General features: G+C 31.3%; 52 protein-coding genes and 3 riboswitches (1 of these 55 running past the window's edge). Of the genes, 18 read left to right on the top strand and 34 right to left on the bottom strand.

All coding sequences use genetic code 11. The features are described from left to right. From VIM70_RS15035 to VIM70_RS15010, 6 genes are all read left to right on the top strand, one after another. Positions 1-200: the final stretch of an ABC transporter permease gene (locus tag VIM70_RS15035; protein ID WP_331946590.1), read on the top strand. Its footprint begins 1,084 nt before the window's first position; 200 of the gene's 1,284 nt are visible here — the last part of the coding sequence; its start codon lies beyond the left edge, outside the window; its stop codon occupies positions 198-200. Between the two features lie 12 nt (positions 201-212). Next, positions 213-1,265, top strand: coding sequence for an ABC transporter ATP-binding protein (locus VIM70_RS15030; protein ID WP_331946589.1), 1,053 nt, complete (start codon positions 213-215; stop codon positions 1,263-1,265). Between the two features lies 1 nt (position 1,266). Continuing rightward, entirely contained in the window at positions 1,267-2,241 is a 975-nt protein-coding gene (locus VIM70_RS15025; protein ID WP_331946588.1) for an oligopeptide/dipeptide ABC transporter ATP-binding protein, read from the top strand. A 304-nt stretch (positions 2,242-2,545) separates the two neighbouring features. Beyond that, positions 2,546-3,127: a 5-formyltetrahydrofolate cyclo-ligase gene (locus tag VIM70_RS15020; RefSeq protein WP_331946587.1), complete on the top strand. Its 582-nt coding sequence runs from the start codon at positions 2,546-2,548 to the stop codon at positions 3,125-3,127. Positions 3,128-3,183: 56 nt separating this feature from the next. Next, entirely contained in the window at positions 3,184-3,912 is a 729-nt protein-coding gene (locus VIM70_RS15015; RefSeq protein ID WP_331946586.1) for an HAD-IB family hydrolase, read from the top strand. A 126-nt stretch (positions 3,913-4,038) separates the two neighbouring features. Next, on the top strand, positions 4,039-5,115 hold the full coding sequence (locus VIM70_RS15010) for a diguanylate cyclase (RefSeq protein WP_331946585.1): 1,077 nt from the start codon (positions 4,039-4,041) through the stop codon (positions 5,113-5,115). Positions 5,116-5,483: 368 nt separating this feature from the next. On the opposite strand, the gene VIM70_RS15005 is transcribed toward VIM70_RS15010, so the two are convergent. From VIM70_RS15005 to VIM70_RS14980, 6 genes are all read right to left on the bottom strand, one after another. Next, positions 5,484-5,792: a hypothetical protein gene (locus tag VIM70_RS15005; protein ID WP_331946584.1), complete on the bottom strand. Its 309-nt coding sequence runs from the start codon at positions 5,790-5,792 to the stop codon at positions 5,484-5,486. A 656-nt stretch (positions 5,793-6,448) separates the two neighbouring features. Further along, positions 6,449-6,910 (bottom strand): 6,7-dimethyl-8-ribityllumazine synthase, encoded by a 462-nt coding sequence (gene ribE / locus VIM70_RS15000; RefSeq protein ID WP_331946583.1) that lies wholly within the window; start codon positions 6,908-6,910, stop codon positions 6,449-6,451. A 67-nt stretch (positions 6,911-6,977) separates the two neighbouring features. Then, on the bottom strand, positions 6,978-8,180 hold the full coding sequence (locus tag VIM70_RS14995; RefSeq protein ID WP_331946582.1) for a bifunctional 3,4-dihydroxy-2-butanone-4-phosphate synthase/GTP cyclohydrolase II: 1,203 nt from the start codon (positions 8,178-8,180) through the stop codon (positions 6,978-6,980). A gap of 124 nt (positions 8,181-8,304) precedes the next feature. Next, positions 8,305-8,955 carry a riboflavin synthase gene (locus tag VIM70_RS14990; protein WP_331946581.1) on the bottom strand — a complete coding sequence of 217 codons (651 nt, stop codon included), beginning with the start codon at positions 8,953-8,955 and terminating at the stop codon, positions 8,305-8,307. A 35-nt stretch (positions 8,956-8,990) separates the two neighbouring features. Further along, complete coding sequence (gene ribD / locus VIM70_RS14985) at positions 8,991-10,091, bottom strand: bifunctional diaminohydroxyphosphoribosylaminopyrimidine deaminase/5-amino-6-(5-phosphoribosylamino)uracil reductase RibD (protein WP_331946580.1); 1,101 nt, start codon at positions 10,089-10,091, stop codon at positions 8,991-8,993. Between the two features lie 238 nt (positions 10,092-10,329). Beyond that, a riboswitch (FMN riboswitch) is annotated at positions 10,330-10,443 on the bottom strand. A 110-nt stretch (positions 10,444-10,553) separates the two neighbouring features. Next, positions 10,554-10,688, bottom strand: a complete 135-nt coding sequence (locus VIM70_RS14980) for a hypothetical protein (protein WP_331946579.1) — start codon at positions 10,686-10,688, stop codon at positions 10,554-10,556. A 170-nt stretch (positions 10,689-10,858) separates the two neighbouring features. Here VIM70_RS14980 and VIM70_RS14975 point away from each other — a divergent pair, with 170 nt between their 5' ends. The 4 genes from VIM70_RS14975 to VIM70_RS14960 all read left to right on the top strand — a co-directional run bounded on the left by VIM70_RS14975 (position 10,859) and on the right by VIM70_RS14960 (position 14,013). Continuing rightward, positions 10,859-11,659, top strand: coding sequence for an amino acid ABC transporter substrate-binding protein (locus VIM70_RS14975; RefSeq protein WP_331946578.1), 801 nt, complete (start codon positions 10,859-10,861; stop codon positions 11,657-11,659). An 80-nt stretch (positions 11,660-11,739) separates the two neighbouring features. After that, a complete protein-coding gene (locus VIM70_RS14970) occupies positions 11,740-12,381 on the top strand; it encodes an amino acid ABC transporter permease (protein ID WP_331946577.1) in 642 nt (213 codons plus the stop codon). Between the two features lie 33 nt (positions 12,382-12,414). Next, the gene (locus tag VIM70_RS14965) at positions 12,415-13,155 is read left to right on the top strand and encodes an amino acid ABC transporter ATP-binding protein (protein ID WP_331946576.1); all 741 of its coding nucleotides are present in this window, start codon (positions 12,415-12,417) and stop codon (positions 13,153-13,155) included. Positions 13,156-13,428: 273 nt separating this feature from the next. Beyond that, positions 13,429-14,013, top strand: a complete 585-nt coding sequence (locus tag VIM70_RS14960) for a phosphatase PAP2 family protein (protein ID WP_331946575.1) — start codon at positions 13,429-13,431, stop codon at positions 14,011-14,013. A 141-nt stretch (positions 14,014-14,154) separates the two neighbouring features. On the opposite strand, the gene ptsG is transcribed toward VIM70_RS14960, so the two are convergent. From ptsG to VIM70_RS14945, 3 genes are all read right to left on the bottom strand, one after another. Next, on the bottom strand, positions 14,155-15,687 hold the full coding sequence (gene ptsG, locus VIM70_RS14955; RefSeq protein WP_331946574.1) for a glucose-specific PTS transporter subunit IIBC: 1,533 nt from the start codon (positions 15,685-15,687) through the stop codon (positions 14,155-14,157). A 624-nt stretch (positions 15,688-16,311) separates the two neighbouring features. Next, a complete protein-coding gene (thiI, locus tag VIM70_RS14950) occupies positions 16,312-17,454 on the bottom strand; it encodes a tRNA uracil 4-sulfurtransferase ThiI (RefSeq protein WP_331946573.1) in 1,143 nt (380 codons plus the stop codon). Between the two features lie 56 nt (positions 17,455-17,510). After that, entirely contained in the window at positions 17,511-18,668 is a 1,158-nt protein-coding gene (locus VIM70_RS14945; protein WP_331946572.1) for a cysteine desulfurase family protein, read from the bottom strand. A 323-nt stretch (positions 18,669-18,991) separates the two neighbouring features. Here VIM70_RS14945 and VIM70_RS14940 point away from each other — a divergent pair, with 323 nt between their 5' ends. From VIM70_RS14940 to VIM70_RS14925, 4 genes are all read left to right on the top strand, one after another. Continuing rightward, positions 18,992-20,059 (top strand): HD-GYP domain-containing protein, encoded by a 1,068-nt coding sequence (locus tag VIM70_RS14940; RefSeq protein WP_331946571.1) that lies wholly within the window; start codon positions 18,992-18,994, stop codon positions 20,057-20,059. A 143-nt stretch (positions 20,060-20,202) separates the two neighbouring features. Then, entirely contained in the window at positions 20,203-21,102 is a 900-nt protein-coding gene (locus VIM70_RS14935) for a DMT family transporter (protein WP_331946570.1), read from the top strand. Positions 21,103-21,229: 127 nt separating this feature from the next. Continuing rightward, complete coding sequence (locus VIM70_RS14930; RefSeq protein WP_331946569.1) at positions 21,230-22,573, top strand: MATE family efflux transporter; 1,344 nt, start codon at positions 21,230-21,232, stop codon at positions 22,571-22,573. A 125-nt stretch (positions 22,574-22,698) separates the two neighbouring features. Then, entirely contained in the window at positions 22,699-23,130 is a 432-nt protein-coding gene (locus tag VIM70_RS14925; RefSeq protein ID WP_331946568.1) for a CBS domain-containing protein, read from the top strand. Positions 23,131-23,171: 41 nt separating this feature from the next. Here the strand turns inward: VIM70_RS14925 and nagB are convergent, their stop codons facing one another. The 7 genes from nagB to VIM70_RS14890 form a co-directional block, all read right to left on the bottom strand. Beyond that, positions 23,172-23,897 (bottom strand): glucosamine-6-phosphate deaminase, encoded by a 726-nt coding sequence (gene nagB, locus VIM70_RS14920; RefSeq protein ID WP_331946567.1) that lies wholly within the window; start codon positions 23,895-23,897, stop codon positions 23,172-23,174. Positions 23,898-23,929: 32 nt separating this feature from the next. Beyond that, positions 23,930-25,105, bottom strand: a complete 1,176-nt coding sequence (gene nagA / locus VIM70_RS14915; protein ID WP_331946620.1) for an N-acetylglucosamine-6-phosphate deacetylase — start codon at positions 25,103-25,105, stop codon at positions 23,930-23,932. 32 nt (positions 25,106-25,137) lie between these two features. Further along, on the bottom strand, positions 25,138-26,007 hold the full coding sequence (murQ, locus tag VIM70_RS14910) for an N-acetylmuramic acid 6-phosphate etherase (RefSeq protein ID WP_331946566.1): 870 nt from the start codon (positions 26,005-26,007) through the stop codon (positions 25,138-25,140). Positions 26,008-26,023: 16 nt separating this feature from the next. Then, positions 26,024-26,755: a GntR family transcriptional regulator gene (locus VIM70_RS14905; RefSeq protein ID WP_331946565.1), complete on the bottom strand. Its 732-nt coding sequence runs from the start codon at positions 26,753-26,755 to the stop codon at positions 26,024-26,026. Between the two features lie 212 nt (positions 26,756-26,967). Next, on the bottom strand, positions 26,968-29,196 hold the full coding sequence (locus tag VIM70_RS14900) for a heavy metal translocating P-type ATPase (protein ID WP_331946564.1): 2,229 nt from the start codon (positions 29,194-29,196) through the stop codon (positions 26,968-26,970). A 67-nt stretch (positions 29,197-29,263) separates the two neighbouring features. Next, positions 29,264-29,626 carry a metalloregulator ArsR/SmtB family transcription factor gene (locus tag VIM70_RS14895; protein ID WP_331946563.1) on the bottom strand — a complete coding sequence of 121 codons (363 nt, stop codon included), beginning with the start codon at positions 29,624-29,626 and terminating at the stop codon, positions 29,264-29,266. 189 nt (positions 29,627-29,815) lie between these two features. After that, positions 29,816-31,582 (bottom strand): bifunctional homocysteine S-methyltransferase/methylenetetrahydrofolate reductase, encoded by a 1,767-nt coding sequence (locus VIM70_RS14890; RefSeq protein ID WP_331946562.1) that lies wholly within the window; start codon positions 31,580-31,582, stop codon positions 29,816-29,818. A gap of 236 nt (positions 31,583-31,818) precedes the next feature. Between VIM70_RS14890 and rd the strand changes: the two genes are divergently transcribed. Continuing rightward, positions 31,819-31,980 (top strand): rubredoxin, encoded by a 162-nt coding sequence (gene rd / locus VIM70_RS14885; protein WP_331946561.1) that lies wholly within the window; start codon positions 31,819-31,821, stop codon positions 31,978-31,980. Between the two features lie 63 nt (positions 31,981-32,043). On the opposite strand, the gene surE is transcribed toward rd, so the two are convergent. The 6 genes from surE to gcvT form a co-directional block, all read right to left on the bottom strand. Further along, entirely contained in the window at positions 32,044-32,796 is a 753-nt protein-coding gene (gene surE / locus VIM70_RS14880; RefSeq protein WP_331946560.1) for a 5'/3'-nucleotidase SurE, read from the bottom strand. Between the two features lie 113 nt (positions 32,797-32,909). Further along, positions 32,910-34,322 carry a dihydrolipoyl dehydrogenase gene (gene lpdA, locus VIM70_RS14875; protein ID WP_331946559.1) on the bottom strand — a complete coding sequence of 471 codons (1,413 nt, stop codon included), beginning with the start codon at positions 34,320-34,322 and terminating at the stop codon, positions 32,910-32,912. A 288-nt stretch (positions 34,323-34,610) separates the two neighbouring features. Further along, the gene (gcvPB, locus tag VIM70_RS14870; protein ID WP_331946558.1) at positions 34,611-36,065 is read right to left on the bottom strand and encodes an aminomethyl-transferring glycine dehydrogenase subunit GcvPB; all 1,455 of its coding nucleotides are present in this window, start codon (positions 36,063-36,065) and stop codon (positions 34,611-34,613) included. Continuing rightward, positions 36,062-37,405 carry an aminomethyl-transferring glycine dehydrogenase subunit GcvPA gene (gene gcvPA / locus VIM70_RS14865; protein ID WP_331946557.1) on the bottom strand — a complete coding sequence of 448 codons (1,344 nt, stop codon included), beginning with the start codon at positions 37,403-37,405 and terminating at the stop codon, positions 36,062-36,064. Before gcvPA ends, gcvPB begins: the two co-directional genes overlap by 4 nt. 1 nt (position 37,406) lies before the next feature. Continuing rightward, complete coding sequence (gene gcvH / locus VIM70_RS14860) at positions 37,407-37,790, bottom strand: glycine cleavage system protein GcvH (protein WP_331946556.1); 384 nt, start codon at positions 37,788-37,790, stop codon at positions 37,407-37,409. A 28-nt stretch (positions 37,791-37,818) separates the two neighbouring features. Further along, positions 37,819-38,925 (bottom strand): glycine cleavage system aminomethyltransferase GcvT, encoded by a 1,107-nt coding sequence (gene gcvT, locus VIM70_RS14855; RefSeq protein ID WP_331946555.1) that lies wholly within the window; start codon positions 38,923-38,925, stop codon positions 37,819-37,821. Between the two features lie 91 nt (positions 38,926-39,016). Next, a riboswitch (glycine riboswitch) is annotated at positions 39,017-39,089 on the bottom strand. A gap of 3 nt (positions 39,090-39,092) precedes the next feature. Continuing rightward, positions 39,093-39,195, bottom strand: a riboswitch (glycine riboswitch). Between the two features lie 214 nt (positions 39,196-39,409). Between gcvT and VIM70_RS14850 the strand changes: the two genes are divergently transcribed. Together VIM70_RS14850 and VIM70_RS14845 are read left to right on the top strand one after the other, a co-directional pair. Continuing rightward, positions 39,410-40,390: a lipoate--protein ligase gene (locus VIM70_RS14850; protein WP_331946554.1), complete on the top strand. Its 981-nt coding sequence runs from the start codon at positions 39,410-39,412 to the stop codon at positions 40,388-40,390. 97 nt (positions 40,391-40,487) lie between these two features. Beyond that, positions 40,488-41,822, top strand: a complete 1,335-nt coding sequence (locus VIM70_RS14845; RefSeq protein WP_331946553.1) for an APC family permease — start codon at positions 40,488-40,490, stop codon at positions 41,820-41,822. A gap of 125 nt (positions 41,823-41,947) precedes the next feature. Here VIM70_RS14845 and VIM70_RS14840 read toward each other — a convergent pair whose 3' ends face one another. The 12 genes from VIM70_RS14840 to VIM70_RS14785 all read right to left on the bottom strand — a co-directional run bounded on the left by VIM70_RS14840 (position 41,948) and on the right by VIM70_RS14785 (position 56,380). Continuing rightward, positions 41,948-42,538, bottom strand: a complete 591-nt coding sequence (locus VIM70_RS14840) for a zinc dependent phospholipase C family protein (protein ID WP_331946552.1) — start codon at positions 42,536-42,538, stop codon at positions 41,948-41,950. Between the two features lie 148 nt (positions 42,539-42,686). Then, the gene (locus tag VIM70_RS14835) at positions 42,687-43,259 is read right to left on the bottom strand and encodes a GDSL-type esterase/lipase family protein (RefSeq protein ID WP_331946551.1); all 573 of its coding nucleotides are present in this window, start codon (positions 43,257-43,259) and stop codon (positions 42,687-42,689) included. After that, the gene (locus VIM70_RS14830) at positions 43,256-44,293 is read right to left on the bottom strand and encodes a lipoate--protein ligase (RefSeq protein ID WP_331946619.1); all 1,038 of its coding nucleotides are present in this window, start codon (positions 44,291-44,293) and stop codon (positions 43,256-43,258) included. The genes VIM70_RS14835 and VIM70_RS14830 overlap by 4 nt, the downstream gene beginning before the upstream one ends. A gap of 100 nt (positions 44,294-44,393) precedes the next feature. Continuing rightward, the gene (gene tdh / locus VIM70_RS14825) at positions 44,394-45,425 is read right to left on the bottom strand and encodes an L-threonine 3-dehydrogenase (RefSeq protein WP_331946550.1); all 1,032 of its coding nucleotides are present in this window, start codon (positions 45,423-45,425) and stop codon (positions 44,394-44,396) included. A gap of 45 nt (positions 45,426-45,470) precedes the next feature. Next, positions 45,471-46,523: an L-threonylcarbamoyladenylate synthase gene (locus tag VIM70_RS14820; protein WP_331946549.1), complete on the bottom strand. Its 1,053-nt coding sequence runs from the start codon at positions 46,521-46,523 to the stop codon at positions 45,471-45,473. 72 nt (positions 46,524-46,595) lie between these two features. Further along, the gene (locus tag VIM70_RS14815; RefSeq protein WP_331946548.1) at positions 46,596-47,480 is read right to left on the bottom strand and encodes an NAD(P)-dependent oxidoreductase; all 885 of its coding nucleotides are present in this window, start codon (positions 47,478-47,480) and stop codon (positions 46,596-46,598) included. Between the two features lie 77 nt (positions 47,481-47,557). Beyond that, entirely contained in the window at positions 47,558-48,859 is a 1,302-nt protein-coding gene (locus VIM70_RS14810; protein WP_331946547.1) for an MFS transporter, read from the bottom strand. Positions 48,860-48,925: 66 nt separating this feature from the next. Next, complete coding sequence (gene lpdA, locus VIM70_RS14805; RefSeq protein ID WP_331946546.1) at positions 48,926-50,656, bottom strand: dihydrolipoyl dehydrogenase; 1,731 nt, start codon at positions 50,654-50,656, stop codon at positions 48,926-48,928. Positions 50,657-50,737: 81 nt separating this feature from the next. Further along, positions 50,738-52,057, bottom strand: a complete 1,320-nt coding sequence (locus tag VIM70_RS14800; RefSeq protein WP_331946545.1) for a dihydrolipoamide acetyltransferase family protein — start codon at positions 52,055-52,057, stop codon at positions 50,738-50,740. A 96-nt stretch (positions 52,058-52,153) separates the two neighbouring features. Further along, a complete protein-coding gene (locus VIM70_RS14795) occupies positions 52,154-53,125 on the bottom strand; it encodes an alpha-ketoacid dehydrogenase subunit beta (protein WP_331946544.1) in 972 nt (323 codons plus the stop codon). Between the two features lie 16 nt (positions 53,126-53,141). Beyond that, positions 53,142-54,107 carry a thiamine pyrophosphate-dependent dehydrogenase E1 component subunit alpha gene (locus tag VIM70_RS14790; RefSeq protein WP_414648719.1) on the bottom strand — a complete coding sequence of 322 codons (966 nt, stop codon included), beginning with the start codon at positions 54,105-54,107 and terminating at the stop codon, positions 53,142-53,144. A 263-nt stretch (positions 54,108-54,370) separates the two neighbouring features. Next, on the bottom strand, positions 54,371-56,380 hold the full coding sequence (locus VIM70_RS14785; protein WP_331946543.1) for a sigma-54-dependent Fis family transcriptional regulator: 2,010 nt from the start codon (positions 56,378-56,380) through the stop codon (positions 54,371-54,373). A 695-nt stretch (positions 56,381-57,075) separates the two neighbouring features. Between VIM70_RS14785 and VIM70_RS14780 the strand changes: the two genes are divergently transcribed. Further along, on the top strand, positions 57,076-57,570 hold the full coding sequence (locus VIM70_RS14780; protein WP_331946542.1) for an HTH domain-containing protein: 495 nt from the start codon (positions 57,076-57,078) through the stop codon (positions 57,568-57,570). Positions 57,571-57,671 lie beyond the last annotated feature (101 nt).

Raw genomic sequence — 57,671 nt, 5'->3', positions numbered from 1 at the left:
CATTTTTAAGTTTTATAGGGCTTGGCGTACCAGCACCATATGCGTCTCTCGGAGTTCTTGTTAATGATGGAGCAAAGATTTTTTATCAATACCCACATTTACTTATAATACCATCAATTGTATTATGTTTAATTATGCTTGCATTCAATATACTTGGTGATGGTCTAAGAGATGCACTTGACCCTAAACTTAGGAAATAGGAGGTTACTTACATGAAAAAAAAGATATTAGAAGTGGAAGATCTTAGCGTTTCTTTTGATACATATGCAGGCGAAATTCAAGCAGTTCGTGGAGTTTCCTTTGAACTATTTGAAGGAGAAACTTTAGCTATTGTTGGAGAGTCTGGTTGTGGTAAATCTGTAACTGCGAAATCTATAATGAGACTGAACCCTGAACCACCTGCACGTTTTAAAGGTGGCAAAATTATCTTTAATGGCGAAGATATAATTGGTAAATCTGAAAAGGAAATGAAGGAAATTAGAGGTAAACAGATTGGTATGATATTTCAAGACCCAATGACCTCTCTTAATCCTACAATGACAATTGGGAAACAAATCTTAGAAGGGCTTAGGAGTCATAAAAGCAACCTTACAAAAGAAGAAGCCACTAATGTAGCTCTCGATATGTTAAAGCTTGTTCAAATACCAAATGCAAAAGAACGGATTAATGATTACCCACATCAATTTTCTGGCGGAATGCGTCAGCGTGCTATGATAGCAATTGCATTGGTATGTAATCCACAACTTCTTATTGCTGATGAACCTACAACTGCACTGGATGTAACAATTCAAGCTCAAATACTTGAATTAATGAAAAATTTGCAAAAAACCATAAACACATCTATTATAATTATCACTCATGATTTAGGTGTTGTTGCTAATATTTCACATAGAGTAGTAGTTATGTATGGTGGAAAAATTGTAGAGTATGCAGATACTAATGAATTATATTATAATCCAAAACATCCATATACCTGGGGGCTTTTAAGTTCAGTACCAAGAGTAGACATTGATAAAACTGGAAATAAATTATCATCAATAGAAGGTACTCCTCCAGATTTATTTGCTCCTCCCCTTGGATGCCCATTTGCGGATAGATGTGAATATTCAATGAAAATTTGCAGAGAAAAAATGCCTCCATCTTTTGTTATTAGTGATTCACATGGATCCGCTTGTTGGTTAAGTCATCCTGATGCTCCAAAAGTAGCCACTCCTAGTCTTTTAATAAAATCTACTGAGGCTATTGAAAAGAGAGGTGAAGTTTAAAATGATTGAAAAAGATAAAAAAGAAATACTTCTTAGTGTTAAAAACTTAAAAAAATACTTTTTTGTTGGAAAAAACCAATATTTGAAAGCTGTTGATGATGTAACTTTTGACATTTACAAAGGTGAAACACTAGGTCTTGTTGGAGAATCCGGTTGTGGAAAATCAACCTGTGGGAGAACTATTTTAGGGATGTATAAAGCTACAGGAGGTACTGTTGAGTTTGAAGGTACATCTATTCATAAGCTAAAAGGAAAAGCTTTAAAGTTATATAATAGACGTGCACAAATGATTTTTCAAGACCCTTATGCTTCTTTAAACCCTAGAATGCTTGTATCTGATATTGTTGCAGAAGGTATTGATATTCATAATCTTAGTCGTGGGCAAGCTCGAAAGAAAAGAATTGATGATCTTTTAGAATTGGTTGGACTAAATAAGGAGCATGCTAACAGATTTCCACATGAATTTAGTGGTGGTCAGAGGCAGAGAATAGGAATAGCTCGTGCACTTGCAGTAGATCCTGATTTTATAGTATGCGATGAACCTATATCAGCCTTAGATGTTTCAGTTCAAGCTCAAGTAGTAAATTTACTTCAAGAATTACAAACAGATTATGGTTTAACATACTTGTTTATCGCCCATGATCTTTCAATGGTTAGATATATTTCGGACAGAGTTTGCGTAATGTATCTTGGTTCCCTAGCAGAGCTTGCTAAAAGTAGTGTTTTATACACCAAACCACTTCACCCTTATACTCAGGCTTTGCTTTCATCCATTCCAATACCAGACCCAGTTATTGAAAAAACCAGGCAAAGAATAATGCTTGAAGGTGATGTTCCTAGCCCTATAAACCCTCCTAACGGATGCAAGTTCGTTGATAGATGTAATAAGGCTATGGATATATGTCGCGAAAATAGGCCCAAAATGGTAGAGATAGAACCAGAACATTTTGTTGCATGTCATTTATTTGATAAATAATATAAGATGTCTTCAAAAACTGATGAAATTTTATTTCATCAGTTTTTTTGTTTATTAATATCTTTGTGAATGACCATCTTTATAAAATTACACTTTTGTAATTTATTGGTACCATTTTACATTCTTTATCATATAATATTATAAAAATTGAGATTAACAAGTAAAAAATACGATCTTATATATGGTTCTGCAAATTGCATATGCAAAAAACATATGTTATAATAACTTAAAATTTACAGTATTTAAGTGTTTTTTACTTCATCAACTTTTATATGAATAATGCAATATTTTTTTGGGGGTACTTATGGAAAATAATCTTAAGGTTAATTTGAGAAAAGATATACTAAGTCAAAGGAAAAACATGAAAATTCAGAATGTAAGTGTTTTTAGCGAAAAAATTATAAGCAAAATTATTGGATTACCCGAATTTATAAATTGCAAAAATATCATGTTATACATAAGTTTCAACAAAGAGGTAGATACCTATCCTCTTGCTAAGTGGTGCCTAGTCAATGGTAAAGTAGTAGTTGCACCCTATTGTATTCATTCCGATAAAAAAATAATACCATTTGAAATAAATAATCTTACAAATGATCTTACTAAATCTACTTTCGGCATTATGGAGCCGAAACATGATTTATTAAAGATGGTTAACATTAAGGATATAGATTTAATTATAGTGCCTGGCGTAGTATTTGATAATCATTGCAATAGGATAGGTTTTGGTGTCGGTTATTATGACAGATTTTTATCCAAAAAATCAAAAGATACTTTAACTATTGGTATAGCCTATGACTATCAAATAGTTGATAAAATTCCTATCAATGAATATGATGTTCCACTTGATTTAATAATCACTGAGAAAAGAACAATATTTTCTAAATAATTAATTATATTATAAAAGTATCTTATTTAATTATACTGATGTTGGAGGTGGCCCTTATGAAAAAACAAATAGCTGCTTTTTTTGATATTGATGGTACCCTTTATAGAGATAGTTTAATGACAGAGGTATTTAAAAAATTAATTAAAAGCGAAATAATTGAAAATGATAGATGGTACAAAGAAGTGAAACCATATTATGTTAAATGGGATAAGAGAATAGGAAATTATGATAATTATTTGCTTAAAATGGCTGATATTTATACCGAAGCTATAATTGGGCTTCATAGGTCTCAAATTGAGTTTATTGCTAGGCAAGTTATAAAGCAAAAGGGCGATAGAGTTTATACCTTCACTCGTGATAGAATTAAATGGCATAAAAGTCAAGGTCATATAATTATTACCATATCGGGTAGCCCTATTGAACTGGTACGCGAAATGTCTATAAAATATGGTTTTGATGATTATGTGGGAACAAAGTATACATTAAACGAACATGATATTTACACTGGTGATATTATTCCTATGTGGGATAGTGTTAGTAAAAAATCTGCTATAGAATATTTTGTAGATAAATATAACATTGATTTGAGTCAGAGTTATGCTTATGGAGATACATCAGGTGATTACACTATGTTAAAGTCAATTAGCAACCCTACAGCAGTAAACCCAACTCGGGAACTTCTCCTAAACATTTTAGACGATGATGAATTAAAAGAAAAAATCAGTATAATGTTAGAAAGAAAAGATGTGGTTTATAGTTTGCGTCCAGAGCATATTAAAATATAATATTATCCTTTATTTTCACTTTTTACAAAAAAACTTTATTTGGCTAAAAAACTACTATATAATCTAATATATAGTAGTTTTTTTATCCTAATTCTCAAAACATTTTGTTTTGAAAGGAGTTCCCTAATGTTAAGAGACTCATTTGTTAACTCTGCAATACTAATTTCCTTTATTTTTATAAGTAGTCAAATATTTAAAAGAAATTTTCTTAACCTATCAGTGTCAAATACAGATAAATTTTATTTTGGATTATCAAAAGGAATACTTGGTATTATCTTAATGTTATTTACTATTCGTATTAACCCAGTAGTTATTATGGATCTTCGTCATGTTCCAATTTTATTAGCCGCTTATTATGGTGGTGCATTTTCATCAATTATTGCTGGCCTTGTTATTGCCTTATTTAGAATAGGTTACTTTGGTGTGAGTACACCTGCTATAATAGCATCTATTAATATGTTAAATGTTTCTATTGCTTGTGCTATTATATCAAAATTAAATCTAAGTGGATTAAGAAAATGGATTTATATGAACATTATAAGTTCCTTCATTATTACATCTACATTTTTATTAATTATTAAAGATTTAATAGTACTTCGTAATACACTTATTTATTTTTGGATAGCTTCTTCTATAATTGGGACTTTAGCATATTATATTACAAATTACATGAATACTTCTATTAAATTGATTAATAGATTAGAACAAGAGTCAACTATAGATTTTCTTACTGGTTTAAATAACGTTAGACAATTTGATAATTCCCTAAACAAATCATATGTAAATGTAAAAAATAAAAATGAACGTTTATCAATTTTAATTATCGATATAGATTTTTTTAAAAAAGTAAACGACACCTATGGTCATTTAGCAGGCGATTCTGTATTACAGGAATTAGGAATTGTATTATCTACCTCTAGTAGAAGTTTTGATATTGTATCTAGAATTGGTGGCGAAGAATTTTCTGTAATTTTACCAGATTGTCCAAGAAGACAAGCAGTAGAAGTTGCGGAGCGTTTAAGAGTAGCTGTAGAAACTCATGAGTTTGTTCTGCCAGATCAAATTAAAATTAATATTACTATTTCTATAGGTGCTGCCACATACCCTGATAATGTATCTGATTTGGAAACCTTAGTAAATCAGGCTGACACAGCATTATATTCCGCTAAACATTCTGGAAGAAATAAAGTATGCACCCCTTAATATCTTTTTCCCAAACTAAAATAAAAAAAAGTGCGACCTATGAAGTTTCTCCTGAGTGGCACTCCCCGAGAAACTTCATACTATATCACATTTACGCTAAGATATATCTAGTATGGATGGCATATGAGGAAATAATAAATCTCAATAAACCCCACAAAAAAAATCTTTTAGCCGGTAGGCTGCAGATGTGGTACATATGATTTGAATTTTATATTCACAAAACAAGAATTTCCACATGAAATTTCAAGAGTTTTCTGTGACAACAGAAAACTCCTAAATCTCAACTATAAAAAAAGTTATCCACATTGTTTTCCGCAAGGTGTTTTCTATAAAATAAACATTATAGAGGTACGTGACTTCTATTATGTTTATTTTTTTTTGATTGAGAATCTTCTTTTGGATATTATCGAATAAACAATCCATATAATAAACAAACTTCCGATTGTTATATTTGTTATAATATCCCTTAATAAAGGTATACCTTGTCCAAGAAAAGTACCAAATAGGATTATCCCTCCCACTAAAATCAATATAAACCTATTTAGTTTTATATATTCACCGTAGTTCTCGCCCTTATAATTTTTCCCCTGTTTCTTCTCAAAATTTAATCCAGATACAACAGCCGCACACCCCATCATAACAAATATAATAGTAAACACACTATCGCTAAGTCCCATTCGAAATACCCCCTTAAAACACTTAAATTTCACTATATTAAGAGTAGTATATCATAGATATACATAAATCAAAAACAACAAGGGGCAAACAACAATTAATAATTGATGTTTACCCCTAATTACTACCTAGTCTCACAAGTTAACATAAAATTCTAGCTGAATATCAGCATGGTATTTCTCAGTCATGACTTTCAATACGAAAGCCAAAACTATTGAAATTTAATTTAGCAATTCTTTCTTTTGCGAATATAAAATACCCGTAAGCCTGCTCAGGAAGTCATAACAATTAACAATTATTATTTTCCCCTAATCAACACCCACCCTCACAGGTTAACTTAAAATAGCAGCTGAATATTAAGCATGGGATTTCTCCGTAGTGACTTGCAATAAGAGACGTAGAAACTATTGAAATTTAATTTAGCAAATTCTTCTTTTGAAAATATAAAATTCTCGTGAGCTTGCCAGGACGGCAAGCTAGCGAACCCGAGACAGGACGTCGAGTGTGAGTGCATAACAATTAATAATTGTTATGTCCCCCAGCGAACTACCCAGAGGCAGAGAATTTTATATTTTCAAAAGGTTAGAATTTCTTAATTAAATTTCCAGTTTCAAGTCCATTTGCAAGGCACGTAGGAGAAATCCCATGCTTTTTCCCTCTATATTTCTCTTAACAAATTCGCCATTTCTATTGCAGTTACTGCAGCATCATATCCTTTGTTACCAGCCTTTGTCCCTGCCCTTTCTATAGCCTGCTCAATATTTTCTGTAGTAAGTACTCCAAAAATAACTGGAACCCCTGTTTGTAATGTTACAGCTGCAATTCCTTTAGTAACTTCACCAGCTACAAATTCATAATGTGATGTAGCGCCCCTTATTACTGCTCCTAAACATATAACACCATCATACTTTCCGGACTTAGCCATCTTTTGTGCAACTAGAGGTATCTCAAAAGCACCGGGAACCCATGCAATCTCCACACTTTCTTCGTCAACGCCATGACGTTTTAAACCATCTAGTGCTCCTGATAGTAATTTTCCACCTATAAACTCGTTAAACCTTGCTACTATAATTCCAAATTTTAAACCCTCTGCTATTAATTTACCTTCATATACTTTCATTTCAAATCCTCCTATAAATTTTATATTTTTTAACTATCAATTAAATAATTACCTTTTAATTTTAAATTTATTTTAAATCTAGTAAATGGCCCATTTTTTCTTTTTTTGTTTGCAAGTAAAACTTATCTTTTTCATTATGGTTCATTTCTATAGCTACTCTTTCAATTATATCAATGCCATAACCTGAAATTCCTGTTATTTTTTTAGGATTGTTAGTCATTAGTCTTATCTTTGTAGCACCTAGAAGTTCTAATATCTGAGCTCCAATGCCGTAATCTCTCATATCTACTGGGAACCCTAAAGCTAAATTTGCTTCTGCTGTATCCATTCCTTTATCTTGAAGACTGTATGCCTTTAGCTTATTAATTAATCCTATTCCACGTCCTTCTTGCCTCATGTAAAGCAAAATTCCACTATCTTCTTTTGATATAGCTTTCATTGCCGCATCATATTGTTCTCCACAATCGCATCTTCTTGATCCTAATGCATCACCAGTAAGACATTCAGAATGAACCCTTACAAGTACAGATTCATTTTTTCTTACATCTCCTTTTACTAATGCTACATGATGTTCTCCATTTAACTTATTTACAAATCCATAAATAGTAAAATCTCCATATCTAGTTGGCATTTCAGCCTGAGTAACCATTTCTACAAGGCATTCAGTTTTTCTTCTATATGCTATTAAATCTACTATAGTAATTATTTTCAAATCATGTTTTTCCACATACTCCATAAGTTCTGGCACTCTTGCCATTGTTCCATCTTCATTCATAATTTCACAAATAACACCTGCAGGATATAGTCCAGCAATTCTTGCTAAATCAACAGCTGCTTCAGTATGACCATTTCTATTTAGTACTCCACCGTCTCTTGCTGCTAGTGGGAATACATGACCTGGTCTATTAAAATCTTTTGCTGTTGATTCAGGATCCAAAACCTTTAATATAGTAGTAGCTCTTTCTGCTGCAGATATTCCTGTAGTCGTAGTTACAGCATCGATTGACACAGAAAATGCTGTTCCATGTGCATCAGTATTGTTTACAACCATTGGATTTATATTTAATTTATCTAATCTTTCTTTAACTATAGGCATACATATAAGTCCGCGAGCATATTTAGCCATAAAGTTTATATTTTCTTGAGTAGCCATTTCTGCTGCTATAATTATATCACCCTCGTTTTCCCTATCTTCGTCATCTACCACAACAACCATTTTACCGTTTTTAATATCTTCTAAAGCTTCTTCAATAGTATTAAATTTATACATTAGTACACCCCTTTTTTATCACATTCAGTGCTGTTCATCACCTATGGTGCTATTCATCACCTATGGTGCTGTTCATCACTTTCACTGATATAATTTTTATTGTTACATCTACGCTTTCAAAAATTTATACAAATCCATTATTCTCAAGAAAACCCATACTAATAGATTTTTTTTCTTTTGTCTCATCACCATATTTCAGTAATTTTTCAACATATTTTGCCATCATATCATTCTCTAGGTTAACTACGTCTCCAACTTTCTTAATTACTAAAGTAGTTTCTCCCTTGGTGTGAGGTATTATTGATACTTTAAATATATTTTCATCAACATATGCTACAGTTAAGCTAATTCCATCAATTGCTATGGAACCTTTATGTACAATATATTTTAATATATCCTTTGAAGTTTCAACAGACACCCAAGTAGCATTCCCCTCATTACTTAAATTAATAATAGTTCCAATTCCATCAATATGACCACTAACTATATGGCCTCCTAGTCTATCACTTAATTTAAGTGCCCTTTCTAAATTAACCTGAGAACCTGGTTTCAATTTTCCTAAATTACTGCTTCTTATAGTTTCTGCCATTACATCTACACTAAAGCTATCTTTTGTAAATTCTGTTACGGTAAGACACACGCCATTAGTGCTAACACTGTCACCAAGCTTAATGCCATTCATAATCTCTGTAGCTTTTATAGTAATTTTTCCAAACTTAGCACCTTTTACAATGGATGTTATCACACCCATTTCCTCAATTAAGCCTGTAAACATCTATTCACCTCCTTTATTTTAGTACTAATATAAATTTACTGAGTTTTCTTTATATATCCCTCAATCATAATATCTTCATCTAATCTAGTTACCTGAGTATCCGTAAGCATTATAGAATCTTTCACATGCTTAATCCCCTCGCCTCCTACTGGAGTTTTACCTGAAATCCCTCCAAATATTTTTGGAGAAATAAAAGTAATAACTTTATCTACGATGCCTTCCTCTAGTGCTGAATAATTTAAAGTGCTTCCACCTTCAATTAAGATACTATCTATTCCCATGTCACCTAGTTTTCTCATTAAATAGTTTAAATCCACCCTATTATTTTTACTTGGCGTTACAATAATTTCAGCACCCTTTTGTTTAATAGCTTCAAGTTTACTCTCTTTAGCAAACTCCGTTGTAGCTATAATAGTTTTTGTTTTTTCATCACATTTTAAAACCTTTGAATCTAGCGGTAATCTCGCTTTGCTATCTATAATAATTCTTATTGGGTTTATGCTTAGTTTATCTTCTCTTCTTGTAGTAAGTTCTGGGTCATCACTAAGTACTGTTCCAATCCCTACCATAATTCCAGTTAACCTTTGCCTTAATTCATGCACATATGCTCTAGATTTTTCATTACTTATCCACTTTGAATCCCCAATAGCTGTTGCTATTTTACCATCCAGTGTCATAGCAGTTTTCATAATACAAAATGGTAGTTTGTTAGAAATATATTTTATAAATATTTCATTAGTTTTCTTTATTTCCATCTCCAATATACCTGTAATAACTTCTATCCCATTATTTTTTAGAATTTCTATACCTTTTCCTGCAACTAGTGGATTAGGATCTATCATTCCGATTACCACTTTAGATATTTTATTTCGCACTATAGCATCTGCGCAAGGTGGCGTTTTACCAAAATGCGAACAAGGCTCTAATGTTACATATATTGTTGCACCTTCCACATCTTCTGTAGCATTAGCAAAAGCATTGACTTCTGCATGAGGTCCACCAAAATATTCATGGTATCCTTCACCAATTATTCTATTATCTTTTACAATAACAGCACCAACTAGTGGATTAGGATTTACAAATCCCACTGCCTTTTTAGATAATTCAAGAGCTCGTCTCATATAATAATTGTCCAATTTATCACCCCTAATTCTATAATTGTGGTGTCAGTTTTCCTTTTTTAAAAAATTTATTAAATCATATAAAATAATAAAAGCCCTGAAAACATAGTTTTCAGGGCTTAATAAGCTAATTACACATCTAGTATCATCACTTAAAGTGTTAATAACTAAATACATGTGTATTCAAAATACAAAAACATTATATTAACTATCTTGCAGCGTTAATAAATGAAAATTTCTTGTATTTATCATTGTTCTCCTTCTCTCATCCAGACTTTACTGTCGGCTCTGGAATTAAACCAGATCTACCTTTCGGCTCGCGGGCTATACCGCCGGTGGGGAATCTAACCCTACCCTGAAGGATTTATTAAATTTTCAACCTTAGAATACCACTTTGTTATTTTAGTGTCAAGTTAATATCTATAAAAATTAACAATAAATCAGAATATTATATAAAATATTTCATAATTAGAGGAATTATTTATTTTTTTTATTTCTTTGTTTATTATTTTCAATATTTGCACCATTTGCTCGAATATCTTTGTCATTATCGGTTCTCTTAATTCCTGCTGAAGATAATTGCTCATTAGTAAGCTTTTGTTTTACAGTCATTTAAAACACTTCCTTTCTTAATTTATTTTCCCACCAAAAGAGAGATTTATACTACTAGGATTTTACCATCTATATAAAAAAATTGTTGTTATAATTTTCACTTCAATACTTTACAAAGTTAACACGATAAAGTAAAATGATACTACTAGGATTTAAAAGGAGTGTTAATAATGAAAATTAAATTTAACTTATTACTGGTGGCTATACTTACAACTGCTATTTTAACTGGCTGTGGAAGCTCATCTAAAACTGATAATTCTTTAACCGATATAAAAAACAAAAAAGAACTAATAGTTGGTCTTGATGACAATTTCCCACCAATGGGATTTAGAGGTAAAAGTGGTGAAATTGTAGGTTTTGACATTGATATGGCAAAAGAAGTGGGAAAGAGAATGGGAGTTAAAGTAACATTTAAACCTGTAGAATGGGACGGTATTATATTAAGTTTAAATAATAAAGATATTGATGTTATATGGAATGGACTCACGATAACAGATAAAAGAAAAGAACAAATTGCTTTTTCTAAAGTATATGTTCAAAATAAGCAAATAATTATCGTAAATAGTAAATCAAAAATTTCAAGTAAAAGTGCTTTAAGTGATAAAACTGTAGGACTTCAACTAGGAAGTAGCAGTGAAACTGCTCTTGAAAAAGATGCATTGCTTTCTAAGTCAGTAAAAGAAGTAAAAAAATATTCTAATAATACAGAGGCGCTATTAGATTTAAACGCTGGGCGTATTGATGCTGTTATAGTAGATGAAGTAGTTGGAAGATACTATGTTAGTAAAAAACCTGGCATGTATAAAGTGCTTGATGAAAATCTAGGAGTAGAAGATTATGGAGTAGGTATAAGAAAAAATGATGTTAAGCTTACTGCAGAAATAAATAAACTACTAGGAGAAATCAAGAAAGATGGAACCGCAAACACTATTTCAAAGAAATGGTTTGGTAAAGATATAATTTACAAATAATATATTAGTACTCAAACATTTCTAACTTAGATTGTTTGAGTACTAATAACGATTTTTAATATTTTAAAGGAGTGTTATATTTGGCTAACTATATGGACATTACAGCTTATATTCTACAAGGAAGTATCCTTACAATTGAAGTATATATTGCAACAATAATATTTTCCATACCACTTGGAATATTAGGTGCATTAATTAAAGTTTCAAATTTAAAAATACTTAATAAAGCCGTGGACATCTACACTTGGTTATTTCGCGGAACCCCTTTACTTCTTCAACTTTTTTTCACATATTTTGGTCTACCAATTATCGGAATAAGATTTTCTCCTTTTACTGCAGCTGCACTTACCTTTTCTTTAAATTACGGAGCTTACTTTACTGAAATATTTAGATCAGGTATTCAATCTATAGATAAAGGTCAATACGAAGCTGCTAAAGTATTAGGTTTAAATTATAGACAAACTATGTCAAAGATAATATTACCCCAAGCTTTTAAACGAATAATTCCGCCTATGTGTAACGAGGGAATTACTTTAATAAAAGATACAGCTTTACTCGCTGCAATCGGACTTCAAGATATACTAAGAGCTGCTAGAGAAATTGTAACTCGTGATTTTACAATTACTCCTTTTATTATTGCTGCAATAATATATTTAATATTTACTTCCGTAATTGTAATGGCGTTTAAAAAGCTTGAAAAGAAATATTCAGTTTACGAATAAAGAATCTCGCGACATATGAAGGATGGTGCTAATATGGATTTTCTTAAGATATCTAATATAAATAAAAGTTACGATAAAAACCAGGTTTTAAAAGATGTATCCCTAAGTCTAAATAAGGGTGAGGTACTATCAATTATTGGTCCCTCTGGTTCTGGGAAAAGTACACTACTTAGATGTGTAAGCGGACTCGAACATATGGATAGTGGACTCATTGAATTTAATGGCATAACAATTGCAAAAGCTAAAAATAAAATTAATAATATTGAAGTTATTAATGCTTCTAAAAAAATAGGGATGGTTTTTCAAAACTTCAATCTATTTCCTCACAAGACAGTTCTAGAAAATATAATTGAAGCACCTATTATAGTAAATAATATAGATAAAAACGTAGCTATAGACATAGCAAAAAAACTACTTTTAAAAGTAGATCTATTGGATAAAATAAATTCTTACCCTTGTACTCTGTCTGGTGGACAAAAACAACGAATTGCTAATGCTAGATGTCTTGCAATGAATCCTGAATTAATTTTATTTGATGAACCAACTTCTGCATTAGACCCTGAACTAGTCAGTGAGGTTTTAAAAGTAATTAGAAGTCTTGCAATTGAAAAAATATCACTAGTAGTAGTTACTCATGAGATGTTATTTGCAAAGGAGATATCTGATAGGATTATTTTTATGGAAAACGGAGAGATTCTAGAGAACTCCACTCCAGAGTCATTATTTTCAAGCCCTAAACATATAAGGGTAAAACAATTTCTGAATTTATTATAAATCAGTTAAAATCCAAATAACTTTCACTCGCCGGAAAATATATTATTACAATTAATCCTAATTTATGATCTCTTTAGCCATTTATCTAGAATAATTCAACCATCATCATCTGCTGTATTGTCATATTAACCTACAATATAAATGTATCTTTTAATTGTAGGTTTTGATATAATATAATTGATGTTATGACTTAATTGGAATTTTATATATTAAATATAAATGTTTATAAACACATAATATTTAATATGATATAGAAAGGATGATTAAATTAAAATGCTTTATTATTTAGCAAGTTCTATGAATTTGGGATGGAATCAATTTTATATTGCTATTTCAAAGTCTTCGGATCCCGATTTACAGATTTTAATAAGCCTATTGGTTTTTTTTATATTATATCTTTTGAACAATAAATTGGAAGCTATTTGTTGTGGATTTAATATCGGAGTTACTGGTTTTACCAACTTGGTACTTAAAAACACACTAAAAATAGATAGACCCATAGGAACAAAATTAGTTGAAGCTCATGGTTATAGTTTCCCTAGTGGCCATTCTTCTATTTCTACAGCGATTGGTATCGTTCTTATTTACTTTCTAATTAAGCGAATAAAAAATAAAAAAATTGCTTATTTAATTAGTGGTATTATAATAACATACCTAATTCTAGTAGGCATTAGTAGGGTTTATGTTGGGGCACACTTTCCAACAGATATTCTTGGTGGGTGGGTTATCGCCGCAATATGGTCTTATATCACTATTGCCACTTATAAATTATGCAAGAAAAAAGGCGTGGATAAATATTTAGATAAACATTTTACTATTAAATTAAATTTTCAAAAAAATAAATCAAAATCTATTTAATTATACTATGCCAATTTAGCCCCAATTATTCAATATTGAATAATTGGGGCTCTTTATATATAATTTAATTTTCATTCTCCAAAATATAATAAAAGACCACCAAATAAGTTTCTAAATCCTCTTTGATGGTCCAATGTGAAATTATTTATCTAATCCTTTAGCTATAACTTCTTTAATTTCCGTTTTTATGTGCTCTGCTCTTGTTCCAAATATTGCTTGAATACTGTCACCAACTTCAAGCACACCAGCAGCTCCTAATTTCTTAAGTTCTGCCTTATTAACATTTTTAGCATCCTTAACACTTACACGTAAACGAGTAATGCATGCATCTAAATTAGTGATATTTTCTTTTCCACCTAAAGCAATTAGTACTGCTATTGCGTGTTCTTGACCTTTAAGATTAGTTTTTACATTGCTAACATCTTCAACCTCATCTACTTCTCTACCTGGAGTTTTTAGATTCCATTTTCTTATGGCATAGCGGAATCCGAAGTAGTAAAGTGCTGCAAATACTAACCCTACTGGTATTACTAACCACCAAGCTGTTCTATTTGGAATTACACCAAATAATAAGTAATCTATAAGTCCACCTGAAAAGGTCATTCCTATTTTAACATTTAAAAGTTGCATTGTCATAAAGGATAATCCTGCGAATAGGCAGTGAATTCCGAACAATACTGGTGCTACAAATAAGAAAGAAAATTCAATTGGTTCAGTAATTCCTGTTAAAAAAGAAGTTAAAGCTGCAGATCCCATAATACCAGCAACCAAAAGCTTCTTTTCTGGTTTTGCTTCATGAATTATTGCAAGTGCTGCCGCTGGAAGACCAAACATCATAAATGGGAATTTACCAGTCATAAATGTACCTGCTGTAATTGGTACACCATCTTTTAACTGAGCCATGAATATAAGTTGGTCCCCATTAACTACTTGGCCAGCCTTATTTATATACTCACCAAATTGATACCAAAAAGGATTATAAAAAATATGATGTAATCCAAATGGGATTAATGATCTTTCTATAACTCCAAATACAAAAGCTGCTAATGTCGGGTTCGCATCTATCATACTTTTCGAAAAAAAAGTTAAGCCATTTTGAATTGGAGGCCATACGAAACTCATTGCAATACCTATGCCAATTGCACATACCGCCGTAACAATAGGTACAAATCTCTTACCTGAGAAAAATCCGAGGTATGAAGGTAATTCAATATTGTAATATTTTTTATATAACTGTGCTGCCACAACACCCATGATAATACCACCAAATACTCCTGTTTGAAGTGTTGGTATACCTAATACACTTGCAAACCCTGGGTGAGCTCTACCTACTAAATCTAAAGTAACTCCAGAAACAATTCCTAAAGTCTTATTCATTATTAAGAAACCAACTATTGCTGCAAGACCTGCAACACCTTCACCATCTGCAAGTCCAACTGCAACCCCTACTGCAAACAATAATGCAAGGTTGGTAAAAATAACGTCCCCTGACTGTTCCATAATTTTAGCTACTATTTGAAACCAATGAGCATTAAACATTGGTACACTTGCTAGAAACTGTGGATTTTGAAACATATTCCCAAATGCAAGTAATATTCCTGCAGCTGGTAATAACGCTACCGGTAGCATTAAAGATTTTCCTACCTTTTGTAAAACACCAAAAGCTTTTTTCATTTATATTCTCCTCTTTTGTTGGAATGTTAACAAAAATAAAAGGCATAAGCAAAGTCATAATTATAGTTTCACCTAATGGTGACTATAATATTTTAATGACTTTCGCTCATGCCTGATTATATCAGTAACACGCAAATTTGATTATTATTTAGTTTTTTGTAAACTTTTACACATAAATTCACACTGTTTATTAATAATATATACATAACAAATGTTACATTTATGTTATCATGAATTATTACTTTTTTCAATATTTTTCTACATTTTTTTTATTGTTTTAAATCCCTTAAAATAATAAACTCTTCATAATTTCAATATTTATTATCTATATTTCTACAAAATAAAAGTAAGCTAGCAGTAATGAGAAATCATTTTGTTAGCTTACTTTTTTGTTAAAGATTAATTACATGTTTAATTTTTTATAGTATTAGTTATTTAACTGTATTTCCCTTTTGATTCTTTTTCTGAGTTTTATCTTTTGTGTCCTTTGAACCTGATCTTTTTTCTGTTCCTTTTTTAGCCATGTTAATCACCCCTTAAATGCTTATTTCATCTGATATTATTTACACTTTATCTGATTTAATACACATTATAAGTTAATTAACATTAATATTTTTTATATATTTATTTATATATTTCCATTTCCAAAATAGCCTTCTCAACAAGAGAATCAATATCTAAAACTGATTCAGACTTAATTATCTCAATTAATCTCGGTTTTGTTTTTGGATGTTTAGGAACAAAAATTGTGCAACAATCCTCATAAGGTAAAATTGAGGTCTCATAAGTTTCTATTTTCCTTGAAACATCTATAATATCTACTTTATCCATAGCAATAAGTGGCCTAAATACTGGTCTATCGGAAACATCATCACTTACTACAAGTCCTTCCATAGTCTGACTAGCTACTTGACCTATGCTTTCTCCAGTAGTTACTGAATTTATACCATATTTTTCAGCTAGAGCACATGCAAGCCTCATCATAAATCTTCTCATAATTATTGTTAATTCGTCTTCTCTACATTTTTCTATTATCTGCATTTGAATTTCAGTGAATGGTACTACATATAAAGTCAATTTTCCTGTGTACTCTTTTAATATATTAGTTAATTGTTTTACTTTATCCTTTGCCCTCTCACTAGTATATGGGTGGCTATGATAATAAACTGCATGAAGTTCTACTCCACGTCTTGCCATCATATAGCCTGCTACAGGTGAATCTATGCCGCCTGATAACATAAGCATGGTGCTACCATTCATTCCATAAGGTAATCCACACACTGCCTTTATTCTTTTAGAATAAATATATGCCATATTTCTTATTTCAACATTTATAAAACAGTCTGGATTATGAACATCTACATTTACATCTTTATTATTTTGTAATATATAAGCTCCTACTTTTCTACTTACGTCCATAGAACCTGGAGTAAAGTTTTTATTTGCTCTATTGGTTTCTACTTTAAATGTTTTAGCTGGACTATCTACTAGCTCTAAAAGAGCTTGCTTTTCAATAGAATCCAAAGAAGCTTCAACCTGCGTAACTATACATACCTCCATTACTCCAAAAACATTCTTAACCTTCTCTATAATTTTCTCCATCACATCAGAATATATAAACCATCTTCCTTGGTCCTCAACAAATTCGTAATTTAAATCTCTAATTACATTTTTTATATTATCTTTAAGTTTTTTTTCAAATTTACCTCTGTTGAGCCCTTTTAAAAATATCTCAGGGGCAAATTTTACTAGTACTAATTTTTTCATCTTTTCTCGCTCCTCTGTTTATTATAATAACTAAAACATCACCTTTAGGTGATGATTTATCTTTTGTAGAACTTTCTCAAAAATTTAAGTGATTTTTCTAACTCAATTATAACATAGTCTATTTCCTCTTTATTATTATACTCAGAAAAACTAAATCTTATAGTTCCACCTTGCTGCTCTAGAGTTCTTCCAATGGCTGCTAAAACTTCACTGCTTTTATGACTTTTAGAAGAACATGCCGAACCTGTAGACACATATATGCCTTTCTCTTCTAAAGAATGAAGTAGTACCTCTCCTTTAACTCCCCCAAATGAAACACTAAGTATATAAGGTGTAAAATTATCATCTAGTTTACTGTTAATTATAACATCTTCTATCTTAGACAGTTTTTCTATAAAATATTTCTTTACCTCCAAAACTTTGTTGAAATTTTCATGTCTATTTTTGTTAATAATCTCAGCAGCTACTGAAAATCCTACAATCCCAGCAAGATTTTCTGTTCCAGATCTTAGATTTCTTTCTTGTCCTCCACCATTTATCAAACTACTAGGGATAAGTCCTTTCCTTATATATGCAAATCCAATTCCTCTTGGTCCATGTATTTTATGTGCACTAGTAGATAATAAATCAATATGAGACTTTTGTACATCAATAGGAAGTTTTCCATAACTTTGCACTGCATCTACATGAAATTTAACCCTACTACTTTTTTCTTTAATTAGTTTTCCAATAAGCTCAATATCCTGCACTACCCCTACTTCATTGTTTACATGCATTATGCTAACAATTTGAGTGTCTTTATTAATGCTTTCTATAAGTCTTTCTACATCAATTCTACCATTATCATTTACATCAATATAAGTAACTTTTATTCCCGTATTTTCTAATTCCTTAAAAGTGTTTAATACACTTGGATGTTCAATTTTAGTAGTTATTATATTAGCAGTTAATTTATTTAACGAGAGTTTAGAAAACCCCTTTATAAGAAAATTATTACTTTCACTTCCCCCTGATGTAAATATTATTTCCTCACTACTAGCATTTATGCTTTTAGCAATATTTAATCGCATCTCTCTAAGTTTTTGCTCTGCCTTAAACCCTAAACTATGTGCTGAAGATGGATTTCCATAATAATTTCTCATAGTACTACATACGGCCTCAATAACCTCTTCATAAGGTTTGGTAGTTGCACTGTTATCTAAATATATTTCCATGTTTTTATCTCTCTCCTCATTAATCATTACCTTTGGTAATGAATTACCTTTGGTAATGAATTACCTGTGGTACTGCATTACCTGCGGAACTGTTCATTTTCTTCAAAACTGCATCACTAAATTATCTATATTAATTCTTACTATTTTGCTCTACTTTATCAATTATAAATATCTTAATTATCAAAGTCAATAAATAATAAAACATTCATTTAGGCTTATGTCAGTTTATATGATAAAATAAAGTTATTAGAATATATAGTTTATCCACTTACATTTAAGTAATTCAGCAGAAGTTATCAATTTTTTTTGAGGAGGATGTATCTATGAACCCAAAAATTAAAAATATAAGTATTTACGATCTGAAACCAAACATGATTTTATCTGAAGATTTAATACTAAACGGTTTAACTTTAGTTGCTAAAAAAATTGCATTAAATAGTTCAATAATTAAAAAAATAGTAGAATTTTACCCATCAAACGCTATTTCTATTTATGCGAGTGAAGAAGAAATCTTAGCTCCTAATGTGCAAAGTTCAAGAAAGCAGAGTTTAATTCAAACAGAAAATATATTAAATCAATTCACAAATAAGATAGATAGATTTTTAAATAGCCTACAAAAAAATGCTCAGCCAGACTTAACAGAAATAAAAATTATGTCTAAAGAAATTTTAGATAACCTGCATGATTATGGTGCTATTTTAAAGAGTATAACAAATTCTAGAAATATAGACGAATATCTTACACGTCATTGTGTAAATGTTGCACTTTTAAGTTCAATGTTAGGAAATTGGCTTAATTTATCTAAAAAAGATTTAACACTTTTGACTTATACCGCTTTTCTCCATGATATCGGTAAAACGGAAGTTGACCAAACTATATTAAATAAGCCATCTAAACTTACAAAATCAGAATTTGATGAAATTAAAAAACATTCACTTTACTCTTATAATCTTTTGAAAAATGTTCCTTTTTTAGATGAGTCTGTACTTTCAGGTGTTCTGACTCATCATGAACGTTTAGATGGATCGGGCTATCCCCTTGGTTTAAAAGAAGATAAAATTAGTGCTTTTGCAAAAATAATAGCAATTACAGATATGTTTGATGCTATGACCTCTGATAGAGTCTATAGTAAAAAACAAAATCCCCTAAATGTATTAGAGATTATGAGGCATGAATGTATAGGTTTATTAGATTTTAATTATCTAACTACTTTTATAAAACAAATGCCAAATTACTACACCGGCGAAATGATAAAACTTAATAATGGTACTATTGGAAAGATAATTAAGATAGACATAAATAATATTTCTAAACCTCTAATATCTGTGGATTTAAATTTTATTGATTTAAGTGAAGAAAAAGAATTATTTATTACAGAACTTCTAGCTTAGTGACAGCAAAATATACCTAAATAATGAATATAAATTTAAAACTTTAGAATAATTTAATAATCGATCTAATCATCATAAGAAATATATTATTTAAACTACTAGTTATTTTTTATGATGTTTCGCATTGTAAAGGAGTCCTAACCATGAATAATCCCGACAAAAAAAAGAGTATATTAGCTGACATTTCTTTGCTACTAGTAGCAATTGTTTGGGGTGGTGGTTTTATAGCTGTAAAAGGTGCTTTAGATAATATTACGCCTTTTTATATAATGGCAATGCGTTTTGGAATATCTGTATTAATTATGTTATTGATTTTGCGAAAAAAAATTAAACATTTCACTAAAAATGATTTAAAGGTTGGAACCTTTGTTGGACTTCTTCTCTTTTTAGGATTTGCTGCTCAGACTGTAGGTATGAAATATACAACTGCTGGTAAAAATGCCTTTTTGACTGGAACAAACGTAGTAATTGTTCCCTTTCTTTATTGGGCTATAAGCAAAAAGAAACCAGATGGTTATTCATTAATATCTGCTTTATTATGTTTTGTTGGAATAGGAATGCTTACCTTAGATGGAGGACTTTATCTTGGACTCGGGGATAGTTTGACTTTATTATGTGCAGTATTTTTCGCAGCCCATATAGTTGCTGTTGGATTTTTCGCACCAAAAGTAGATGTTATATCACTTGTAATAATACAACTAGGTTCCGCTGCAGTATTTTCAATTATAGCTGCTTTAATTTATGAACCAATACCGCAAGTTTTGAATTCAAATACGATATTTGCAATTGGTTACTTGGGTATTTTTAGCACAATGCTTGCATTTCTTGTACAAAATTTAGCACAAAAATATACCACACCTACCCATGCTGCTATTATCTTATGTTTAGAATCTGTTTTCGGTTCTATTTTATCTGTTATAATGCTTAATGAAATATTCACATTAAAAATGGTTTTAGGATGTTTAATTATATTTATTGCAATTATAACAACAGAAACTAAGCTGAACTTTTTAAAAAGAAAAAAAATATCTGTTGCTCCATAAATTTATTTTTTATAAAATATTATAATATAATTAATTAAATCCATTCTAATTAAATTAAACAATGAATGAATCTATTTAATAATAATGTTATAATGTATATTATTAAATTAGATAAGAGGCGACATAAATGAAATGGATACGTAAAGATGTATTTAATCTAGCAATTCCAATAATGACAGAACAATTATTTGTTATATCTTTAGGCATGATAAATACTATGATGGCTGGTCATATAGGAAAAGAAGCGGTTTCTGCCATTGGAATGGTAGATGCCATAAACAATATATTTATAGCATTTTTTTCTGCACTTGCAATTGGCGGTATGGTTGTTGTAGCTCAGTTTGTTGGGCAGGGAAATATAAAAAAGGCTAACGCTACTATGAAACAGGCGCTTTTTTCTGGACTTATAATTACTTTTATAGTAACTACTATAATGTTTATATTCCAAGGGCCTATAATTGCGATGCTTTTTGGAAGCGCTGAGGCTGACGTAATAAGTAATGCACATACATATTTAGGCATAACCTTACTTACCTATCCTTTGATAACTATTGATTTAGTTTCAAATGGACTACTACGTGGAGCTGGAGATACAAAAACACCTATGAAGGTTAGTATCTTTATGAATATTATAAATGTGACTTTAACATACATATTTATTAATGTTTTAGGTCTGGGAATAGTAGGTGCAGCACTTGGTATAGCTATTGCAAGGGTTAGTGGAGGTATAATTATATTAACAGTACTTTTGCGTGGTTCAAAAATCCTAAAACTTACAAACCTAAAAAAATTCAAATTTGATAAATCATTATTAAAACTTATCTTTGGAATTGGATTACCTGCAAGTGTAGAGTCCTTGCTTTTTAATGGTGGAAAGTTAATTACTCAAATTTTTATAGTAGATATGGGAACTATAGCAATTGCCTCAAATGCAATTGCTGGTTCCGTTGCTACTATGCTAAATGTACCAGGGAATTCACTATGTATTGCAGCTACCGCTCTTGTTGGAAAATATATGGGAAGAGGCGAAACTAAAGAGGCTGAGGGTGCTCTATCTTATATTACTGTACTTTCAACTATTTTTTTAACTGTGATAGCCTTAATATCTATACCTTTCGCTAGAAATATCGTATCACTATTTACCACTAATAAAGAAATAATTCACTTGGCATCAGTTGTACTTATAGTAAATTCTGCGTGTATCCCCTTATGGTCTATATCCTTTGTGCTACCTTCAGGGCTAAAAGGTGCAGGAGATGTAAAATACACACTAGTGACAACGATTATAGGAATGTGGCTTTTTAGAATTACGTTAGGTTATCTATTGGGAGTTGTTTTAAATTTTGGACTTATAGGGGTTTGGATAGGTATGATAATTGATTGGGTCGTTCGGGGCACGTTATATTGCATAAGGTTTAAAAAAGGTAAATGGAAACTTAAAACTGTAGTAAAAATTGGAATTAAAGTTTAACCAAATTTAGGGTAAAAATGGAGATATTTAATAGAATATTTATAAATTAATCTATTAAACATGTTATAATGATGTTGTTAGATAATGACACAATAAACTAAAAAATCTTTAAAGGATGGGTAAATATGAACATAGCCTTTTTTCTTACACCTAAAAATGAAGTTATTTATGAAAAACTAAGTTCTACAATGAGACAAGCACTAGAACGAATGGAATATCATAGGTATACATCTGTTCCATTGATAAATGAGAGTGGTAATTATGTAGGTACATTAACTGAAGGTGATTTATTATGGAAATTAAAAAATACTCCAAATTTAAATTTTAATGATACAAGTAAAATTTCAATTGAAGATATCCCGAGGCACGTCTCTAACAAAGCAGTATTAATTAATGCAGACATAGAGAGCTTAATATCTCTAGCAAAAGATCAAAATTTTGTTCCTGTTGTAGATGATAATGGTGTTTTTATTGGAATAATTAAAAGAAGTGATATAATAACTTATTGTTATAATTTATTATACGAAAAAGACGAAATGAAAAGTTTGATTAAATAAGAAACACCTATACTAGATTATCTAGTATAGGTGTTTCATTTTTATAAACCACTAGCAGCTTCTTTATCTAAAATAATGGTTACATCATTATGAAGTTGCAAAATTGAAGCTGGTATATTAGGATTTATTTTACCTTTAACAGCTCTTTCTATAGCTTCTGCTTTGTTTATTCCATTGGCAAGTAGAATAATTTTTTTAGAGTTCATTATTGTCTTTATTCCCATACTTATTGCTTTTACTGGCACATCCTCTATTGAATCAAAGAACCTAGAATTAGCTTCAATTGTCCCTTCATCAAGATTAACTAAATGCGTTTCTGCTTCAAAATTTACATTTGGTTCATTAAAACCTATATGACCATTGCCGCCTATACCCAGCACTTGCATATCTATTCCACCAAGTTCTTTTATATTCTTTTCATACTCTATGCAACTAGCATTTACATCTTTCGCCATACCATCAGGCATATTAATATTTTCGCGAGCTATATTTATACTATTAAATAAATTAGCATTCATAAAATAATAATAACTTTGAAGATTTTCTCTATCTATTCCATAATATTCATCCAAGTTAAAGGTTCTAACCTCTTTAAAATCTACTTCATTTTTATTATACAACTTAATTAATTCCTTATACATACCCAGTGGAGTATCTCCAGTAGCAAGACCCAATACACTATTAGGCTTTAACGTTACCTGGCTTGCAATCATTAAAGCAGCTTTCTTACTCATTTCCTCGTAATTATCTACAACTATTATTCTCATATTGGCACCACCTCATCATAATACTCAAAATTTTACTCTTGAGCTTCGTACATTATTTTTCCTTCTACTATTGTAAAAAACACATCTATATTTTCATCAAAAATAACTAAATCTGCATCGTATCCATTTTTTAAACTTCCCTTTATATTGTCCATCTTAATAACCTTTGCTGGATTAAGTGTTGCCATTGCTACTACCTCATAAATTTCTAAATCGCTGTGACCGAGCATGTTAAATACAGCCTTGTTTAAAGTCAAAACGCTTCCTGCGAGTGTTCCATTTTCAAGTTTTGCGGCTCCATTTTTAACTATTACCTTTTGTCCCCCAAGCTCATACATTCCACTCTTCATAGAGCCCGCTCTCATAGAATCTGTTATAAGCACCATTTTATCTTTATGAACCTCATTTATGAGTATATTAAATATTGCTGGATGAATGTGTATTAAATCTGCTATTAGTTCGCAGGTTATGTCACTTGTAAATATTGCACCTACAATACCTGGTTTTCTATGATTTAATGGAGTCATAGCATTAAATGTATGTGTAACATGCGATACTCCATCCTTTATTGCACTCATTGCCTCTTCAAAACTTGCATCTGAATGACCTATTGACAATGTTATTTCAGAATTATTTTTCACCTTTTTTATAAAACTATGATTCTCATCCTTTTCTGGTGCAAAGGTTATAATTTTAATAATATCTATATAATCCTTTATAATATCATAATTGGGTCTTATGATATTATCGTCCTTCTGAGCCCCTTTGTATTTTTCATTTATGAAAGGACCTTCCATATGTACCCCTAAAATTTTCGCACCTTTAGTTTCCAGCTTCATTGCTTGCCGTGCGACCTCTAATGCTTTATAAATACTATCCATGTCCGATGTCATTGTAGTAGGTAAATATGCTGTTACTCCATTTTTAACTATTGTAGTGCTTATAACGTCTAAAGCTTTTGACGTCGCATCCATAGTATCATACCCACCAGAACCATGAATGTGAATATCAATAAACCCAGGCGATACATATCTGCCTTTAGCATCTATTATTTGTATTTCTTCCTTATGCTTTTCTTCATAATTTTTTTTATACAAAAGGAAATTATCCTCATTTACAATGTCTATAATAAACGAATCAAAGATTATCACAGAATTTTTAATTATTTTGTCACTCATAATAAGTTTTCCATTAATTATAGCTTTAATCCTCATAACTTCACCACCTTACTAAATAGTAATTATAATATTGCTAATGCCTTAGCTACATTTCCATCCATTTTTTCTAGAGCCTCTTTTGATTTTTCAACAGTAACATTTTTTTTAATCATAATAATACTTACTTTTGGATCAAATGCACATTTTTCTAAGATTTCATTTACTACGCTGTCATCCATGCCGGTAGCAAGTTTCACTATGTCGCGTACACGCTCTTTTAGTTTTTTATTAATAGGTTGTACATTGACCATTAAATTAGTATAGGTTTTTCCAAGTTTTATCATAGATACAGTACTTAACATATTTAACACCATTTTTTGAGCGCTGCCAGCTTTCATTCTAGTAGAACCTAATATTATTTCTGGTCCAACCTCTATTGCTATAGTGACTTCACAAATGTCTTTAAGTTTACCCTTTGAATTACACATAAGTGCTATAGTCCTGCAACCCATTTCTTTAGCGTATTCCATAGCAGCCACAACATAAGGAGTATTTCCACTAGCAGTTATTCCAACTATTACATCTTTTTTATTTATACTTACTCCTGATAAGTCGTGAATAGCAAGCTTTGGATCATCTTCCGTATGTTCAAGCCATCCACTTAATGCTTCTTGTCCACCAGATATAATTCCCTGAACCATGGAATCACAAATTCCAAATGTAGGAGGACATTCTGATGCATCTATTACTCCCAATTTCCCGCTTGTGCCACTACCAATATAAATAAGTCTTCCGCCATTTTCAAAGCTTTTAACAATTAATTTTACTGCTTTCTCTATATTACTTAACTCTTTCTCCACGGCTATAGCTATTTTTTTGTCCTCATCATTGATCTTCTTAATAATTTTAAAGATTTCAAGGGAATCTAATTCATTTTCATGACTTTCCTTCATAAAAACCCTCCTCTTATTATTTTAGAGTTATTTGATATTTATACTTGTCACTTCTATATATTGCTTTAGTGTACTCAATTGGAGTTTCATTTTCTAAATAAGTTGTTCTCCTAAATATCAATGCCAAAGCACTTTTTTCTTGATTTAGTAATTTACTTTCATAATCGCTAAGCATTGTAGGTTCTATTGTTTGCTTTGCTTTGTACGGATGATACCCATACTTTTCACGAAATATGCCATATAGTGATTTATCCTCAATCATATCTCTAGTCATTCCATTATATAAATAGTATGGAAGCCATGCTATTTCGATAGCTACTGGTTGTTCATCACTAAACCTTAATCTTTTAATTTCAATGATTTTATTTTCATCCTCTGGCATTTTAAGTTCAATTTTACATTGTTTTGTTGCATCAATTATTTTATAAGATAATATTTTGGTTTTTGATACCACACCATTCCCTTGCATTTGCTCTGTAAAACCTTCAAGACGTGATATTTCTTGATTGACCTTTTTAAGCGACACAAAAGTGCCTTTTCCTTGTTCTCTATAAATTAATCCATCATTTACTAATGACATAATAGCCTTATTTACAGTCATTCTGCTAACGCCTTGGATTTCACATAATTCTCTTTCTGTTGGAATTGACTCCCCTGGCTTTAAAACTTCATTTTCTATCATTTCCTGTAGTATTTCTTTTATCTGATAATGAAGTGGAATAGGGTTATCCTTAGAAACTTTTTTCAAAACTTTACCTCCTCAACTAACATTTTTTTTGCAAACATAATTTTAGTTAATATGTTATTATATTGTCATGTTGTATATACCAATTATATTTCATTTCTATTATTTTTTCAACCTATTTAGTTAAATAAAAAATTTCAATATATTTTTTACTAACTATTAGGAGAATTATAAAAAGGGTTAACAAGAACCTTATGTTCTTGTTAACCCTTTTGTTACCTATCAACCTTCATAGCTCTCATAGAATTTAAGACTGCTATTAAAGCAACTCCTACATCACCAAAAACAGCTTCCCACATAGTCGCTATTCCAAAAATAGCTAATATTAAAATAACTGCTTTTATACCTAGTGCAAAGAAAATATTTTGCATAACAATTTTTTTTGTCTTTTTAGCAATTTTAATTGCCTGGGCAATTTTTGAAGGTTCATCTGTCATTATTACTATATCAGCCGCTTCTATTGCAGCATCAGAACCTATTCCGCCCATGGCAATTCCAATATCTGCTCTTGCAAGTACTGGAGCATCATTAATTCCATCTCCTACAAATACTATTTTTCCTTTAGGGGACCTTTCCTTTTGCAAATCTTCCAATTTCTCAACTTTCTCATGTGGAAGAAGTTCTGAGTAAACTTCATCAATGCCAAGATTTTTCCCAATATTCAAAGCTATTTCTTTATTGTCACCAGTAAGCATTACTATTTTCTTAACACCCATAGACTTTAACTTAACTATTGCTTGTATAGCATCTTCTTTTATCTCATCTGAAATTATAATACTACCAACATATTCTTTATCTACAGCTACATAAATTACTGATCCAACATTTTCAGGTTTATTATAGGAAATTCTTTCACTATCCATTAACTTTGAATTACCAGCAAGGACATATTTTCCTTTTACTTTAGCTCTAATTCCTTTTCCTGCTATCTCCTGCACATCTTCAATATCTTCTTTTCGTATATCTTTGCCATAAGCTTTTAATATAGATGTAGCAATAGGATGGCTAGAATAACTTTCTACATAAGCTGCATACTTTAATAATTCATCTTTACTTATTTTACCTTCTGCGCGTATTTGCGTAACCTTAAACACTCCTTTAGTTAGTGTTCCTGTCTTATCGAAAACTACCATTTCGACGCTATTTAATGCCTCCAAATAGTTTCCACCTTTAACCAGAATTCCATTTCTAGATGCACCACCTATCCCTCCGAAAAATCCAAGTGGAATAGATATTACTAAAGCACAAGGACAAGATACTACTAAAAATACCAATGCTCTGTATATCCACTGCGAAAAAAGAGCACCAGGTATTAAAAGTGGGGGTAACAACGCAAGCGCCGTAGCACTTATAACTACAATCGGCGTATAATACCTTGCAAATTTAGTTACAAAGTTTTCAGTGGGTGCTTTTTTACTACTTGCATTTTGCACTAAGTCTAAAATTTTTGCAAGGGTAGACTCTCCAAATTCTTTTTTTACCTCTATAGTTAATAGTCCATTTTTATTTATACACCCTGCTAAAATTTCATCTCCAATCTTAACATCTCTTGGAACTGATTCACCAGTTAATGTTGATGTATCTATTAATGATTTACCTTCAATAACAATACCATCTAAAGGTACTTTCTCTCCTGGTTTTACTATTATAATATCTCCCATGTGTACTTCTAGTGGATCTACTTTTACGATTTCATCTTTAATTTTTTTATTTGCATAATCTGGCCTTATATCCATAAGTGCAGATATAGATTTTCTTGATTTATTTACAGCGATGTCTTGGAAAAATTCTCCTACTTGGTAAAAAAGCATAACCCCAACGCCTTCTGGAAATTGTCCAATAGAAAATGCTCCAACTGTGGCTAATGCCATTAAGAAATTCTCATCAAACACTTGACCTCTAAATATATTTTTTATTGCTAATATTAAAATATCTCCACCAATTAACAAATAACTTAAAAGGAATAAAGAAAATTCAACAAAATATTGAAATTTAGATTTAAATATAATCGCTATTATGAAGATTATAAGACCTACAGAAAAACGTATGATTTTATTTTTATTATATCCTCCATCTGAGTGATCATGACCATGAGCGTGCTCACGAGCATGCTCATGTCCATGGACCTGTCCATGATCATCACTACAGTTATTGCAATTACAACTGTCATGTTCATGACCTTTTTCCTTTTGTTTAAATGTTTTTGCCTCTTTGGGTATAAGTCTAGTACCAGGTTCTATCTTTTTAACTATTTTTTTTACATCCTCTATAACTCTTACTATTTTTTCTTCGCTTTGAAATTGAATTACTAAGCTTTTAATGGCAAAATTTATACTCGCATCTAATACTCCATCTATTTTTTTACATTGAGCTTCAATTTTATTTGCACAATTAGCACAACCTAGACCTTCTAAAATGAATTCTCTTTTTATTGTAGTACTCATTTGCTCCCCCACTTTCAAAGTTTTAATGTACTTTTATATTATAAATTTTTCTTTATGTATTAAGATATTATCTAAGTTCTTTTATGTGAATAAGTCCTTGATCAAAAATTTGTTTAACATGCTGGTCATCCAAGGAATAATATACAACCTTGCCTTCTCGTCTATATTTCACAAGTCTAGCATTTTTAAGTACACGAAGTTGATGTGAGATGGCTGATTGGGTCATATTAAGAAGGGCAGCTATATCACAAACACACATTTCAGTTTCAAATAATACACACAGAATTTTAATTCTCGTACTATCTCCAAAAACTTTAAAAAGTTCTGCCAAATTATATAAGGTTTCTTCTTCTGGTATTAATTTTTTTACTTTTTCTACTACATCTTCATGTATAGTAGAACAATTACAAAACTCTATATTTTTATCCATCTATTAACCTCCGCTTATATGAACACATGAATCATTGTTCATATGTTCATTGTATAATATTCATTAGTACTTGTCAACGTTCTCTCGGAAAATATTTTGCTAAAAATGATTGGAGACAGTTAAGAACTATTCGATTGATAAATCAAAAACTCCTATCATGGATTTATTCATGATAAGAGTTTCTAATTATTAATTATTATTAATACTGCTTATATTCTCAATGATTTTTGAAATAATATCTATTCTTTTAAAAGGTGTCATAAGATAAAATCCGTCTACAAAAGGGTATATATTTTGTGCAATTTCAGTAGATATTTTGATTGCAAGTATACCTGCTTCTTCTTTTGATATATCCTTATATTGTTCCATAATTTCTTCCGAGACACTTATTCCAGAAATTTCATTATTCATAAAACAAGCATTCCTATAGCTTACAATTGGAATAATTCCTCCTAAAATCTTAGCAGGCAATTCTCTTCTTGCTAGTTTTAAATTTTCCACAGCTTGCTTTGTCAAAATCGGTTGTGTTAAAAACATAGTTACACCATTCTCAATTTTCTTTTTTGCATGCAATAATTGACTCTCAAAATTAATGGCATTTACGTTTAAAGCACCACAAATATTAAAAGGTGATGAAAATGTTGTATCATTTAAATCAGTGATATAATTCGCAAGCATAGCAGAATTAAAACTAAACATTGCCTTAACCTCATCACGATCGGCTGTTGGCACCGGGTCCCCCGTAACCACTAAAACGTTATTTACTCCCTCAATACTTAAACCTAGAAGAAGCGCTTTTGTAGCATTTATATTTCTATCACGGCAAGTCATATGAGGAATAGTTGTGATATCAAGTTCTCTTTTTAGCTTACAAGCGAGCAAACTACTATCTACCCTTACTCTTGCAACAGGACAATCTGCAATTGTTATTGCATCAACACCTTGATCTTTAAGAGTTTTAGCACTATTCATAAAGAAATCTATTCCTGTGTCAATTGGTGGGTCTAACTCTACTGCTATTATTTTTTTACCAATTTTTAGTTTTTCTAAAAGAAGGTTTTTAACAATTATTTTCTCAATATGAGTTATGTGAGTTTGCTTTGTTGGAGCAATTTCATATGGTGATAACCCTCTGATTTTTTCAACAGTTGCCCTTATAAATTTTGGAGTTGTGCCGCAACAACCGCCTATAATAGCCACGCCTTCTTTTGCTATTTCTAGCATTTTCTCTGCAAAATATTCTTTAGTATTATTGAAAAATGTGCGATTATTTATTACTGTTGGATACCCTGAGTTTGGCATTAAAGATATAGTTTTATTTTCTATATTAAGAGTTTTTATGTATTTCAATAAGTGAGATGGCCCAGAAAAGCAATTAAAACCAAATGCATCTATAGTAGATATCTTTGAAACTTTCTCTATAAATTTTTTTCCCGATATACCAAGCCTTGTAAACCCTTCTGGCGAAACCGCGAGCTCCATCAAAATATATGCCTTTGGATTTATATCCTTAATATACTTAGAAAGCTCAGGCAAATATTGATCATTACTAAAGGTTTCAAATATAAAGTGCGTTGCACCAAGCTCTAAAAACAAATCTACTATTTCTTTGTATGATTCCCATAAATCTAGCATTTCTAAAAATGGGATTGGACCAATATCAGCAAAAACTAAAACTTCAGTCCCCTTTGTGGCATCGCATGCAATTTCATAACCTTTTACAATTACATCTTTCACTATATCAAAATTACTTTCAAGGCTAATTTTATTTGCTCCAAATGTATTGGTTTTAATAGCCATACAACCTGCATTTATATATTCCTTATGTATATTGAGTATTGTATTTCCATCATAGATATTTGCAAGTTCACATTTGGATAATGGATTTTCTTTAATACTTGCATAATATGTTCCCATTGCACCATCAAAAATTAATGGCCTTTCTTTAATATTCATATATTTCCCCCTTCTCCAAAAAAATAAATTTTATTTGCTTTACGTTATTTCTCTCTACTAGAAATTTCTTTAGGCTAATTATAGCAAATAATTCTGAATATAGTGTAATTTAAAAAAGATAATTTATTTAATAAAATAAAATCATATAATTAATAGCATAATAGAAGTATAATAGATTTCTAATAGATAATATTATGTGATTAATATTATCAAATAAATTTGAAGGAGATGTTTTTATGGATAAGTATGTATGTTTAGTGTGTGGGTATGAATATGATCCAGAAGTAGGAGATCCCGATGGTGGAATAAAACCAGGTACTAAGTTTCAAGATATTCCAGAGGATTGGGTTTGTCCATTATGTGGAGTTTCAAAAGAAGAGTTTGAAAAAGTAGAATAAGATTTTATAATAAAAGCCAGGTATTTCAATCATAAAGTGATTGAAATACCTGGCTTTCTTATGTTAGAACCATTCACATACATCATTTAATATTTTAAAATTAGTTAAATCATAATGAAGTGGAGTTACAGTTACATATCCCTCTTTAAAATATATTGTGTCTGAATCTTCATCATGAAGATCTTTTAGTTGACCTTTAATCTGATATAAAGTTTCATTGTTTTCTCCAATAGTCTTTATATAACTATTGTTATATTGTCTATTGCCAATTTTGCATACTTTAATTCCTTTTATCTCATTCTCTTTTAGTAAGGGAACATTTACGTTTAGTACAATATCATTTCCGATCTTATTCTCATGTGCCTTAAGTAGTATTTCACCAGCATATTTAGCCGCCATTTCATAATTCTCATTGTCTTTGTTAATTTGCATAGAAACTGCCATAGCTGGTATTTTATAAATAGTTGCTTCAATAGCTGCAGAAACCGTACCCGAATATAAAACATCTGTACCTAAATTAAGCCCTCTATTAATTCCTGATACAACCATATCTATTTTACAATCAATAAGTTTGTTAATTGCAATCTTAACGCAATCTGCTGGTGTTCCATCTACACTAAAAGCTTTTGATTTCAAACCAGAAATCTTAATTTCTTTAACAACAAGTGGCCTTTCAAGAGTTATTGAATGTCCACATGCACTTCGCTGGCAGTTCGGTGCTACAATAAATACTTCATGATTTTTTTCCAATTCTTTTGCTAAGGCATATATACCTTTTGCATTTATACCATCGTCGTTTGTAAGTAACAATCTCATTTTCATTCCTCCTATCATTCACTAGAATGGACAATAATTATTAATTATATTCTATAACAATAGGTCTCTATAGGCAAGTAGTTAAATTTTTACATGATCAAATAAAAAATTTCTTATTTACTTGGTACCATATGAATAGCTTCTCCTTTTAGTCCAAGTACAGCTTCTTCAAAAGCTTCAGATAGTGTTGGATGAGCATGTATCATGCCCGCAATGTCATCTACCTTCATATTATTATTTATAGCCATAACTCCTTCAATAATTAGATCTGAAGCATGTGGTCCCATTATATGAACTCCAAGAATTCTGTTATCAAGCGTTGCTATAACTTTTACTATTCCTTCCCCTTCTCCAAGTGTTAATGCTTTTCCATTAGCCCCAAATAAGAACTTACTTGTTTTATATTCTATACCTTTTTCTTTAGCTTCATTTTCTGTTAAACCTACGCAAGCTATCTCTGGAAATACAAAAATGCAACTTGGTATTATTTCACTAGAAAATGTCTTATAACACCCCATAATTCTTTCAACTACTTTTTTCCCTTGGTGTGAAGCGGCATGCGCAAGCATACTTAATCCATTTACATCACCAATAGCATAAACATGTGGGATGTTCGTCTCATAATTTTCATCTACCATAATAGCTTTTTTATTAATCAATATACCCAAATTCTCAATATTAAGTCCACATGTCACAGGACTTCGTCCAACAGATACTATTACACTGTCTGCTTCAAACTTTATTTCACCTTTTTTCCCATTTGCAGTTACAATAAGTCCCTTATCATTTTTTTCAATACTAATTACCTTGACACTAGTATTAATATCTATACCTTTTCTTTTAAACGAAACACTAAGTCTCTTTGTTAAATCAGTATCCACTTGAGTTAGGATATTTGGCAAAAACTCTAAAACACTTACCTTTGAACCTAAAGCATTAAATATACCTGCAAACTCCATGCCTATAACTCCTCCACCTATTATGACTAGATTATTAGGCACTTCTTTAAAATTCAAAATATTTTCACTAGTAAATACTCCTGGCAAATTTATACCTGGTATATTAGGTATTGCTGGAGTGGACCCAGTTGCTATAATTATATTTTTAGAAGTTACTTCTCTACATTCTCCATTTTTAAGTAAAACTGAAACATCATTTTTATCTTTCAAAGAAGCTATCCCTAAAATAACTTCTATATTATTAGCCTTTAATAATTTCTCTACACCCTTTACCAATTGGTCAACTATTTTTTCTTTTCTGTTTTGAATTTCTTCCACATCAATAGTATAACTATCAATTTTTATCCCAAATTGATTAATATTCTTTAAAGTATTTAAAATTTCAGCGTTTCTATATAACACCTTTGTAGGTATGCATCCTCTATTTAAACATGTGCCACCAATCTCACCTTTTTCTATAATACAAACCTTAGCACCCAATTGAGCTGCCCTAATTGCCGCGACATACCCCCCAGGTCCTCCCCCAATTATAACTATATCTTTCTCAATAATTATGTCCTTTTCCATCTCTGCCCCTCCCTCCTACAATTAATGTTTAGATTATACATTGCTTACTAGTTTAACTTATTCAATAGCACTTTGAATTTAGAGTGCAGGTACATTTGAATAAGCTCTAGAACTACTTAATTCATGATTTCAAAATTTCGTAGAGGCCCGCAGGACGCGGTCCTCAGGCCTCCGCAACAGGAAGTTGCATGGAGGCCGTTAGAAATTTTAAAATCATGAATTTTTAGTAGTTCTCAGCGCCATGAAACGTCCCAAACCTAAATTCAAACTGCGATGAATTAGTTAAACTTATTTAGTATATTTTAATACCGGATGCCTCGCAGCACTGACTTCATCAAGTCTTCTAACAAGAGTATTATATGGAGCCATCTTTAATAACTGCGGATTTTCTCCTGCCTCCACTGAAATTTTTATCATAACTTCAATAAACTCATCCATTGTTTCAAGACTTTCCGTTTCCGTAGGTTCTATCATAATTGCATTATCTACAATTTTAGGAAAATATATGGTAGGAGGATGGTACCCATAATCTAAAAGTCTCTTTGCAATATCTAATGTAGTTACTACACCTGATCCCTGCTTTAAACCGCCTAAAACAAATTCGTGTTTGCAAACTTTATCAAATGGTAAATAATAATAGTCTTTTAATCTGCTTTTCATATAATTTGCATTAAGCACTGCAATTTCACTTGCCTTTTTCAGTCCATCAGATCCCATTGAAAGAATGTAACAATACGCCCGAACAAGGACTCCAAAATTCCCATAAAAACTCTTTATCTTCCCAATAGATAATGGTTTATCGTAATTAAGAATATAATTCTCATCATTTTTTTCTATTATTGGTACCGGCAAATATTGAATAAGTTCTTTTTTTACTCCTACTGGTCCACTTCCTGGTCCTCCACCACCATGTGGAGTAGAAAATGTTTTATGGAGATTCATGTGAACAACATCAAAACCCATATCTCCGGGTCTTGCTTTGCCCATAATAGCATTTAAATTTGCTCCATCATAATACACAAGTCCACCGACTTCATGCACCAGATCTGATATTTCTTTAATATTCTCATCAAATAACCCTAATGTGTTTGGATTTGTTAGCATTAAGCCTGCTATTTCATCACTTAATACAGATTTTAAACTATCTAAGTCTACGCCACCCTTTTCATTAGATTTAATTTCAACAATTTCAAAACCTACTACGCTTGCACTAGCTGGATTAGTCCCATGGGCTGAATCTGGAACTATAATCTTTTTCCTTTTAAAATCACACCTATTCTCATGGAAAGCTTTTATAATCATAAGGCCAGTAAGTTCACCATGAGCACCTGCTGAAGGTTGAAGTGAAACCTGGTCCATTCCAGATATCTCAGAAAGTTTCTCACTAAGTTCATACATCAATTGCAAAGATCCTTGTACCGTTTTTACGTTTTGATAAGGATGAATGTGAGTAAAAGACTCAATGGAAGCCATATCTTCATTAATTTTAGGATTGTACTTCATAGTACAAGAACCTAAAGGATAAAAACCAGTATCTACGCCATAATTTTTATTAGACAATAGTGTATAATGCCTTATAACATCTACTTCACTTACCTCGGGAAGGAGTAATTCTTTTTCACTGAGCAAATTCTTTGGTATCATTTTACTTATATCAATATTTTCTACATCGCAAGGAGGTAATTTATAACCTCGCCTTCCTTCTCTTGAAATTTCAAATATTAACTTATTATATTCTTTCATTTTATACCCTCCATAACAGTTATTAGCCCGTCGATTTCTGCTTTTGTTCTTTTTTCTGTTACACAAAATAATAAAGTATTTTTATGTTTAGGGTAATTTGATTCTATATCATAACCACCGATTATATTTTTTTCTAATAATTTCTCGTTAATAACATTAGCACTTTGAGGTCCCTTAATTACAAATTCCTTAAAAAAAGGTTTGTTAAATACTGGCTTGTAGTTTTCTAGTTTAATAATTTCATTAAAAGCATAATGTGCCTTCTGAGCACTTTGGTACGCAACTTCTTTTAATCCCTGTTTTCCCATAGTAGTAAGATAAATTGCAGCAGTTAGTGCATTTAAAGATTGGTCTGAACATATATTGGAGGTTGCTTTTTCCCTCCTTATATGCTGTTCTCTTGCTTGAAGTGTTAACACGAATGCTCTTTTACCATCTATGTCTTTGGTCTGTCCTACAATCCTCCCTGGCATTTTTCTCATAAGTTTTGTGGTAGTTGCCATGAATCCTAAATATGGTCCTCCAAAATTCATGTTATTTCCAAGGGATTGGCCTTCTCCTACTACGATATCTGCTCCTATTTCTCCTGGAGTTTTTAATATGGCAAGAGATATAGGATCTACACTCATTATTAAAAGTGACTTATTATCAGAAGTAATCTTTTGTATTTCTGTCATATCTTCAATAATTCCAAAAAAATTGGGGTTTTGAACTATAACCCCTGCCGTGTCCTTATCTACAAGTTCTTTTAATTTTATAATATCTGTAACTCCATCCAATGTATCTACCTCTACTAGTTCTATTCCCTTGAACTTTGTATAAGTATATAGAACTTTTCTTATTTGAGGATGCACCGTTTTAGATACAATTATAGATTTTCTTTTTGTATGGGCTACAGCCATAAACGATGCTTCAGCACATGCTGTAGCCCCATCATACATAGAAGCATTTGAAACATCAAGTCCTGTTAAATCACATATTAAAGTCTGATATTCAAAAATAGCTTGTAGTGTACCTTGGCTTATTTCCGGTTGATAAGGCGTATATGATGTATAAAATTCGGATCTTGAAACTAAATGTTTTATTATTGAAGGTATATAGTGATCATAAACTCCAGCCCCTAAAAAACAAATTAACTCCTCAGTACTTTTATTTTTATTAGCTAAGGATTTTACATGTTTTTGTACTTCAATCTCAGGCATAGACATGTTTATATTTAGCTCTCTATCTAATTTCAGCTCATCAGGTATGTCTTTGAACAAATCCTGTATAGATGAAACACCAATTTGTTTTAACATAAATTTTTCATCTTCTAAAGTATTAGGAATATAAGGAAACATATTATTTCTCCTTACTGCAATATTCTTTATATTGCTCTTCGTTCATAAGAGAATTTAATTCTTCTTTATTTGTAATTTCTAAAAGAAGCATCCAATTTTCATAGCAATCTTCACTTACTAATACTGGGTTATCCACTACAGACTCATTTATCTCTATTACCTTTCCACTAAATGGAATATACATGTCCGAAGCTGCTTTAACAGATTCAATTACACCAAAAACTTCCCCACTAGTAAATTCCGTATCTACCTCTGGTAGTTCAACAAAAACAATATCTCCTAAAGCATGTTGTGCGAAATCAGTAATTCCCACGTATGCCATATTTCCTTCAAGTTTTATCCATTCATGATCATTACTATAAAATAATTCTTTTAATATTTTCATTTAAAGTCCCCCTAATTTTTCTTTTTTATTATTTCTTATAATTTTTATTATAGAATTTTTTACTAACTACTTCTGCTTTTAATAACTTACCTCTAATAACAATTTCTATTTCTGTACCTAATTCTGAGTATTTAAAATCTATTAAAGCAAGACCTATATTTTTCTTTAATGTAGGCGATAAATATCCTGTTGTCACTACTCCAATTTTTTCTCCCAAAATGAAAACTTCATATCCATGTCTTGGAATACCTCTATCCTTCATCTCAAAACCTACTAATTTTCTTTTAATCCCCTCTTCTTTTTGCTTTAAAAGAGCTTCACGTCCTATAAAGTTTTGCTTTTGAAGTTTTACGAAAAAACCAAGGCCGGCTTCCAGTGGCGAAATATCCTGGGATATTTCATCCCCATATAGTGGTAATGAAGCTTCAAATCTTAAAGTATCTCTGCATCCAAGCCCTGCAGGCTTAAGTCCTTCTATCGCGCCAACCTTAAGTAGTTTATGCCATAACTTTTCTATTTTTTCAATTGTTGTGTATATTTCAAATCCATCCTCACCTGTATACCCTGTTCTCGAAACAATACATTTTATACCGTCCACAAGAACATCTTTTTCAAAATAGAAAAATTTAATTTCGTTTAAATCTACATCCATAATCTTTTGAAGTATCTTCTGTGCTTTTGGTCCTTGAATAGCAATTTCAGCCACTAAATCTGAACTATTAGTGATTTCAACATCATATGACCCCTTATTCCTTAGCATCCATAAAAAGTCTTTTTCTATATTACCTGCATTTATAACAAGATAAAAATGTTCTTGAGAAAATTTATATACTAAAAGGTCATCAACTATTCCTCCATTCTCATAACACATTAAAGTATATAATATTTGATTGTCTTTAAGAACTGATACGTCATTTGTAACTAATTTTTGTACAAATTCAAAGGCCTCGACTCCTTTTATATCCACCTCTCCCATATGTGATACATCAAAAAGTCCAGCAGCACTCCTAACAGCTTCATGTTCTGAAATTATCCCCGAGTATAACACCGGCATTGCCCATCCACCAAATTCAATTATTTTTCCACCATATTCACTATAAGTATTGAATAAAGGCGTTTTCTTTAAATTTTCCACCATATTTCCCCCTCACACTTTGTAAAACATGTAAATCTAAAAAATAAAAACAGAGATACAATGACATAGAAGTAACCTAACGTCATTGTATCTCTGTATTTTTACCTGAGAGTTTCTACTTTAATGTATTGCTCCTACGGTGCCAATAATTGGGCTTTCCAGAGTTTCATCAAATATCGATATGTTTGCCTGAAAGCTTCTATAAAAAATGACTATTTCCTATATTTCTTCTCCGGCTATCTTTAAATAGATATCTCTCGATATTATCATCTAAATAATATATAATTTTTAACAACAATATTTTAATTTAATTGTACTATATGGATTTAAGAATTTCAATACAATTAATCCAAAATATTCAATTTTCTTTATAATGGTTTTTACTCTCTTTCGCATTTCATTATACTGATTTTTGGGATATAATTCAATTAAATAAAACATTAGTTTATAATATATAACAAATTCATAACGAGGAGGGTTTATCATGCTTTATATAAATAACACAAATACAAATCCTTATTTTAACTTGGCAGCTGAAGAATATATGCTAAAGGAATTTAAAGAAGAATGTTTTATGTTATGGCAGAATAATCCTAGTATCATTGTAGGAAAAAATCAAAATACACTGTCCGAAATTAACCTAGACTACATAAAAACAAATAATATCCCTGTAGTAAGAAGATTATCTGGTGGAGGCACTGTTTTTCACGATTTAGGTAATTTAAATTTCACTTTTATTAAAAATAATAGTGAAGAAAATTTTAATAATTTTAAAAAATTCACCTTGCCTATTCTAAAGGTTCTAAATTCACTTAACATAAATGCAGAATTTAGTGGGAGAAACGATCTTACTATTGAAGGTAAAAAATTTTCAGGCAATGCACAATACAATTCTAGTAACAGAGTTCTTCATCACGGAACCTTGCTTTTTGCATCCAATATCACTGATTTATCAAAAGCATTACAAGCTAAACCATTAAAATTTAAGGACAAGAGTATTAAATCCGTATTAAGCAGGGTAACTAATATCAGTGCTCACTTAAAACAACCACTATCTATCATGGATTTTAAAAAATTAATTATGAACTATGTTATTACAGAGGATAATTCAAATTGCTTGTATGAATTTACTCCTTATGATCTAGTTAAGATAAATAAATTAGCCGACGATAAATATTCTACTTGGGAGTGGAATTTTGGTCATTCCCCTAAATATAACTTCATAAATGAGAACAAATTTTCATTTGGTACAATTGAATGTAATATGGAAGTAAATCATGGACTAATAAAAGCTATTAAAATATATGGTGATTTTTTTAGCAAACTTGATGTTTCAGAGATAGAAACTAAACTTATAGGCGTAAACCACGAAGAACCCTCGGTAAAAGCTATACTTTCAACCTTTAATATATCTGATTATTTTTCAAATGCAGTTTTAGAAGATGTTTTAACTTGTATGTTTTAATTTATATGTTTCAAAAAAACTTTCTTAGACAAAATTTTGTTGACTATATCTAAATTTGCCATTATTATATTAATAACAAAAGAAAGGGTGATTTATTTTGAAAGTATCAAATAATACAAATTCTGTTATTAATTTGCCAAAAAAACTAAAAAGAGAGATTGGTTTTCTTGAAGCTATTACTGTAGTGATAGGTATGGTTATAGGTTCAGGAATTTTCTTTAAACCTTCAATTGTTTTTAAGAATGCTGGCTCTCCAACCATAGGTATACTTGCTTGGGTAGCAGGTGGAATTATAACTATGGCATCTGGTCTTACTATAGCCGAAATAGCATCAGCTATTCCAAAAACCGGAGGCATTTTTATTTATCTTAAAGAACTTTATGGAGAAAAATGGGCATTTTTATTTGGCTGGGTACAAACAGTTATTTATGTCCCTGGTTCCGTCGCAGCACTGGCAATAGTTTTAGCAACTCAAGCTACTAACTTTGTACCTATGAGCGGACTTTCGCAAAAACTATTTGCAATATTAATGTTACTAATTATTACCACTGCAAATGTATTATCAACAAAACTTGCTAGTAAAATTCAGTTCGTTGCGACTATTGCAAAACTAATTCCAATTATTATTATTATTGCTTTAGGTCTTGCACGCGGAACAGCCCACAGTTTTTCCTTGCCAGTAGGTAATATGGCAGCTGGTGCAGGTTTTGGGGCAGCTATGCTTGGAACACTTTGGGCATATGATGGATGGGTAAGTGTAAGCAACATGGGAGGAGAACTTAAAAATCCTAAAAAAGATATACCAAAATCAATAATTATAGGTCTCGGCATTACTATAATAGTATATGTTTTATTTAATTTAGCAATTATAAACGTAGTTCCTATAACGTCTGTTGTAAATTCTAATAAAGTAGCTACTGATGTTGCATCAGTTTTATTTGGAAAATCCGGTTCATTATTTATCTCTGCTGGTATTTTCATTTCAATCTTTGGGGCATTAAATGGTTACTTAATGACAGGAGTTAGAATACCTTTTGCCATGGGCCAAGACAAACTTTTACCTTATGATAAATTTTTAGGTAAAGTTAATGTAAAATACCAAACTCCATTAAATGCTTATATTTTTGAGTTTGTACTTACTTGTCTATACATATTTAGTGGTTCTTTTAATACCTTAACTGATCTTGTTGTCTTTGTTTTATGGATTTTCTTCACAATGGCAGTAGCAGGTATCTTTATATTAAGAAAAAAACATAAAGATTTAGTAAGACCTTATAAAGTACCATTCTACCCAGTAGTTCCATTAATAGGAATTATAGGTGGTGTTTACATCCTAATAAGTACGCTTGTAACTGATACTCCAAAAGCACTTATAGGAATTGTTATAACATTAGTTGGACTTCCTGTATATTGGTATATCAAAAAAAGGTAGCAAAAGTATATATTGTTACAATTGCATTTCGCTGTGCTAAGTTATTCTAAACTAATTTTACAACAAAAAAACTATGCTAAATTATATGTTTAGCATAGTTTTTTCTTATTTTTTGCCATAAATATTTAATTCAAATTTTGAATATTCATTTTCATATTAATTACATTTTTCTGTAAGTACAACTGACTTGAATGTACTAGTAATTTTGAAATTTGTGAAACAGCAAATATTGAATTGGTTATATCTCTCGTTAAGCTCTCATCCTCTGAATTGTATTTTTTTTGTATTCTCATTACTATAGCTTCTACACTATCTTCATTCATTTCATAATAATTCAACTTTATCTTACCGCTAAAAAAAAGTACTAGTAATTTAAAATGTAGAATTACTTCATAAAATATATGTTCAGATAAACCTTTTTTTTCATTACCATCTCTGTGATATAAACAAAAATAATCACATCCAAAGTGGCAAATCACTCCTAAACGCCTCGAAAACTCCTTAATTGAAATATTTTCACTCATCAATTCCTCTGAATATTCACACACAATATCAAAACTTTTATCTAATGTGTGCGAATGGTTAATATCCTTGTTATTCAAATCTGGTTCAATGTTTCCATATGCAAATGATAGCCTGTCTAGTTTTAAGTCCATCTGTTTTGAAATGTACTTATATATGATTTGTGATATTAGCAAATGGGTATTAATTATCATAGTATTACACTTCCTCTAATATATAAAAGTTCCTATATTATATATATTAAAGCTGTATTATTAAATATAGATTAAAAAAATCTTAATATTAACTTAAGATTTATAATAATCCATCTTTTAATCGGTATGAAAAAGGATAATATTGCATTTATAATAATTCACTAATTACTGTTTTTTTCATTTTTTTATTTCCTTCAATAGTTGGATGAACTCCGTCTTTATAATATTCCACTTTACCTTGGTTGGTTTGTTTAGCTTTAAATTCCTTATAAAAGTCTATTACTTTACAATTTGAAAGCGCAGCAAATTTTATAATCCAATCTCTACATTCTACTAATTTTTCATTAACTTCTTCAAAGTTTTGCGTAAACTGAAAGTTTTCTTTTGCTATTGACAGTACTATCGGTATAGGTATCCCTAAAACCGGCATTATATTATAATGGTATGCTTGAAATACCAATGATGATAAATTTCCTTTGATTATTGAAAGAGGGATACCATAAACCAAATCATTTGTTCCACCCATAATAATTGTATGTGTAGGTTTTTCATCTATAACATCTCTATAAAATCTAGATAACATACCTGTAGTCGTATCTCCGGGTATACCTTTATCCACAACTTGCATTTTCGTTTCTTCCTCGAGCATAAAGGGCCATGAATCTTTCTTTTTTAATTGATACCCACAAGTTAAACTATCCCCTAAGCATATTATTTTCATCTAACCATCTCATAAGAAGAATAGCTATTAATTATGGTATCCGTTTCAAAAAAAAGACTTAGTAAATCTTCTTTTGATATCTTACCAAAATATCTCGTTATATCTATATACTTTATTATATTACTGATATCATTTTTTTGAAATCTTATACCTATTAAAACCTCTTCAAATTTTTTTATGTCCTCAGTCCCAAAAAAATCTCCGTACATTTTACAATTTTTTATTAGTCCATCTTCTACATTAATTCTCACATCCAAAATTCCAATATCAAATTTTCTACTATTTTTATAATTAAATTTTGGAGATTTTCCAAAATTCCATTGCCAAGTATTATATTTCTCTTGCATTAATTTATTTATTGCATCTTTGTCTTCTTTTGTTAATTCATATTTTATTATAGGACTTTTTTCATATTCATATAAATATTTTAAAATAAGGTCTCTAAACCCTAGAACATCTAAATCTGCTTTTAGATAGTCACTTATGTTTGTTACTCTGCTTCTTACGGATTTTATTCCCTTAGATTCTATCTTTTCTTTTTTTACATTTAGTGCTTTACCTAAAGTATCTAACTGAGAATTAAATAATAATGTACCATGATTTAACAATCTGCCACTTATAATACTTTGGGCAATTCCCGAAAACTTCTTTCCATCTAAGGTTAAATCATTTCTTCCTGAGAGCTCACATTTAACTCCCAATTTACCTAAAGCATTAATTACGGGATAAGTATATTTTTTAAAATTAATACTTTCTAACCTACTTACCTTTGTTATAAAAGAAAAGTTTAAATTTCCAAGGTCGTGATATACCGCACCACCACCAGTTATTCTTCTTACAACACCAATGTTATTTTCACTAACATATTGGCTATTTATTTCTTCAGGTGTACATTGATTCCTACCTATAATAATAGATGGTCCATTCCTCCATAAAATTACGTAATCATCTTTTAAGTCAAAATTTTTAAAAGCATATTCTTCTAAAGCTAAGTTATATCTTGGATCTATTGAATTGTTTTCCACATACTTCATATATTTAAACCTTCCTTCTATTTTAATAGTAGCTGCCAATTATTATAAAGCCCCTTCTCCATTAAGCTTAATTTGTCCAAGTGGATTAGGGGCATAAGAATTATGGAATAAATACAACTTTACTTGCTAAACCTTTTCTAGCAAGATCAAAACCTTTTTCAAAATCTTCAAGTGGCATTATATGTGTTATTACAGGTGATATATCAAATCTACCGGAAGCTAAAGCGTTTTCAAGAGCATACCATGTAGAAAACATCTTTCTTCCATGGACACCAAATATTGTTACACCCTTAAAAATCACATCACTTCCAAGATTAAGTTCGATACTATTGCCCGGCAAGCCAACTAAAGCATATTTCCCACCTTTTCTTAAATACTTAAACCCTTGGTTTATTGCTCCTGTATTTCCTGAGCATTCAATTATAGCATCTACCCCATAACCGTTTGTAAACTTCTTAACGATTTGTACCACATCTTCCGTGGAAGAATTAATTATTATGGTAGCACCCATTTTTTTAGCAATTTGAAGACGTGAATTGCTAACATCCATTGCAATTACTTTAGCTGCTCCCATATATAAAGCTGAGGCCACTGCAAATAATCCCATAGGACCACAACCTATAACAGCCACATTTTTCCCAGCCACTTCACATTTGGAAGCAGCTCTAAATGAGGTTCCTAATGGTTCAAATACTGCGCCAATTTCAAAAGGGATTTCTTTCGGTATTTTTCTTGCACAAATTGCTGGTACAACTGTATATTCTGCAAAACATCCATCTTTGCTAACACCAAATAGTTCAAGATTATTACATATATCTTGTTCACCAATCTGACATTGTAAACAAACTCCACATGGAATATGAGTTTCAACAGCTACATGATCCCCAATCTCGAATCCCTTAACATCTTCCCCTATTACAACGATTTCACCACAACATTCATGTCCAAGAATTAACGGAAGGTTAATCCGTGCATTTTGTGCCCATGGATTCCAATCTATAATATGCATATCTGTCCCACAAAGTGCTGTAGCTCTAACTTTTATTAGAACTTCTCCTTTTTTAGGCACAGGTTTTTTAATTTCGATAAATTCTAAGCCTGGAGTTGGTAATGTTTTTACTAATGCTTTCACTATCATCTATCTCCTTTATTTTTTATCGTACTAATTACTTTTTACTTATACATTAATAATATCAAAACCTGCTGATTTCTTAAGCCTGTTCATTACTGCTATTCCTACGCCATTCTCTTCAAAAGCTTCGGAAAGTATTATATCAACTTTTTTATCATCAAAACTTCTCAAAGTTTCAAATAAATTTCTAGCAATACTACTAATTTCTTTTCTACTACCTAAAGAAATAACAACACAATTTTTATATTCTTTTAAAGTTTCATCTGTTGCCATTATGCCTACTACTTTATTTTGGTCTAGATAATATTTAGCTATTTCATTTATTTTTAGAGTAGTTTTTTTCAAATCTCCTTGAATAATTCTTACTGCTGCCTTAGGTGCATAATGCCTATATTTCATACCTGGTGCCTTAGGTTTAAAATCCTTATCAGGTTTTTTCATTATAGCTAAATCTATATATATACTACTATCAATAGTTTTTAACATTTCAACGGTTATACCCCCGGGTCTTAATATACATGGAGGATATATTGTGCAATCTACTATTGTAGATTCTACTCCGACACTACACTTTTCTCCTGCTACAATACATTCAATTTTACCATCTAAATCCTCAATACACCTTTCAACATCTGTTGGGCTGGGTCTTCCTGAAATATTTGCAGATGGAGCCGCTATAGGTACTTTCGCTGCTCTGATAATTTGTCTTGCTATATTATTAGATGGCATCCTTATTCCTACACTATCAAGCCCTGCAGTCGTTATAGAAGGTATTACTGAAGACTTTTTAAGTATTACTGTTATAGGCCCGGGACAAAACTTATTCATAATTTCATATGCAACCTTAGGAATATCTATTACTAAAGGCTTTAGACTCTCAAAATCAGCTATATGAACTATTAGAGGATTATCTTGTGGCCTTCCCTTTGCTTTAAATATTTTTTTAACAGCCTTTGGGTCTAGTGCATTTCCACCTAATCCATAAACTGTCTCTGTAGGAAAAGCAACTAGTCCACCATTTCTTAAAATTTCACCACATTCCTCTATTTCCAATCTATTTATATTGCATTCATCTATGGTTAACACTTTCGTATCCAAATTTATTAAGTCCTTTCACTTGTTTTTAAAATTTAACTTCCATAAGTAAGTTTTTATTAATCACATTCTGATTCAGTGTTTTTTCTGCACCACAGTATCCATTTTCTTTTCATAATACTTGACCATTCCGATTTGGTCTATGTTTATCATTCCATTATCATCCATCCAGTCCATAACGTTAAGTACCACATCGGTCAAAGGAAGGTCAATACCGAGTTCATGAGCATAATTCTTTGCGTTTATAATATCCTTTCGATGGACGGCAATTCTTGCACCAGGTTCAAAATTTCTGTTGATAAGCTTTGGAATTTTATCGTCATACAATGGGCCTCCAACAAAACCAGTTCTCGTAGCTCTAAAAAGCACTTCTGGGTCAAGCCCGGCTTTTGCGGCAAAACCATATCCCTCTGCAATTGCTACAAGCATTGCGCCGGCGATAAGGTTGTTGGCCAGTTTTGTAATACTACCGGTCGTAGAAGGTCCGGTATAGACCGGTTTGCCCATGCATTCTAAAATAGACAATACTTCGTCAAAGGCTTCTTTATTACCTCCTGTCATAATGGCGAGAGTTCCATTCTTTGCACCAGGTTCTCCACCACTAATAGGAGAGTCTAGAAGCTCCATCCCTGCTTCCTGGGCCTCATCATTGAGCTTAGTTACTATATTGGGAGCAGTAGATGATAAATCAACAATGATGTTTCCAGGCTTACCGTTTTTTATGGCTCCTTCGATTGAATTAATGATAATAGCGTGAGTCGGAAGAGACGTGAATATAATATCACAAGAAGTGTAGATTTCCATGGGGTCATCTACGGGGGTACCCCCAGCCTCCTTAAAACGGTCTTTTTTATCCTGCATGACGTCAAACCCAAGAATTGACTGTCCTGTTCCCTTAACAACATTTATGGCGATAGGAAGACCCATTAGCCCCAAACCTAAAAAACCAATATTTTTCATATTTAAACACTCCTTATAAATTTTAGGCACCATAATAATCCGTAAATACTTATTACAGTGCCAATTTAATTTTATAATTATTGATTTAATGTATTTTTTTCTGTTGATACAGCTTCAGACTTTTTATCCTTAAGTGTCAACATCAAGATACCTGAAAGTACCATTGAAACAGCCAAAATTACATAAGCTATATGATAAGAACCAGTTTGTGTTTTACTATATCCAACTAAATAAGGACCAACCCAACCACCTATATTTCCAACTGAATTTATTAAACCAGTAGCCGCAGCTGCTGCTGAGCCTGACAAAAATGTTGTTGGTACTGACCACCAAACGCCCATTCCTACATATACTCCTACACAAGTTATACAAGTAAATATAAAGCTTAATACTGGGTTACTAGTCATCGTTCCTGCTATCATACCCAAAGCACCAATAAACATTGGAATAGCTATATGTGGTTTTAAATTTCCAGACTTTTCGGCAAGTTTGCCATTCATTACAAAGAAAAACGCTGCTATGCACATTGGAACAATGATTAAGAAACTTACACTTGAATTGCCCAATTTAGAAACTGACTTTAATACTGTTGGCAACCAGAATCCAAACCCCCAGAAACCACTAATCCACAGAAAGTATATCAGACATAACTTAAGTACAGTTTTATCGCTTAATGCCTGCCATATAGTAAATTTTTTAACAGAATTTTTCAAAACAATCTCTTGCTCATATTCTTCCATTCTAGTTTTCTTTTCTTCTTCAGTCATCCAATTTACATCTTTTGGCCAATCCTTCAACCAGAAAAGAAGGATAATTCCAAAAATGAAAGCCAAAACTCCTTCTAATAAGAACAGCATCTGCCAACCCTGAAGCCCAAAATATGAGAGACCTATCAATGCTCCAGCCACAGGTGAACCTATAATATTGGAAGTAAGAAGAGAAATTAACATTATTGAAATTGCCTTAGGTCTTTCCTTGGCGTTAAACCAACGAGGGATAATAACAGCATAACAAACAGGATAAAAACTAGCTTCTGCAGCACCAATTAAAAAACGCACAAAATAGAATTGACCTGCAGTATGAATAAATGTCATACTGCTACACGCTATGCCCCATGTTAGCATAATTCTGACTAGCCATTTACTCGGGCTTCTATTCGAAGCAAATATAGTACCTGGTATTTCAAATAATACGTAACCCAGAAATAAAATCCCTGCACCCATTCCAAAAATCTCAGCAGTAAACCCTAAGTCTTTATTCATAGTTAATGCAGCAAATGAAATGTTTAGTCTGTCAAGATATGCTAGGGTTGATCCAATAAAGAGTGGTAAGAGAATGTTTAAATATTTCCTTTTAGTAACACTTCCAGTAATAGTCATTGATTATTCCTCCTTAAATATTAGGACTCTCTACTTTCGTAGAGGCAGTTGGCTTATGAATTTACATTAAAATCTATTTACTTGATGTATTGATATATTGTTTACAGCAAGAGCCGCTTCTTTAACAGCCTCTCCAACTGTTGGATGAGCATGAACTGTTGATATTAATTCATCAACAGTAGCTTCTAGTCTTAAAGCCAATGCACCCTCTGCTATAAGATCAGTAGCTCTAGGTCCGTATATGTGCATTCCAAGGATTTCGCCATATTTTTTATCCGTAATAATTTTTATAACAGTATTTTCAGATTCACTCATAATTACTGCTTTTGAGTTTCCAACCAGTGAAAATTTTCCAACCTTATAATCTATTCCTCTTTTCTTTACCTGTTCTTCTGTTAATCCTACTGCTGCAATTTCGGGTTTTGTGTAAACACATGCTGGTACTGTTTTATAATCCATTTTTGTATCAATTTCCATTATGGTTTCAGCAGCTACTACTCCTTGCTCTGATGCTACATGGGCAAGCATATTAATCCCCGTTACATCGCCAATTGCATATATTCCTTCAACATTTGTTTTCATGGTCTTATCCACCACGATATTGCCTCTATTTAGGCTAACGCCTGCATTTTCTATATTTAATCCTTTTGATACAGCCCTTCTTCCAACACAGATAAGAGCTTTGTCTCCTTCAATTTTCATCTCCTTGCCATCTAATGAAACTGTAACTATGATACCTATTTCACCTTGTTCAATACCCGTTACCTTAGCTTCGTTATAAATAATTATTCCATTCTTAACCAATGTTTTTTTAGTTAACTCTCCAATTTCTCTATCAATGGGAGGAAGTATATATGGTAGCATTTCAACTATTGTAACTTTAGAACCTAAGCTATTAAATACTGTTGCAAATTCAGTTCCAATAACGCCTCCACCTATAATAACAATACTTTCAGGGATTTTTTCTAAAGATAATGCACCAGTACTGTCAATTACATCTGCCAAATCCGATCCTTTAATTGGAGGTATAAAAGGTTCTGATCCCGTTGCAATAATAATACTATCCGCAACCGTTTTCATCGATGACCCATCTTCTTTATCTATCAGAATGGTATTCATATCTATAAAAGATGCTCTACCTTTAATTACTTCAACTTTATTAGCCTTAAGAAGATACTCAATTCCGTTTACAAGTTTCTTTACAACTACTTTTTTTCTATTTTGTAAAGATGTCCAATCTACATCAACTTTTCCTTCTACACATATCCCTAATAAATCTGCTTGTTTCATCTCCTTTAATATCTCAGCAGTATGTAGAAGTACTTTAGTTGGTATACATCCAACATTAAGGCAAGTACCTCCAAGCCATTGTTTTTCTACAACTTTAACTTTAGCCCCTAGCTGAGCCGCTCTAATTGCAGCTACGTAACCACCAGGTCCTCCACCTATAACTAAGACATTTTTTCCTGATGTATCATTACTTTTTTTAAAGACATTTTCTTTTTCAATTGTTTTAATTTTAATTGCGACCTCAGGTAATAATTCAGATATATCTTCACTTTCTCCTGCCACAATTGCAACAGTTTCTGTTACCTTTGCAGTTTCTCCAACTTTTACGATTATCTTTCTTAAAACACCACCTTCTATTGCTTCAATTGTGTTTGTCATTTTATCTGTTTCAACCTCAAATATAGGCTCTCCACGTTTTACTAAATCTCCTTCATTTTTTATCCATTTCGATATTTTACCCTCAGTCATTGTAAGCCCTAGTTTGGGCATAGTAACTACATGAGACATAAGTTTAAGACCTCCTTAAAACATATAAAAAATTGACTTAAACAATGATTTCAACTCTTTACTACTACTTTATTATATTTTTTACATTAGTAGTAACAAAGGATTTTTAACAATATCCGCAAATCTCTTTAAGAATTTTGCTGCCATAGCACCATCAATAACTCTATGATCTGCGGTTAAACTTAACTTAATCATTGGTCTAATCACTATTTCACCGTTAATGACAACTACTTTATCAACCATTGCGTTTACACCCAGTATTGCTAATTCAGGCTGATTTATTATAGGTGAGAACGTATCCATGCCAAACATTCCTAAATTACTTATCGTAAATGTTCCACCACTTACAGCATCAAGACTAAGCTTATTTGATTTTGTATTTTTAATTATTTCTTCAGTTTCTAATGCTATATCGAGAAGAGATTTATCTTGAACATTTTTTATATTGGGAACCATAAGTCCGTCTTCAATAGCTATTGCAAGTCCAATGTTTACAGATCTATGCAGTATTATTTCTTTACCATCAAAACTAGCATTGATATATGGAAATTCATTTAAGCTTTTGGCCGCAATTTTCATTAATATGTGGTTGTAAGTTAATTTAGCATTTACTGCTTTAAAACTCTCCTTAAGTTTCTCTCTAAATTCTTTCATTGCTAATGCATCAATTTCGATATTATATGTTACTTTTGGAGATATATTCCAACTTTTGATCATTCTATCTGCAATTATTTTTCTCATATTTGACGGTCTAACCCTTTCATCCACATCAGTAACTTTAACGAATGAAGTTTCTCCTTTTATATCCAATGCTTTTAATATATCTTCTTTCATAATCCTTCCTGTTGAATCAATATCCTTTACATTAACGTTAAAGTCTTTAGCCATTTTTGCAGCTGTTGGAGTAATTCTTATTCTATTTTGTTCAAGATACATATCCACATCCTTTTGTACTATGTTTCCACTACATCCAGTAGCTTTTACTAGAGATAAGTCAATATTATTTTCATTAGCAGATTTCTTTGCCATAGGAGACGCCTTAATGTAACCCGATTTATTGTTCTGTATTATTCCTATATTTTCTCCTTTTACTTGTATATTGGTTACTTCTTTTACTTCTTCTACCTTATTGTCTTCTATTAATAAACCTGATATATCCTCATCTTTACTACCGATTATAGCAATTGGAGCTGTTACATCAGCAGAACTGCCTTCACCTACTATAATTTTCCTTAAAAAACCATCTTCAGTTGCTTCTATTTGATTTGTCATTTTATCTGTTTCAACATCAAATAGGTTTTCGCCAGTTTTAACTTGCTCTCCCTCTTTTTTATACCATCCGGAAATAGTTCCTTCGGTCATTGTTAGACCTAATTTAGGCATAACCACAACACTTGCCATTTTTTACCCCCCTCAGTAATAGTATTCCTTTCTTTAGAAAATCTAATTGAACTCCCCTGTTTTACCTGTTACCCTTATCAGAGGAGCTTAATTAATTCAGAACATTTTTCTTATTTTATCTACCACGTCATTTGTTTTTATTCTGTATTCGTTTTCAAGTGTTGGTGCAAAAGGTACTGGAGTAAATGGAGAACCAATTCTTACTATTGGTGCATCTAAATAATCCATAGCCTCTTCTGCTACAATTGCTGATAACTCTGCTCCAACCCCACCTTGTTTTACAGCCTCATGAAGAACTACAAATCTATGAGTCTTCTTAACAGATTTTAATATTGTCTCTTTATCTATAGGGGATATAGTTCTAAGATCTATAACTTCTACACTTATTCCTTCCTTTTCTAATATATCAGCGACCTCAAATGCTTGTTGCATCTTAATTGAATAAGACACAATAGTTACATCTTTTCCTTCTCTGGCTACATTCGCTTTTCCTATTTCAACTACATAATCTCCTTCAGGTACAGGCCCCTTTTGTTTATAAAGTATTTTATTTTCGAAATATATAACAGGATTGTTATCTCTCAATGCAGCTATTAAAAGTCCTTTTGCATCTGCAGGATTTGATGGTGCAACAACCTTAAGACCAGGAATATGCATAAACCATGCTTCAATACTTTGTGAATGTTGCGCTGCACCTTGAATTGATAGACCATCTGGCGCTCTTACTACGAGTGGAAGCATACATTGACCACCAAACATATATCTAATTTTCGCCATTTGATTAAAAAATTCATCCATAGCAATACCCATAAAATCCGCAAAATGCATATCAGCAACCGGCCTCATTCCTGCTAATGCAGCTCCAATAGCAGCACCAATTATTGTTGTTTCTGATATGGGAGTATCTAACACTCTTTCAGTACCAAATTTTTGTGGAAGTCCTCTAAATTGGCCAAATATTCCACCCTGCCTTGCTATATCTTCACCCATTATAAATATTTTATCGTCTCTAGTCATTTCCTGTGTCATTGCCTCTCGTGTTGCCTCTGAAAATGTTATTTCTCTCAATTAATTCACGTCCTTTCTATACATATAAGCCTTCATATAATTCTGATGGGTCTGGGAATGGGCTATCCTTTGCAAACTTTATAGCATCTACAAGAGTCTTATCTGCTGCTACTTTAATTGCGTCCATTTCTTCCCTTGTCATCAGATTATTCTCTAACGCCTCTTTTTCAAAATTCTTAATTGGATCATTTTCCATAAAACGTTTTTGAACTTCTTCCTTTGTTCTATACATTTCTGGATCTCCTACAAAATGTCCCTTAACCCTATAAGTTTTAGCCTCTATTAATGTCGGTCCGCCGCCTTGTCTTGCTCTTTCAACAGCTTCTTGTGCTACCTTATAAACCTTAAATACATCATTACCATCGACTATAATGCCAGGCATACCGTAAGCAACAGCTCTATCTGCTATATTATCAACAGATGTAGTTGTTTTATATGGCGTAGTTGATGCCCATTCATTATTTTCACAAACAAAAATTACTGGAAGTTTAAAAACAGATGCAAAATTTGCTGCTTCATGAAAAGTGCCTCTATTAGATGCACCATCTCCAAAGAAAACTACCGAAACATCCTTTCTCTTTTGGTATTTAATGGCAAGGGCAGCCCCTACAGCCAAATTATATCCACCGCCAACAACACCATTTGCTCCTAGCATACCTACACTAAAGTCTGCAATATGCATTGACCCAGCTTTTCCCTTACAAAAACCAGTCTCACGGCCATATATTTCAGCCATCATTCTTTTAATGTCTGCTCCCTTTGCAATTGTATGTCCGTGTCCTCGGTGAGTACTTTCTATATAATCTTTCTTTGTTAAGTTTGCACACACCCCTGTAGCTATTGCTTCTTCACCTATGTATAAGTGAACGAAACCTGGTATTTCTCCTGCGAAAAACAGTCTTTCAATGTTTTCTTCAAAAGTTCTAATTTCAACCATTGTTTTATAAAAACTTGTTGTTAAACACTTGTCTAATTCTACCAAAGCAACCTCAACTCCTTACTTTTTCTTTGTTACAATATAATATTAGCAAGTAGAGTGCCAAGTATTTTTGATTTAGATAAAATACGTAAAACATTACTCAGCAATACCTAGTTATATGAGCTACTGGCTTTTACTTTTTATTTGAAAGAGTAATAATCGAATTAATTTTTTATATTAAAAAAAGCACTGCTCAAATATTTCACATAAAAGTGTCAATATTTTGAGTACTGCTAATTTTCTGAGCAGTATAAAATTTTTAGATATTACATCTTCAAGCTATATTTCTTCATCTTATTATATAATGTATTTCTACTTACCTTTAAAACATTAGCTGTTTTTGATATATTCCCATCCATTATATATAAAACTTTTTTGATTTCCTTAATTTCAATGGTTTCAAGACTTTCAAGTTTATCCTCACTGGGATTTTTACCTAATGGTATTGAATCATTAAACAAGTCTTTTTCTAAATTAGTTATTCTTTTCTTTTCCCTAATATTAGTTGCAAGATCCTTCAAGCCTATAATATCGCCTTGACAAAGGTTTATTGCTCTTTCAATACAATTTTCAAGTTCCCGTACATTGCCAGGCCATTCATAGTTCATAATATATTCCATAGCTTCATCAGAAATTGCTTTGATACTTTTATCTATCTTTACATTCATTTTGCTTATGAAATAATATACTATTTCTTTTATATCTTCTTTTCTTAGTCTAAGAGGTGGCAAGTAAATATTAAGAACATTTACCCTATAATAAAGGTCCCTTCTAAAGTTGCCTTTATTACATTCATCAAATAATTCCTTATTTGTTGCACAAATTACTCTTACATCTATATCAATTACATCATTTCCACCTATTCTTGTTATCTGTTTTTCCTGTAGTACACGTAAAAGCTTTGCCTGCATATAAAGAGGCATATCTCCTATTTCATCCAAAAATATAGTTCCTCCTTTTGCAAGTTCAAATTTACCAGGATTTCCTCCCTTTAATGCTCCTGTAAAGGAACCTTCATTATATCCAAATAATTCACTTTCAATAAGTTCATTTGGTATGGCTGCACAGTTTATTGAAATAAAGCATTCATTTTTTCTACTACTTGCATTATGAATAGATTGTACAATAAGCTCTTTCCCCGTTCCACACTCCCCTTGCACCAATATGGTAGAAGAACTTTTTGCTGCAATTTTAGCAAGTCTTATACTTTCCTTTATAATATTGCTGCTCCCAATTATATCATCGAAATGAAATTTTCCATATGCACCAACCATTTTTGTTACCATAGTCTGAACCCTTTTTATTTTTCTAAAAGTATCTACAACCCCAATTATATTTCCATGTCCATCTCTTATTATAGTTGCTGTTTTTATAAAATGAAACTTGGTACCCTTTCTATTTTTCAAAATAAACTCTTTGTCTACATAACCTTTCCCACTTTTCAGAACATTTAAAATTACTGGATCAAAATCCACAATATTACTAATATGCTTACCTATAGAATTCTCCCTATTTACTTCTAGAATTTCTGCCCCACTAGTATTAATAGATGTGACAATTCCGCTCGCATCTATTGTCAAAATTCCATCTGAAGAAGACTCTACTATAGCATTTTGGAATTTATTTTTGATTTTTAATTGAGCTTTTGTATGCTCAATCTCTATTCTTGTTTCAATTGCTTTTGCAGCAACTACTATCATACCCAGTGTATGTGCATGACTTCCAGCCATATAGCCTCTAACACCAATAGCTCCAATGATTTTTCCTTCTTTTCTAATTGGTGCTGACGAGCATGTCCAATCCTTATTCATGATACAGTAATGCTCATCCCCAGAAATTTGAATAGGTATTCCCTCTTTTAATGATGTATTAATAGAATTATTACCAACATATAGTTCATCCCACACAGCGCCCTTAACAAAATTAATTTTATCTTCTGAATTTTCAATTATATAATTATCACACATTAGTTCAAGAATACATGCATTAGCATCACTTAAAACTACTGTAAAACCTGTTCCTTTAACAAATGAATATAAATCTTCCATATATGGCTTAGCATAATATATAAGTTTAATATTTTTATAAAGTATAGTCTCTAATTCTTTCCCTTCATATTTTTTGGCACATTTTACTTCAAAAGGACTTATTCCAGATTCTACACATCTTTTCCAACCTCTTAATATATAATCCTTCTGATTTTTTAATTTTGTTTTTGATCCACCTAATAATTCTACATTAATAGCTTTATTAATATCATTCTTAATAATATTCATAATTTCCCTCCAATCTAAATGACTTAATCTTATAAAAAATAAGGCATTAAAATATTGGTATAATCACGTTTTATATAATAGTCTGGTTTATCAATGTTTTTTTATCATAGAATGTATTATTTTTATGCCTTCTTTAATATTTATGATGTATTAGTTCAACATATTATTCTATTTCCCTTTAATTATTTTTTTAGGGATATCTAAACTATCAAAAGAAAATATTTTGACTATTACTGTGGAATATTCATATTTCATTCTATTAACTTCCTTATATGTTAATATTACCATAATATGAAGTTAATGTTAATATGTCTTTGATAATAGTTTTAGTATCTTTTATTTAAATTTGATCTAGAAATTCTTCTTTTGCCAATATAAAATTCTCGTGAGCCTCACAGGACGTAAGGCGAGCGATCCCGAGACAGGACGTCGAGTGTAAGGACATAACAATTAATAATTGTTATGTCCCCCTGAGAACGACCCAGAGGCAGATAATTTTATATTTTCAAAAGACTAGAATTTCTTAATCAAATTCCCAATTTCAATCTCTTATTGGGAGGCACGCAGGAGAACCTTCTAAACTAGTACCTATAGGTTAGACACTTAGAAAAAAAATGTTTGAGCTATAGGTGCTTTTTTGTATAATTAAATATATAGTTGGAGGTAGAATTATGAGTAAAATTTTGTTTTCATAAATGAGTATGCTAAAGCTTCAAAAAAATAAAAATGTTCTTAATGTAAGTGAAAAAGCCATTACATATACAGATGAATTTAAGCGCTTATTCATTGATGAATATATGTCCGGTAAATTACCCAGGGATATTTTTATAGAAAATAGTTTTGATGTGGAGATCATTGGGATGAAACGTATTGAACAATCTGCATGCCGGTGGAAAGCAATGTATAAAGCAAATGGGATAATTGGCTTAACAGATACTAGAAAAGGTCTTTCTGGACGTCCCCTTGCTCGGGAATTAACACCACAGGAAATAATTGAAAGGCAAGAAGCTAAAATTAAGTTACTTGAGTCACAGGTAGAATTGTTAAAAAAATTAAAAAATTTAGCTTTCAAAATTCAATCAAGTACTTATGTGAATTATCGGGAGTGTCTAGATCTGGGTACTACAATTATATTGCTTCAAAGGATAAGTGTATATGTTAATCTAAAAGTACCCCACTATTCTAATTGAAATATCCCCCACTTTAATGTAAACTTTCTTATGATTGAACATCATAAGAGGGGGAATGGAGATGATTACATTGAGTGAAAAACAGCACATCATAATATCGG

Origin of the sequence: Clostridium sp. (genome assembly GCF_036569345.1) — a bacterium.
Lineage (GTDB): Bacteria > Bacillota > Clostridia > Clostridiales > Clostridiaceae > Clostridium_AD.
This window is presented reverse-complemented; position numbering and strand designations above follow the sequence as displayed.

Excerpts from the sequence above, each read along its gene's own strand:
- VIM70_RS15030 (WP_331946589.1), top strand. The coding sequence starts at position 213 with ATGAAAAAAAAGATATTAGAAGTGGAAGATCTTAGCGTTTCTTTTGAT.
- VIM70_RS15025 (WP_331946588.1), top strand. The coding sequence starts at position 1,267 with ATGATTGAAAAAGATAAAAAAGAAATACTTCTTAGTGTTAAAAACTTA.
- VIM70_RS15020 (WP_331946587.1), top strand. The coding sequence starts at position 2,546 with ATGGAAAATAATCTTAAGGTTAATTTGAGAAAAGATATACTAAGTCAA.
- VIM70_RS15015 (WP_331946586.1), top strand. The coding sequence starts at position 3,184 with ATGAAAAAACAAATAGCTGCTTTTTTTGATATTGATGGTACCCTTTAT.
- VIM70_RS15010 (WP_331946585.1), top strand. The coding sequence starts at position 4,039 with ATGTTAAGAGACTCATTTGTTAACTCTGCAATACTAATTTCCTTTATT.
- VIM70_RS15005 (WP_331946584.1), bottom strand. The coding sequence starts at position 5,792 with ATGGGACTTAGCGATAGTGTGTTTACTATTATATTTGTTATGATGGGG.
- ribE (WP_331946583.1), bottom strand. The coding sequence starts at position 6,910 with ATGAAAGTATATGAAGGTAAATTAATAGCAGAGGGTTTAAAATTTGGA.
- VIM70_RS14995 (WP_331946582.1), bottom strand. The coding sequence starts at position 8,180 with ATGTATAAATTTAATACTATTGAAGAAGCTTTAGAAGATATTAAAAAC.
- VIM70_RS14990 (WP_331946581.1), bottom strand. The coding sequence starts at position 8,955 with ATGTTTACAGGCTTAATTGAGGAAATGGGTGTGATAACATCCATTGTA.
- VIM70_RS14980 (WP_331946579.1), bottom strand. The coding sequence starts at position 10,688 with ATGACTGTAAAACAAAAGCTTACTAATGAGCAATTATCTTCAGCAGGA.
- VIM70_RS14975 (WP_331946578.1), top strand. The coding sequence starts at position 10,859 with ATGAAAATTAAATTTAACTTATTACTGGTGGCTATACTTACAACTGCT.
- VIM70_RS14965 (WP_331946576.1), top strand. The coding sequence starts at position 12,415 with ATGGATTTTCTTAAGATATCTAATATAAATAAAAGTTACGATAAAAAC.
- VIM70_RS14960 (WP_331946575.1), top strand. The coding sequence starts at position 13,429 with ATGCTTTATTATTTAGCAAGTTCTATGAATTTGGGATGGAATCAATTT.
- ptsG (WP_331946574.1), bottom strand. The coding sequence starts at position 15,687 with ATGAAAAAAGCTTTTGGTGTTTTACAAAAGGTAGGAAAATCTTTAATG.
- thiI (WP_331946573.1), bottom strand. The coding sequence starts at position 17,454 with ATGAAAAAATTAGTACTAGTAAAATTTGCCCCTGAGATATTTTTAAAA.
- VIM70_RS14945 (WP_331946572.1), bottom strand. The coding sequence starts at position 18,668 with ATGGAAATATATTTAGATAACAGTGCAACTACCAAACCTTATGAAGAG.
- VIM70_RS14940 (WP_331946571.1), top strand. The coding sequence starts at position 18,992 with ATGAACCCAAAAATTAAAAATATAAGTATTTACGATCTGAAACCAAAC.
- VIM70_RS14935 (WP_331946570.1), top strand. The coding sequence starts at position 20,203 with ATGAATAATCCCGACAAAAAAAAGAGTATATTAGCTGACATTTCTTTG.
- VIM70_RS14930 (WP_331946569.1), top strand. The coding sequence starts at position 21,230 with ATGAAATGGATACGTAAAGATGTATTTAATCTAGCAATTCCAATAATG.
- VIM70_RS14925 (WP_331946568.1), top strand. The coding sequence starts at position 22,699 with ATGAACATAGCCTTTTTTCTTACACCTAAAAATGAAGTTATTTATGAA.
- nagB (WP_331946567.1), bottom strand. The coding sequence starts at position 23,897 with ATGAGAATAATAGTTGTAGATAATTACGAGGAAATGAGTAAGAAAGCT.
- murQ (WP_331946566.1), bottom strand. The coding sequence starts at position 26,007 with ATGAAGGAAAGTCATGAAAATGAATTAGATTCCCTTGAAATCTTTAAA.
- VIM70_RS14900 (WP_331946564.1), bottom strand. The coding sequence starts at position 29,196 with ATGAGTACTACAATAAAAAGAGAATTCATTTTAGAAGGTCTAGGTTGT.
- VIM70_RS14895 (WP_331946563.1), bottom strand. The coding sequence starts at position 29,626 with ATGGATAAAAATATAGAGTTTTGTAATTGTTCTACTATACATGAAGAT.
- VIM70_RS14890 (WP_331946562.1), bottom strand. The coding sequence starts at position 31,582 with ATGAATATTAAAGAAAGGCCATTAATTTTTGATGGTGCAATGGGAACA.
- rd (WP_331946561.1), top strand. The coding sequence starts at position 31,819 with ATGGATAAGTATGTATGTTTAGTGTGTGGGTATGAATATGATCCAGAA.
- surE (WP_331946560.1), bottom strand. The coding sequence starts at position 32,796 with ATGAGATTGTTACTTACAAACGACGATGGTATAAATGCAAAAGGTATA.
- lpdA (WP_331946559.1), bottom strand. The coding sequence starts at position 34,322 with ATGGAAAAGGACATAATTATTGAGAAAGATATAGTTATAATTGGGGGA.
- gcvPB (WP_331946558.1), bottom strand. The coding sequence starts at position 36,065 with ATGAAAGAATATAATAAGTTAATATTTGAAATTTCAAGAGAAGGAAGG.
- gcvPA (WP_331946557.1), bottom strand. The coding sequence starts at position 37,405 with ATGTTTCCTTATATTCCTAATACTTTAGAAGATGAAAAATTTATGTTA.
- gcvH (WP_331946556.1), bottom strand. The coding sequence starts at position 37,790 with ATGAAAATATTAAAAGAATTATTTTATAGTAATGATCATGAATGGATA.
- VIM70_RS14850 (WP_331946554.1), top strand. The coding sequence starts at position 39,410 with ATGCTTTATATAAATAACACAAATACAAATCCTTATTTTAACTTGGCA.
- VIM70_RS14840 (WP_331946552.1), bottom strand. The coding sequence starts at position 42,538 with ATGATAATTAATACCCATTTGCTAATATCACAAATCATATATAAGTAC.
- VIM70_RS14835 (WP_331946551.1), bottom strand. The coding sequence starts at position 43,259 with ATGAAAATAATATGCTTAGGGGATAGTTTAACTTGTGGGTATCAATTA.
- VIM70_RS14830 (WP_331946619.1), bottom strand. The coding sequence starts at position 44,293 with ATGAAGTATGTGGAAAACAATTCAATAGATCCAAGATATAACTTAGCT.
- VIM70_RS14815 (WP_331946548.1), bottom strand. The coding sequence starts at position 47,480 with ATGAAAAATATTGGTTTTTTAGGTTTGGGGCTAATGGGTCTTCCTATC.
- VIM70_RS14810 (WP_331946547.1), bottom strand. The coding sequence starts at position 48,859 with ATGACTATTACTGGAAGTGTTACTAAAAGGAAATATTTAAACATTCTC.
- lpdA (WP_331946546.1), bottom strand. The coding sequence starts at position 50,656 with ATGTCTCATGTAGTTACTATGCCCAAACTAGGGCTTACAATGACTGAG.
- VIM70_RS14800 (WP_331946545.1), bottom strand. The coding sequence starts at position 52,057 with ATGGCAAGTGTTGTGGTTATGCCTAAATTAGGTCTAACAATGACCGAA.
- VIM70_RS14785 (WP_331946543.1), bottom strand. The coding sequence starts at position 56,380 with ATGAATATTATTAAGAATGATATTAATAAAGCTATTAATGTAGAATTA.
- VIM70_RS14780 (WP_331946542.1), top strand. The coding sequence starts at position 57,076 with ATGAGTATGCTAAAGCTTCAAAAAAATAAAAATGTTCTTAATGTAAGT.